General features: G+C 63.5%; 51 protein-coding genes and 1 pseudogene (1 of these 52 only partly in view). 32 read left to right on the top strand and 20 right to left on the bottom strand.

Going from position 1 to position 56,757, the window contains the following annotated elements:
- Together M1E17_RS02155 and M1E17_RS02160 are read right to left on the bottom strand one after the other, a co-directional pair.
- Window positions 1-2,139, bottom strand: the 5' portion of a protein-coding gene (locus tag M1E17_RS02155) for a rhamnogalacturonan lyase (RefSeq protein WP_457965134.1). The gene continues 411 nt to the left of window position 1, outside the view; only the first 2,139 of its 2,550 coding nucleotides appear in the window; its start codon is at window positions 2,137-2,139; its stop codon lies beyond the left edge, outside the window.
- A gap of 141 nt (window positions 2,140-2,280) precedes the next feature.
- Window positions 2,281-2,946, bottom strand: coding sequence for an ArsR/SmtB family transcription factor (locus M1E17_RS02160; RefSeq protein WP_457965136.1), 666 nt, complete (start codon window positions 2,944-2,946; stop codon window positions 2,281-2,283).
- 337 nt (window positions 2,947-3,283) lie between these two features.
- Here M1E17_RS02160 and M1E17_RS02165 point away from each other — a divergent pair, with 337 nt between their 5' ends.
- The gene (locus M1E17_RS02165) at window positions 3,284-4,069 is read left to right on the top strand and encodes a methyltransferase domain-containing protein (RefSeq protein ID WP_457965137.1); all 786 of its coding nucleotides are present in this window, start codon (window positions 3,284-3,286) and stop codon (window positions 4,067-4,069) included.
- A gap of 72 nt (window positions 4,070-4,141) precedes the next feature.
- Here M1E17_RS02165 and M1E17_RS02170 read toward each other — a convergent pair whose 3' ends face one another.
- The 3 genes from M1E17_RS02170 to M1E17_RS02180 all read right to left on the bottom strand — a co-directional run bounded on the left by M1E17_RS02170 (window position 4,142) and on the right by M1E17_RS02180 (window position 7,069).
- Window positions 4,142-5,167 carry an SDR family oxidoreductase gene (locus M1E17_RS02170; protein WP_457965139.1) on the bottom strand — a complete coding sequence of 342 codons (1,026 nt, stop codon included), beginning with the start codon at window positions 5,165-5,167 and terminating at the stop codon, window positions 4,142-4,144.
- Window positions 5,161-6,132, bottom strand: coding sequence for an aldo/keto reductase (locus M1E17_RS02175; RefSeq protein WP_457965140.1), 972 nt, complete (start codon window positions 6,130-6,132; stop codon window positions 5,161-5,163). The genes M1E17_RS02170 and M1E17_RS02175 overlap by 7 nt, the downstream gene beginning before the upstream one ends.
- A gap of 115 nt (window positions 6,133-6,247) precedes the next feature.
- A complete protein-coding gene (locus M1E17_RS02180) occupies window positions 6,248-7,069 on the bottom strand; it encodes an aldo/keto reductase (RefSeq protein WP_457965142.1) in 822 nt (273 codons plus the stop codon).
- A 206-nt stretch (window positions 7,070-7,275) separates the two neighbouring features.
- On the opposite strand from M1E17_RS02180, the gene M1E17_RS02185 reads away from it, so the two are divergent.
- Window positions 7,276-8,172, top strand: a complete 897-nt coding sequence (locus M1E17_RS02185) for a helix-turn-helix transcriptional regulator (RefSeq protein WP_457965144.1) — start codon at window positions 7,276-7,278, stop codon at window positions 8,170-8,172.
- Between the two features lie 25 nt (window positions 8,173-8,197).
- Here M1E17_RS02185 and M1E17_RS02190 read toward each other — a convergent pair whose 3' ends face one another.
- Together M1E17_RS02190 and M1E17_RS02195 are read right to left on the bottom strand one after the other, a co-directional pair.
- Window positions 8,198-10,045 (bottom strand): glycosyltransferase family 2 protein, encoded by a 1,848-nt coding sequence (locus tag M1E17_RS02190; RefSeq protein ID WP_457967941.1) that lies wholly within the window; start codon window positions 10,043-10,045, stop codon window positions 8,198-8,200.
- A gap of 169 nt (window positions 10,046-10,214) precedes the next feature.
- Window positions 10,215-11,531, bottom strand: a complete 1,317-nt coding sequence (locus M1E17_RS02195) for a glycosyl hydrolase (protein WP_457965146.1) — start codon at window positions 11,529-11,531, stop codon at window positions 10,215-10,217.
- A 348-nt stretch (window positions 11,532-11,879) separates the two neighbouring features.
- Here M1E17_RS02195 and M1E17_RS02200 point away from each other — a divergent pair, with 348 nt between their 5' ends.
- Window positions 11,880-12,095 carry a hypothetical protein gene (locus M1E17_RS02200; RefSeq protein ID WP_457967942.1) on the top strand — a complete coding sequence of 72 codons (216 nt, stop codon included), beginning with the start codon at window positions 11,880-11,882 and terminating at the stop codon, window positions 12,093-12,095.
- An 86-nt stretch (window positions 12,096-12,181) separates the two neighbouring features.
- On the opposite strand, the gene M1E17_RS02205 is transcribed toward M1E17_RS02200, so the two are convergent.
- The 4 genes from M1E17_RS02205 to M1E17_RS02220 all read right to left on the bottom strand — a co-directional run bounded on the left by M1E17_RS02205 (window position 12,182) and on the right by M1E17_RS02220 (window position 15,686).
- Window positions 12,182-12,394, bottom strand: coding sequence for a dodecin (locus M1E17_RS02205; RefSeq protein ID WP_267277444.1), 213 nt, complete (start codon window positions 12,392-12,394; stop codon window positions 12,182-12,184).
- 80 nt (window positions 12,395-12,474) lie between these two features.
- Window positions 12,475-13,371 (bottom strand): carbohydrate ABC transporter permease, encoded by an 897-nt coding sequence (locus M1E17_RS02210; protein WP_457965147.1) that lies wholly within the window; start codon window positions 13,369-13,371, stop codon window positions 12,475-12,477.
- 10 nt (window positions 13,372-13,381) lie between these two features.
- A complete protein-coding gene (locus M1E17_RS02215; RefSeq protein WP_457965148.1) occupies window positions 13,382-14,335 on the bottom strand; it encodes a carbohydrate ABC transporter permease in 954 nt (317 codons plus the stop codon).
- A gap of 46 nt (window positions 14,336-14,381) precedes the next feature.
- Window positions 14,382-15,686: an ABC transporter substrate-binding protein gene (locus M1E17_RS02220; protein WP_457965149.1), complete on the bottom strand. Its 1,305-nt coding sequence runs from the start codon at window positions 15,684-15,686 to the stop codon at window positions 14,382-14,384.
- A gap of 31 nt (window positions 15,687-15,717) precedes the next feature.
- Here M1E17_RS02220 and M1E17_RS02225 point away from each other — a divergent pair, with 31 nt between their 5' ends.
- The 4 genes from M1E17_RS02225 (at window position 15,718) to M1E17_RS02240 (ending at window position 19,590) form a co-directional block, all read left to right on the top strand.
- Complete coding sequence (locus M1E17_RS02225; protein ID WP_457965151.1) at window positions 15,718-15,972, top strand: hypothetical protein; 255 nt, start codon at window positions 15,718-15,720, stop codon at window positions 15,970-15,972.
- A 74-nt stretch (window positions 15,973-16,046) separates the two neighbouring features.
- On the top strand, window positions 16,047-16,979 hold the full coding sequence (locus M1E17_RS02230; protein ID WP_457967944.1) for a DUF6807 family protein: 933 nt from the start codon (window positions 16,047-16,049) through the stop codon (window positions 16,977-16,979).
- Window positions 16,976-18,556 (top strand): family 43 glycosylhydrolase, encoded by a 1,581-nt coding sequence (locus M1E17_RS02235; RefSeq protein WP_457965153.1) that lies wholly within the window; start codon window positions 16,976-16,978, stop codon window positions 18,554-18,556. The genes M1E17_RS02230 and M1E17_RS02235 overlap by 4 nt, the downstream gene beginning before the upstream one ends.
- Window positions 18,553-19,590, top strand: coding sequence for a LacI family DNA-binding transcriptional regulator (locus M1E17_RS02240; RefSeq protein ID WP_457965154.1), 1,038 nt, complete (start codon window positions 18,553-18,555; stop codon window positions 19,588-19,590). The genes M1E17_RS02235 and M1E17_RS02240 overlap by 4 nt, the downstream gene beginning before the upstream one ends.
- Before the next feature lie 100 nt (window positions 19,591-19,690).
- Here the strand turns inward: M1E17_RS02240 and M1E17_RS02245 are convergent, their stop codons facing one another.
- Window positions 19,691-20,401 (bottom strand): FadR/GntR family transcriptional regulator, encoded by a 711-nt coding sequence (locus M1E17_RS02245; protein WP_457965155.1) that lies wholly within the window; start codon window positions 20,399-20,401, stop codon window positions 19,691-19,693.
- A 146-nt stretch (window positions 20,402-20,547) separates the two neighbouring features.
- Here M1E17_RS02245 and M1E17_RS02250 point away from each other — a divergent pair, with 146 nt between their 5' ends.
- The 7 genes and pseudogenes from M1E17_RS02250 (at window position 20,548) to M1E17_RS02280 (ending at window position 27,888) form a co-directional block, all read left to right on the top strand.
- On the top strand, window positions 20,548-22,029 hold the full coding sequence (locus M1E17_RS02250; protein WP_457965156.1) for a four-carbon acid sugar kinase family protein: 1,482 nt from the start codon (window positions 20,548-20,550) through the stop codon (window positions 22,027-22,029).
- Between the two features lie 158 nt (window positions 22,030-22,187).
- A complete protein-coding gene (locus tag M1E17_RS02255; RefSeq protein ID WP_457965158.1) occupies window positions 22,188-23,087 on the top strand; it encodes an NAD(P)-dependent oxidoreductase in 900 nt (299 codons plus the stop codon).
- Window positions 23,088-23,247: 160 nt separating this feature from the next.
- Window positions 23,248-24,666, top strand: a complete 1,419-nt coding sequence (locus tag M1E17_RS02260) for a GntP family transporter (protein WP_457965159.1) — start codon at window positions 23,248-23,250, stop codon at window positions 24,664-24,666.
- Window positions 24,666-25,529, top strand: coding sequence for a class II fructose-bisphosphate aldolase (locus tag M1E17_RS02265; RefSeq protein WP_457965161.1), 864 nt, complete (start codon window positions 24,666-24,668; stop codon window positions 25,527-25,529). The genes M1E17_RS02260 and M1E17_RS02265 overlap by 1 nt, the downstream gene beginning before the upstream one ends.
- 98 nt (window positions 25,530-25,627) lie before the next feature.
- Window positions 25,628-26,031 (top strand): annotated as a pseudogene (locus tag M1E17_RS02270) (DUF1304 domain-containing protein).
- A 178-nt stretch (window positions 26,032-26,209) separates the two neighbouring features.
- Complete coding sequence (locus M1E17_RS02275) at window positions 26,210-27,562, top strand: acyltransferase family protein (protein ID WP_457967946.1); 1,353 nt, start codon at window positions 26,210-26,212, stop codon at window positions 27,560-27,562.
- A complete protein-coding gene (locus M1E17_RS02280) occupies window positions 27,559-27,888 on the top strand; it encodes a GNAT family N-acetyltransferase (RefSeq protein WP_457965162.1) in 330 nt (109 codons plus the stop codon). The genes M1E17_RS02275 and M1E17_RS02280 overlap by 4 nt, the downstream gene beginning before the upstream one ends.
- Before the next feature lie 105 nt (window positions 27,889-27,993).
- Here M1E17_RS02280 and M1E17_RS02285 read toward each other — a convergent pair whose 3' ends face one another.
- A complete protein-coding gene (locus M1E17_RS02285) occupies window positions 27,994-28,746 on the bottom strand; it encodes a GAF and ANTAR domain-containing protein (protein ID WP_457965164.1) in 753 nt (250 codons plus the stop codon).
- Window positions 28,747-28,923: 177 nt separating this feature from the next.
- On the opposite strand from M1E17_RS02285, the gene M1E17_RS02290 reads away from it, so the two are divergent.
- The gene (locus tag M1E17_RS02290) at window positions 28,924-29,463 is read left to right on the top strand and encodes a hypothetical protein (RefSeq protein ID WP_457965165.1); all 540 of its coding nucleotides are present in this window, start codon (window positions 28,924-28,926) and stop codon (window positions 29,461-29,463) included.
- Between the two features lie 86 nt (window positions 29,464-29,549).
- On the opposite strand, the gene M1E17_RS02295 is transcribed toward M1E17_RS02290, so the two are convergent.
- A complete protein-coding gene (locus M1E17_RS02295; protein ID WP_457965166.1) occupies window positions 29,550-29,903 on the bottom strand; it encodes a hypothetical protein in 354 nt (117 codons plus the stop codon).
- Window positions 29,904-30,223: 320 nt separating this feature from the next.
- Here M1E17_RS02295 and M1E17_RS02300 point away from each other — a divergent pair, with 320 nt between their 5' ends.
- From M1E17_RS02300 to M1E17_RS02320, 5 genes are all read left to right on the top strand, one after another.
- Window positions 30,224-31,846, top strand: coding sequence for a pyridoxal phosphate-dependent decarboxylase family protein (locus M1E17_RS02300; RefSeq protein ID WP_457967947.1), 1,623 nt, complete (start codon window positions 30,224-30,226; stop codon window positions 31,844-31,846).
- Entirely contained in the window at window positions 31,843-33,201 is a 1,359-nt protein-coding gene (locus M1E17_RS02305; RefSeq protein WP_457965167.1) for a lysine N(6)-hydroxylase/L-ornithine N(5)-oxygenase family protein, read from the top strand. Before M1E17_RS02300 ends, M1E17_RS02305 begins: the two co-directional genes overlap by 4 nt.
- Window positions 33,198-33,776 (top strand): GNAT family N-acetyltransferase, encoded by a 579-nt coding sequence (locus tag M1E17_RS02310; RefSeq protein WP_457965169.1) that lies wholly within the window; start codon window positions 33,198-33,200, stop codon window positions 33,774-33,776. The genes M1E17_RS02305 and M1E17_RS02310 overlap by 4 nt, the downstream gene beginning before the upstream one ends.
- Complete coding sequence (locus M1E17_RS02315) at window positions 33,773-35,668, top strand: IucA/IucC family protein (protein WP_457965170.1); 1,896 nt, start codon at window positions 33,773-33,775, stop codon at window positions 35,666-35,668. Before M1E17_RS02310 ends, M1E17_RS02315 begins: the two co-directional genes overlap by 4 nt.
- A 101-nt stretch (window positions 35,669-35,769) precedes the next feature.
- Window positions 35,770-36,546 (top strand): SDR family NAD(P)-dependent oxidoreductase, encoded by a 777-nt coding sequence (locus M1E17_RS02320; protein ID WP_457965171.1) that lies wholly within the window; start codon window positions 35,770-35,772, stop codon window positions 36,544-36,546.
- Here M1E17_RS02320 and M1E17_RS02325 read toward each other — a convergent pair.
- Window positions 36,479-37,585, bottom strand: a complete 1,107-nt coding sequence (locus M1E17_RS02325) for an FUSC family protein (protein WP_457967949.1) — start codon at window positions 37,583-37,585, stop codon at window positions 36,479-36,481. The genes M1E17_RS02320 and M1E17_RS02325 overlap by 68 nt on opposite strands.
- 259 nt (window positions 37,586-37,844) lie before the next feature.
- Complete coding sequence (locus M1E17_RS02330; protein WP_457965172.1) at window positions 37,845-39,464, bottom strand: MFS transporter; 1,620 nt, start codon at window positions 39,462-39,464, stop codon at window positions 37,845-37,847.
- 489 nt (window positions 39,465-39,953) lie between these two features.
- Here M1E17_RS02330 and M1E17_RS02335 point away from each other — a divergent pair, with 489 nt between their 5' ends.
- Window positions 39,954-40,199 (top strand): hypothetical protein, encoded by a 246-nt coding sequence (locus M1E17_RS02335; RefSeq protein WP_457965173.1) that lies wholly within the window; start codon window positions 39,954-39,956, stop codon window positions 40,197-40,199.
- A gap of 69 nt (window positions 40,200-40,268) precedes the next feature.
- Window positions 40,269-40,529, top strand: a complete 261-nt coding sequence (locus M1E17_RS02340) for a hypothetical protein (protein ID WP_457965174.1) — start codon at window positions 40,269-40,271, stop codon at window positions 40,527-40,529.
- A gap of 170 nt (window positions 40,530-40,699) precedes the next feature.
- On the opposite strand, the gene M1E17_RS02345 is transcribed toward M1E17_RS02340, so the two are convergent.
- Window positions 40,700-43,294, bottom strand: a complete 2,595-nt coding sequence (locus tag M1E17_RS02345; RefSeq protein ID WP_457965175.1) for an ATP-dependent DNA ligase — start codon at window positions 43,292-43,294, stop codon at window positions 40,700-40,702.
- A gap of 40 nt (window positions 43,295-43,334) precedes the next feature.
- Between M1E17_RS02345 and ku the strand changes: the two genes are divergently transcribed.
- Window positions 43,335-44,465 (top strand): non-homologous end joining protein Ku, encoded by a 1,131-nt coding sequence (ku, locus tag M1E17_RS02350; RefSeq protein WP_457965176.1) that lies wholly within the window; start codon window positions 43,335-43,337, stop codon window positions 44,463-44,465.
- Window positions 44,466-44,507: 42 nt separating this feature from the next.
- Here the strand turns inward: ku and M1E17_RS02355 are convergent, their stop codons facing one another.
- The 3 genes from M1E17_RS02355 to M1E17_RS02365 all read right to left on the bottom strand — a co-directional run bounded on the left by M1E17_RS02355 (window position 44,508) and on the right by M1E17_RS02365 (window position 47,446).
- The gene (locus tag M1E17_RS02355; protein WP_457965177.1) at window positions 44,508-44,774 is read right to left on the bottom strand and encodes a DUF7218 family protein; all 267 of its coding nucleotides are present in this window, start codon (window positions 44,772-44,774) and stop codon (window positions 44,508-44,510) included.
- Between the two features lie 115 nt (window positions 44,775-44,889).
- Window positions 44,890-45,939, bottom strand: a complete 1,050-nt coding sequence (locus M1E17_RS02360; protein ID WP_457967951.1) for a formylglycine-generating enzyme family protein — start codon at window positions 45,937-45,939, stop codon at window positions 44,890-44,892.
- A gap of 4 nt (window positions 45,940-45,943) precedes the next feature.
- Window positions 45,944-47,446 carry a sulfatase family protein gene (locus M1E17_RS02365; protein WP_457965179.1) on the bottom strand — a complete coding sequence of 501 codons (1,503 nt, stop codon included), beginning with the start codon at window positions 47,444-47,446 and terminating at the stop codon, window positions 45,944-45,946.
- A gap of 343 nt (window positions 47,447-47,789) precedes the next feature.
- Between M1E17_RS02365 and M1E17_RS02370 the strand changes: the two genes are divergently transcribed.
- From M1E17_RS02370 to M1E17_RS02410, 9 genes are all read left to right on the top strand, one after another.
- Complete coding sequence (locus M1E17_RS02370; protein WP_457965181.1) at window positions 47,790-49,034, top strand: Gfo/Idh/MocA family protein; 1,245 nt, start codon at window positions 47,790-47,792, stop codon at window positions 49,032-49,034.
- The gene (locus M1E17_RS02375) at window positions 49,031-50,305 is read left to right on the top strand and encodes an ABC transporter substrate-binding protein (protein ID WP_457965183.1); all 1,275 of its coding nucleotides are present in this window, start codon (window positions 49,031-49,033) and stop codon (window positions 50,303-50,305) included. Before M1E17_RS02370 ends, M1E17_RS02375 begins: the two co-directional genes overlap by 4 nt.
- A 4-nt stretch (window positions 50,306-50,309) precedes the next feature.
- Window positions 50,310-51,257: a carbohydrate ABC transporter permease gene (locus M1E17_RS02380; protein ID WP_457965185.1), complete on the top strand. Its 948-nt coding sequence runs from the start codon at window positions 50,310-50,312 to the stop codon at window positions 51,255-51,257.
- Window positions 51,250-52,140, top strand: a complete 891-nt coding sequence (locus tag M1E17_RS02385; protein WP_457965186.1) for a carbohydrate ABC transporter permease — start codon at window positions 51,250-51,252, stop codon at window positions 52,138-52,140. The genes M1E17_RS02380 and M1E17_RS02385 overlap by 8 nt, the downstream gene beginning before the upstream one ends.
- A 77-nt stretch (window positions 52,141-52,217) precedes the next feature.
- A complete protein-coding gene (locus M1E17_RS02390; RefSeq protein WP_457967953.1) occupies window positions 52,218-53,087 on the top strand; it encodes an SIS domain-containing protein in 870 nt (289 codons plus the stop codon).
- An 8-nt stretch (window positions 53,088-53,095) separates the two neighbouring features.
- Window positions 53,096-54,073 (top strand): ROK family protein, encoded by a 978-nt coding sequence (locus tag M1E17_RS02395; RefSeq protein WP_457965188.1) that lies wholly within the window; start codon window positions 53,096-53,098, stop codon window positions 54,071-54,073.
- Between the two features lies 1 nt (window position 54,074).
- Window positions 54,075-55,049 carry a 1-phosphofructokinase family hexose kinase gene (locus tag M1E17_RS02400; protein WP_457965189.1) on the top strand — a complete coding sequence of 325 codons (975 nt, stop codon included), beginning with the start codon at window positions 54,075-54,077 and terminating at the stop codon, window positions 55,047-55,049.
- On the top strand, window positions 55,046-55,879 hold the full coding sequence (locus M1E17_RS02405) for a class II fructose-bisphosphate aldolase (RefSeq protein ID WP_457965190.1): 834 nt from the start codon (window positions 55,046-55,048) through the stop codon (window positions 55,877-55,879). The genes M1E17_RS02400 and M1E17_RS02405 overlap by 4 nt, the downstream gene beginning before the upstream one ends.
- Before the next feature lie 3 nt (window positions 55,880-55,882).
- The gene (locus M1E17_RS02410) at window positions 55,883-56,719 is read left to right on the top strand and encodes a DeoR/GlpR family DNA-binding transcription regulator (RefSeq protein ID WP_457965192.1); all 837 of its coding nucleotides are present in this window, start codon (window positions 55,883-55,885) and stop codon (window positions 56,717-56,719) included.
- The last annotated feature ends 38 nt before the right edge of the window (window positions 56,720-56,757 follow it).

The following is a 56,757-nucleotide window of genomic DNA, read 5'->3' on the forward strand; positions in this document are numbered from 1 at the left end:
GTGGTTGGTTACCTCGGTGCTCAGGTAGAGGCGCAGGGCGGAGCTGTCGGCGGTCCTGACCAGCATCTCTTCACGCCAGTCACCCACCACGTCCGCCACCAGGCTGGGTGTGCCTTTGGTGCCGTTGTTGGTGCGGGTACCGTCGGCGGTCAGCAGGCGGCCGCGCTTCCAGTCGTCAATGGTGGGTGTCTGGTCCCCGGAGCCGTTGATGATCTGGGTGGTCATGTCCGCGGCCCATTTGATGCTCATGTTGGTGCCGGGAGTGCTGGCGGACAGGGGGCGGCCGTCTGCCGTCTGCATCCCCATGGCCCAGACCTCGATTCCGGGAATGGCGGGATCAACATCGCCGATCATGCCGCGGCCGGTGTCCTTCCCGGAATAGGCGCCGAACAGGACTTTCCCGTTGCTGGCGTCGCGCATTGCATAACCGTACGGCGCGTGTATTCCGCCCTCATGGACGGTGAAGATCTCCTTGCCCGGACGCGCCGGGTCGATGTCCGTCACATGCATCGCATCGCCGTGGCCCAACCGCGCCTCTGAGCCAGGGGTGGCGCTGCCGGCAGGCATGGTGTCGAAGGAGCTGTACAGCAGCGATCCATCGTCGTCGATCGTGGCTGCGCCGTAGACGATTTCCTGCTTGCCGTCACCGTCAACGTCAGAGGCGCTAAGGGAGTGGAAGCCCTGGGTGGTGAGCCTGCCGAACACCGGATCCGAGCCGTCGCGGCCATGCGGGGAGTCGTTGAAGGGGTTGGTCATGGGTGCCCAGCCGGAGTCCACATTCCACACCGGGGAGAGGGTGGTGCCGTCCCAGGTGTAGCTGGCCAGGGTGGTCCGCGTGTAGTAGCCGCGGGCGAACACCGCTGCGGGTTTCTGGCCGTCCAAATAGGCCACGCCGGCCAGGAAGCGGTCCACGCGGTTTCCCGGTTCGATCCGGGCCATGGCATAGTCGCCCCACATCAGGCCGTCGTCGTGCCGGCCAGGCGTGTACTCCACAGTTTTCAGTTCCTTGCCCGTCGCACCTTCAAAGACGGTCAGGTATTCCGGGCCGGAGACAATAAATCCTTCGAAAGCCCGCAGGTTGTTCCGTGTGCTGCGGGACGGGGCGTAGACGTCCATGAAGTAGTCCGTGACAGCCTCGGCGTCCGTCCGCGAGAGCGGGTACTGGTACTTCGGAGCGATGCCGAACGCCTCCTCCAACGTGGCCGGCCAGTTGCCGGCTTTCACCTCGGGGTGCTCGGTCCAGCCCAGGAAAGTGTCCACCATGTGCTGGTAGTAGTCCTCAGCGCTCATCCGGTAATCGTCACCGTGGGAGTAGCCGGCGTCGATGTCCCGCTGGAGCAGCGAGATGAAGGAGCCACCGGCCCCGTTGCCATCCTTGTACGGGATGGTCCTGGTGCCGGGCGCGGTCTTCATCATCATCTCGGCGCGCCCGTCGCCGTCGAAGTCGTTGACCAGCAGCTGCGTGTAGTGGGCGCCGGAGCGGATGTTGACGCCCAGGTCGATCCGGTGGAGCAGCGTACCGTCCGCCTTGTACGTGTCCACATACGTGTTGCCGGTGTAGCCCACCTGGGAGACGTCCTTGGAGTTGTTCGGGTCCCATTTGACGATGAACTCGTACTGGCCATCGCCGTCCACGTCTGCCACCGAGGCGTCGTTGGCGGCGTAGGTGTACGCCTGGCCGGCCGGGGTGACGCCGTCGGCAGGCTTTTTCAGGGGGATGTCCTTGAAGTTGCCGGCCCAGGCGGTGGCCGTGGCGCTGCGGTCCAGTTCCACACCCCCGACGACGGCACGCACCTCGTACGCGGAGGCGGCGGTTCCGCCCGCGTCAAGATAGTTGGTGCTGTCCGTGACAGTGGCGAGCTTGTGCCCATCGCGGTACACCGCGAAGTCCGTACCAGTGAGGCCAGTGGCGGTTGATCCCGTCGCCTCATGGCCAAGCAGCCGCCAGCTCAGGAACACCCCTTCCGTTGTTCCGGCTGCCACCAGCCCCCGGTCAAGATGGTCCAGTTGGACTCCCGCCGTAGTTGGGATGGCTGAGGTTTCGACGGCGGCGGCCGGGCTGGCGAGGCAGCCTACGGTGAGTGCCATTGCGGCGGCGGCGCCTGAAAGATGGCGCACGGATTTCCTGCTCGGATTCATCAGTGAATCCTTTCAATTTGAAAGTGGGAAAACGCTTCCCCAGTAACTTAGTGGCGGCGGGGGAGACAAAGCAACCCCTTGCCTGCGCGGCGGAATCGGGGTATTTAGCGGCGTCGTAAAAGTGAAGTGCGCGGGAAGTGATTACAGGTTGGTTTCTACAGGCAGGCCGGCTGCCTCCCACTCGGGATAGCCGTCCTCCAGTCTCACGGCTGGAATGCCGTGGCCCTGCAGGGTCCTGACGGCGTCGTCAGCGAACACGCAGTACGGGCCGCGGCAGTAGGCAACCACAGTTTTGTCTTCAGGCAGCTCCCGCAGCCGGCCCACCAGCTCTTTGGCCGGGACGGACACCGAGCCGGCAATGTGACCCGACCGGAATTCACTCTCGGGCCGAACGTCAAGCACAACAATGTCGCCTCTCGACAGCCTGTCCTTCAGTTCCCCCCTGGTTATGGTGCTCAACACCGAGCGGTCTCCGAGGTATGCGGCTGCGAGGTCGTTGAGTTGGGCAACATGATCTGAAGCCACAAGGCGCACTGCAGCCCAAAGTTTGGCCACGGCAGGGCTGCTGAGGCGGTAAAAGATCCGGGTGCCCTCGCGGCGGGAAGTGACGAGCCCGGACCGCAATAGGTGCTGGAGATGATGGGAAGTGTTCGCCACGCTTTGCCCAATTTCCCGCGCGACGTCATCGACAGGACGTTCTGCCTGGGCAAGTACGTCCACAATCTCTACACGGCGGCCGCTGCCAAGGGCTGTCGCCACTGAAGCGAATGCATCGAAGAGCGCCTCTTTCTCCGACCTGCCACCCATGATTTCCCACCCGCCCTAGTTCAAGTAACTACTTGACAACTTACGCATCGAGGGTATCAATTCAAGTATTCAAGTGATTACTTGAATACTGTTTCTCCAGAACTGGGCATGGCTTAAAGAGGCGCGGTGCGATGGGAAATACAGCAACAGCCCGCAACGGCAGCGATGTCCTCCACTTGCTCCGAACGGTCCACGGATCTCCAGTCCAAACGCAACAGAGGACCAACTTCGAGCACTGTGCCACTGCATTCAGGACACCTCGCCAGTTCGTGACTGCCTCACGAACCCCGTCCGTGTTCACACCACCCTCAAGCTCGTCTGAACCGGAGGCCCTGCCATGAACATCCCGACCAACACAACATCCGTCGACCGCGACGTGCTGGAGAGCAAAGTTAAGCAGCTTTATCGGGAAGTGGCCCAGAACCCCGCCGGCAGCTACCACTTCCCGACCGGACGCAGCCTTGCGGAACGGCTAGGGTATCCGCGCTCGGTTTTGGAGCGGGCCCCCGACGGTGCTGTCGAATCCTTCGCCGGCGTCGGTTACGCCTTCGACCTGGCGGGCCTCGCGGAGGGTGAAGAGGTCCTGGACCTCGGTTCCGGGTCAGGACTGGACTCCTTCGTCGCAGCCCTCAAAGTGGGCCCTCGCGGGCGCGTTGTCGGTTTGGACATGACGGAGGAACAGATTGCCAAGGCGGAGAGCCTGCGAACATCCGAGGACTATTCCCGGGTCACGTTCGTGAACGGCCATATCGAGGCGCTTCCTTTCGAGGACTCAAGCTTCGATTGCGTCATATCCAACGGCGTCATCAACCTGTCCCCGGACAAGTCGGCCGTATTCCAAGAGGCGGCGCGGGTGCTTCGGCCCGGCGGCCGCCTGGCAATCACGGACATCGTCACCGCCCAGGAACTCTCCACGCAGATCGTGTGCAACGCCGACCTCTGGGCCGCCTGCATTGGCGGAGCCGCACAGTCCGACACGTATCAGCAGCTCATCGCAGACAGTGGATTCGTCCTTGAACAACTTCGGACGAATGCCTACGAGTTCCTCTCCGACAGGTCCCGCAAAGCGGCCGTGAAATATGGGGTCACGAGCGTATCTATCCTCGCCACCCCCATTAAGTAATCAGCCGATCAATGCTCTTCCCGCCGTCAGGATTGCGCCCGGAGTGTTGGTGGGACATGCAGGTGATGACCGTCAGCTTCGCGCCCATTTGGTCAGGCGCTCGCTCAGCTCCATGAACTGCGGGTCCACCACCTGGAGCGCGGGATGGGCGTCGTACCAGTCCACAATTTCCCTGGCGCCATCGGCGAAGGGGATGGTGGCCGCGTAATCCGGTACCAGGGACTTGATTTTGGTGTTGTCGAACACCACCGAGTGCGAGCGGTCGCCCAGCAGATTGGCGCCGAGTTCCTGGTTGTGCGCGGCGATGGTCTCCGAGGCCACATGGACCAGTTCGGGCTCGGGAACCCCGGCCGCACGGGCGAAAAGCTGGTAGATCTGGTTCCACGGCAAGTACTCGTCCGAGGTGATGGTGTAGCTCTCACCCACTGCCTGCGGCCTGCCCAGCAGGCCCACAAAGGCCTTGGCAAAGTCACGGCTGTGGGTCAACGTCCAGAGCGAGGTGCCGTCGCCGTGGACCAGGACAGGAAGTCCTTCCCGCATCCTGTGGATATCCGTCCAGCCGCCCACCATGGCGATCTTGGTGCGATCGTAGGTATGCGACGGGCGGACCACCGTGACCGGAAAATCTTCAGTGCGGTAGGCCTCAAACAGCAGGTCCTCACAGGCGATCTTGTCCCGTGAATACTGCCAGAACGGGTTCTTCAGCGGCGTGGATTCCAGTATGGGAAGCCGGGTGGGCGGCTTTTGGTAGGCGGAGGCGGAACTGATGAAGACGTACTGTCCGGTCCGGCCGCGGAACAGCTCTATGCTGTTCCGCGCCTGGTCCGGAGTGAAGGCAATAAAGTCCGCGACGGCGTCGAACTCCCGTCCGCCGAGCACCTCCCGCACAGCGGAGGCATCACGGACGTCGGCGTGCAGGATCTCGGCGCCATCGGCGGCGGGTCTTTCCGCGGAGCGGCCCCGGTTGAGGATGGTGAGCCGGTGGCCCAGGGCGACGGCGCGTTCAGCCGCCGCCGCGCTGATGACCCCGGTTCCACCGATAAACAGGATGTTCCTCGGCGCCACAGTGTCGGCCTGAAGGCTCAGGGGCCTTACCACGCGTAGTCTTCCGGCGCGGTGCGGTGCCCCGGGAAGATGTCGTCGAGGCGCTTGAGGGCGTCGGCGTCGAGGGTAACCTCCAAAGCCCGGATGGCGGCGTCGAGCTGTTCCTGCGTACGGGGTCCCACGATCGGTGCCGTGACCGCAGGCTGGTGCAGCAGCCAGGCGAGGGCGACGTCGCCCGGTTCGTGGCCGAGCTCATCAGCGAAATCCTCGTACTGCCGGAGCTGGTCCTCGTGCTTCTTCAGGGTTTCCAGCGCCCGGCCTTCAGTTCGCCGGACTCCGTTCCGTTCCTTTTTGAGCACGCCGCCCAGGAGGCCGCCCTGCAGCGGGGACCACGGGATCAGGCCCAGGCCATACTCCCGGGCGGCCGGGATGACCTCAAGTTCCACCTCCCGGCGGAACAGATTGTAAATGGACTGCTCGCTGACAAGGCCCGTGTAGTTCCGGCCCCGCGCAGCCTCCTGGGCCTGGGCGATGTGCCAGCCGGCGAAGTTGCTGCTGCCTGAGTACAGAATCTTGCCCTGCTGCACCGCCACCTCGATGGCCTGCCAGATCTCGTCCCACGGGGTGTCCCTGTCGATGTGGTGGAACTGGTAGATGTCGATGTAGTCCGTCTGCAGGCGTTTGAGGCTGGCATCCAGGGCCCGGCGGATATTCAGCGCGGACAGCCTGGACTCGTTGGGCCGGTCCGTCATGGTGCCGTAGAGCTTGGTGGCCAGCACGGTCCGTTCGCGGCGCTCGCCGCCCGTGGCGAACCAGCGGCCAATGATCTCTTCGGTCCAGCCGCGGTGTTCTGTTCCGCCGTAAACATTGGCGGTATCGAAGAAGTTGATGCCGGAGTCCACCGCCGAGTCCATGATGAGGTGCGAATCGGCTTCCTCGGTTTTCGGGCCGAAGTTCATGGTGCCCAGGCAGAGGCGGGAAACCTTGAGGCCGGAGCGGCCAAGGTGGGTGTACTGCATGTTGCTCAGTCCTTTGGTCTGTTCAGTTTCACCCGGATCAATTTCACCCGGGTGCGGTGCGGTTTCATCTGTGCGGTGCGGTTTCACAGTGGTGCTCTGTCACCACAGGCGCTGCCTACATTTGCGTGAAGGAGGCGACGGCGGGATCGGCCCCAATGCGCGCACCCGATTCCAGGGCGCTGATGGATTCCAGTTCTTCGTCGCTGAGGACCAGGGACGATGCGGCGAAGTTCTCGCGGAGCCGCGATGGGTTGGCAGATTTTGGAATGACGATATTGCCGGCCGCAAGATGCCAGGCGAGTACTACCTGCGCGGTGGTGGCGTTGTGGTTCTGTGCAATGGCGGTCACTGCGTGACCGTTGAGGTCCCCGCCCTGGCCCAGTGGGCTGTAGGCCTCAACTGCGATGCCGAGCGAACGGCACTTGGCGGCAAGACCTGCCTGCTGGTAGCTCGGGTGGAGTTCTATCTGGTTCACGGCCGGCACGATCTCGGCCGACTCCAGCAGGCTGTCCAAGTGCTCGGCGAGGAAGTTGGACACACCAATGGCACGGACCTGGTTGTTGTTGTAGAGCCGCTCCATCTCCTTCCAGGCCTGGGAATACAGGCCCTGTGAAGGGACCGGCCAGTGAATGAGGTACAGGTCAATGACGTCCAGGCCCAAAGCCTTGCGGCTGTTCTGGAAAGCTTCCTGCGTACGGCCCTGTTCGCCGTTGCGGAGCTTGGTGGTGACGAAGATTTCCTCACGCGGGATGCCCGACGCAGCAAGGGCGGCGCCAACGCCTGCCTCATTCCGATACGCCGCGGCGGTATCGATGTGCCGGTAGCCCGCCTCCAGAGCATCTTCGACAATTCGTTGGGTATCTTCCGGCGGCACCTGGAAAACACCAAAACCCAGCTGGGGGATGGTGACGCCGTTGTTCAGGGTCAGCTCTGACATGGATGGGCTCCTTGCTGGTGGTGAATTCTGCCTGAAATCCCGCCTGACATTGCGGCTTCTGAGAAAGCGCTTTCGGACAGGCTCTGTTCTGAGCCTATGCACTTTTGGCCTCCACGTCAGTACCTAACCTGTCCCTGTTTTTCCTAGGACTCCCAGTCCTACCTTCGTTGTAGAAAGCTGCCACCCAAGGCAGGCAGAATGAGGGGATGGGTCAAAGCGCCGAGTTCGGAAAATTCCTGAAAGCCATGCGGTCCCGCCTAAGCCCGGAGGATGCCGGGACTGACGGCACCGCCGGAGTACGAAGAGTACCCGGGCTCCGGCGCGAGGAAGTAGCGCGGCTGGCAGGGGTCAGCACGGACTATTACATCCGCCTGGAGCAGGGCCGGAACATCCATCCCTCGCGAACGGTCCTTGATTCGGTGTCGCGGGCCCTCCGCCTGGACAGCAGCGAGCACGCGCACATGATGGACCTCCTGGAAAACTGCTCGGGCACCAGCCGAACTCCCGGTCCTCCCCAGGGCGTGCGCCCCGCCCTTCGCCAGCTCCTTGATGCGGTGGGGGACATCCCCGCATTGGTGCTGGGCCGCCGGACCGACGTCCTGGCCGGCAACAGGATGGCATTCCTGTTGTTCACCGACTTCGGGGAGCTCCCCGCCCAGGAGCGGAACCTCACCCGCTGGCTGATTCTGGACCCCCTGGCCAGGGAGCTCTTCAGGGATTGGAAGGCCGTGGCTGCGGAAGCCGCAGGTGCCTTGCGGGTGGATGTGGGACGGCACCCCAATGATCCGCAGGCCAACCAGTTGGTGGGTGAGCTCGCGGTCCACAGCGAGCACTTCCGCCATTGGTGGGCAGGGCACAAGGTAGCCACGCGGTCTGCAGGCACGGTCCGGCTCCACCACCCCGCCGTCGGCGATCTGGAACTGAACTTTGAGAACCTGGTTCTCCCCGACGATCCGGACCAGCTGCTGCGGGTGTTTTCCGCCAAGCCCGGGTCGCCGTCGTCGGACGCCCTGACGCTGCTGGGGAGCCTCGGGGCGGACGGTCAGCAGTCCCGCCAGGGAGTGCACACTGAAGCCCTTCCGCCTGCCGCGGTGGAGGGTTGATCTGGGCTTGCAATGCCTGTTCCGGTCAAGCCCTTGTTCCGGTGAAGCCCTTGTAGAGGGCTGCGCGGATGATGACGCTGAGGATCAGCAGGTCGAAAACAACCCAGGCAATGTTCACCAGGGTCCCGGCGGGCGCGCCCAGCCCGGACAACATTCTGATCAAACCGACGACGGCGGCGAGCAGGAGGGCGGCGATGGCCACGAGCTGGGGCCGGATGAGGGACCAGGGCGGGCCGCCGTCCTGCCGGGTTTTGGGGGTGACAGCGAAGCCGAGGTTGCGGCCGAACAGGACGTTGCCTGCCGCCGTCGTGCAGGCTTTGATCCAGATCGGGAAGAGCGCCACGCTGTACTGCTGGCCGCGCCAGGTTTTCCTGCCCCTGGCCGCCACGAAGAACAGGATCTGGTTGAGGATCAGGAAAGGTATCAGCCTGGCGAAAAAGTCGGTGCTGAACGCGGCGACGGGCATCACGCCGAAGCACAGGAAAATGATGGGCGCAGCGATGTAGACCACCGCGGCGAAACCGGAGAGATAGCTCCACATTGTGGCGAAGTACATCAGGCGCTGCCCCGCCTTGAGCCCCTTTTGGAAGAGCGGGTTTTCGCGCAGGAAAACCTGCATGGTGCCCTGGGCCCACCGCAGCCGCTGGGTCAGCATGGTACGAAGGTCCTCGGGGGCCAGGCCTTTGGCGAGGATTTCATGGTGATAGACGCTTTCCCAGCCTGCGGCGTGCAGACGCATGCAGGTGGCCATGTCTTCGGTGACTGAATTTGTGGCCAGCGGCATCACGGGCAGGGCCTCAAGGTAGCGGTCAACGTCTACCGCCCGGACCAGCTTCTGGACGGGATCGATGGCACTGATGGGCGACCAGTCGCGGCTGGCCAGCCGGTCCACTGCGTCCTCACCGATATCGACCCGGCTGATGCTGCCGGAGATTCCGGCGATAGTATTCAGGTCCGCTGTCATCGAGGCGATGTCCATCGTGACCACGTTCCGTGCGGCCAGGTGCACCTTGCGCTGGAAATCATAGGTGACATTCGCAACGGGATGGTCCGATTTCAGTTCATCACGTGCGCTGCGTACCGCCGATCCGATCTGGTCCAGCGCCATGGCCACGTGGGGTCCGGTGCTGCCGTGCTCGGAGCGAGCCCTGGCAATGACCCTGTCCGCACCTTTCAGGGCCAGCTCAACGGAGGTCCGGACGCCCTGGACATAGCCTGTGACGCCGATCTGCATGAGGGCCTCGCGGCGGATGATGGCGTTGGAGCCGCAGAAGAAGGCGGCGTTCCAGCCGTCCTTGCCTTGTTGGATGGGGCCGTAGAACAGCGGCGCCTGGCTGCCAAGGATGTCGTCGTCCAGGACATTGGCAAACCACTGCGGTGTCTGCACCAGGGCTACGTTGTCATTGCTGAAGTGGCCAAGCATCCGGTGCAGGATGTGCGGCTCCGGGATCTGGTCCGCGTCCAGGATCAGCAGGAACTCACCTTCGGTGGCGGCCAGGGCGTTGTTGAGGTTGCCCGCCTTGGCATGGCGGGGGAGATCGTCCCAGTCCCGTGAGCGGGTGATGTAGCCGACGCCGGCCTCCCGGGCAGCCTGCTGCATGGCCGGCCGTGCGCCGTCGTCCAGGATCCAGGTTTTGTGCGGATAGGTGATGTTCCGGGCGGCCACCGCCGTTGTCATGACCAGATCAACGGGTTCGTTATAGGTGGTGATGAAGACATCCACATCCAGCCCTTCTTCCGCGGCCGGGGGAGCAGGCCGCTGACGCAGCCGCCACATGGTGACCCCGAAAAGGAAGGCGTTTATCAGGCTGTAGGTCTCCACCATGGCCAGCGGCACACTGATCCAGGCCGCGGCCCAGTTCACGGAGAACATCCACCGCCACAGGATGTAGTTCACTCCCAGGACGATGGTGAGTGCGGTCAGGATCCTGACTACCAGCTGGTGATTCACAGCGTTCCCCTTTCACGCTTCAGGTCCGGCTCCAGCCGCGCCGCACTCTGCCCGGTTTGCCGGTGCAGGTGCGGTGCGGCTGGGAGGTACATCAGTTCCTGGCAGCCAGGGCAGCCGCGAGGGCGCTCGCCGAGGACGTGGAGCTGTTGATCCGCCAGTCCACTTCCTTGTTGTGATGGAACCAAACCAGCGCTGTGATGTCCGGCTGGGCCACAAGGTAGGAGACGAGCGCAGTGTTCCAGTTTGCTTTCGACCCGCCGGCTTCAGCAGACCCCGTCTCGGAGATCATGATCGGCTTGCCCGGGGCCAGGCTGCGAAGGGCGGTCAGTCCCTCACCGAACAGCGATGCCGGCGACGTCCAGGTGCTCCAGGATGCGGAGGTTCCCCAGTTGTAGCCGTCCAGTGAAACGGCGTCGACATACCCGGCACCTGGATACAGCCCGGCCAGAGGCGTTGAACCCCAGTAGGGAACGTTGGGGCTCCAGACCCACTGCACGTTGCTGGCTCCGGTTGCGGCCACTACGTCGTGGACGTGCCGCCAGGCGGCCACATAATCCCCGGCCTGGTTGCCGTTGGCGGACTCCGCCCAGGGATACCAGTTGCCGTTCATCTCGTGAGCAAACCTGAGCATTACCGGCTTACCCCACGATGCCAGCGCCGTGCCCCACTTGGCGATGTAGGTGTCGTAGTCTCCGGCGGTGATCCGGTCCAGTGCGAAGGCCGGCTGATTGGCGCCGTTTCCGCCCCACAGCCAAGGTTCCCAGGTGACCAGGCTCGTGGCTCCGCGGGCGTTGACTGCATTCAGTTCTGCGATGGGAGCGGCCTGGCCAAAGTCCTTGTACGACATAACGATGGACGGGCTTTCGTTCACCAGGGTGGCCACGGCGTCGAGTTCGCTGGCAGCCCAGGGGCCTCCGGGCGTGGACACACCAAACCGCAGGGAGTCGGAACTGATGGGAGGCGTGGTGGTTGCCGTTGTGGTTCCTGTCTTGGTTCGGGCTGCCATGGTAACCGGCGCTTCCGCAACGGCAAGGGCGCTGTCCTTGCCAGCCGTGGTGGAAGCCGGGCTGTACGTCACGGCGTACGGTGCCGATGCGGAACGGGGCCCTGTCTTCGCAGTGACCACAACGTTGGCGGCCGATGTGGGCGGGATGGTCACCGAGGCGGAAAACGATCCCGTGGCACTGGTGGTGATGGGAACAGTGTTGGTTCCGGCAGTCAGCGTACCGGGGCTCTGCCGGGCGAAGCCGGACCCTGTCACTGTGACTGAGGATCCAGCCGGGCCCGCCGAGGCGCTCAGGCTGATTTCGGCGCGGCCGGCTGCCTGGGCCGGTGCCGCTATGCCGAACAGAACTGCCAGTGACAGGATCACGCCGGGCACGACCCATCGAACGAAAGAATGACGCATGAATACTCCCAGCAAGAGCGGAATCAGGCCCCGGCGGGGCAAGAGTGTGCCGGGCGCCTGTTCCCTTTGCCGGCCGGTACCGACCATTGGATCCGGTCCGACCTTTGGATAAGCGGCCCCAGACCATGGTGGCAAAGCGTCAGGGCGGGCGATAGGTAGTTGGCCCAATCCTCAGGAAACCCTGTGGAACCCGAACCGATCCTTGGGAGATCCTGCGAAATCGAGGCCCGGCTGTGCAGTTGGCCAGCATGCCTCAGCGATTCTGGCCACCAGCCCATTGGGAGGCGGGCGGGCCGTTTCCTAGGCTTGAAGTACACATTTTTTCTTCACCAAGGATGGTCTTCAATGATGAAACGCATCGCCCTGCTCAAGGAACGCCAGGCCCCCGGCGACGGACAGGGTCCGGCGCCCACCGGTTCGCACTGCCCTGCCTCTGGACTTTGGGCACCCGGCTCGGACCCCCAGGCCGTGCAGCTGATCTTCGAGGGCCAGGTCTTCCCGGCTTTCGACGGCGTCCCCACCGTATGGCGCCGGTGCGCGGCCGGAACTGTGTCGGCCGGTTAGCCTCCTTCTTAAACGCCAACTGACTCGCAGTTAACGTCCTCAAAATGCTTTTTAGCGACGTAAACTGCGAGTCAGTTGGGCAGGAACTAGTGTTCTTCCAGCCGGAAACCGAGCTTGATGGTGACTTGCCAGTCGGCGATCTGACCGTTTTCCAGGTGGCCGCGGATCTCCTTCACTTCGAACCAGTCCAGGTTGCGGAGGGTCTGGGACGCCTTGGCGATCCCATTCCGGACGGCGTCGTCCACGCCCTGGGTTGAGGTACCGACAATTTCAGAAATGCTGTACGTGTGATTGGACAACTTCGCTCCTCGTGATCGCCTTCGATTCCCGGTTGCGGGTCCTTGAAGACTAGTAGGACTTCCCGAGCATTGGCCAGAGCTTACTTGAGCCCAGTGGTGGCGATGCCGTTGATGAGGTACTTCTGGCCCGCGATGAAGAAGCCGATGATAGGGGCGATGGAAACCACGGACATGGCAAACATTGGGCCCCACATGCTTTGGCCCTCGGAGTCCATAAACGCCCGTAGCGCCAGCGGGACCGTGTAGAGGTCCTGGTTCTGGATGTAGAGGAGTGGCCCGAAGAACTCGTTCCAGGTGGAGATGAAGGTGAAGATGGCGGTGGTGGCCATGGCCGGCACGCACAGGGGGAGGATGACCCGGAGGAACGTCCGGAACGGGCCGCAGCCGTCGATCTGCGCGGCGTCGTCGAGCTCCTTGGGCAGTGCCTTCATGAACTGGACCATGAGGAAGATGAAGAACGCGTTGGTGGCCATGAAGTTCGGCACTATCAGCGGCAGGTAGGTATCCAGCCAGCCCAGCTGGGAAAAAATAATGTACTGCGGCACCAGGAGCACGTGGCCCGGCAGCATCAGGGTTCCCAGCATGAGGGCGAAGAACAGCTTCCGGCCGGTGAACTCCATCCGGGCGAAGGCGTAGGCGGCCAAGGCGCACGAGAAGATGTTGCCCACAATGGAGAACACCACAACAATCAGCGAGTTGACCAGGTAGACGTGGAAAGGCTGGTTCAGGGCGGTCCAGCCCTGTTCATAGTTGCTGAAGTCCCAGTTTTCCGGCCATAGTCCGAGCTGCCGGAAGATGTCGTTGCTGGGCTTGAACGAGCTTGAGATGAGCCACAGCAGCGGGTACAGCATCAGTAGGCCAACCAGGCACAGGATCAGGTGCCGTGAGAAGCGTGTCCCGGTGGTCCCGGTGAGCGCGTCCTCCGCGGGCACGTCCTTCTTTTGCTTGTTCTTGAGTGGTAGTTCGAGGAGAGCCATAGCGGTTGCCTTAGTTGTCGTAGAAGACCCAGAACTTGGATGCGATGAAGTTGATGGCAGTGAAAATCGCAATGATCATCAGCAGCAGCCACGCCATGGCCGAGGCATACCCCATCTCGAACTCGGTAAAGCCCTTCTGGTACAGGTAGAGGTTGTAGAACAGCGTGGAATCTGCCGGCCCGCCGGTTCCGCCGCTCATCACATAGCCCTGGGTGAAGGTCTGGAAGGAGCCGATCAGCTGCATGATGAGGTTGAAGAAGATGATGGGGCTGATCAGCGGCAGGGTGATGTTGCGGAACTGGCGCCAGCTGGAGGCGCCATCGATGGACGCAGCCTCGTAGTACATGGAAGGCACCTGCCGCAGGCCGGCGAGGAAGATTACCATCGGCGAACCGAACGTCCACACATTCAGGACGATCAGGGTGCTCAACGCGAATTCGGGATCTGTAACCCACGCCGGGCCCTGGATTCCGAGGAGACCCAGGGCGCCGTTGACGATGCCATTGTTGCCGAAGATGTAGCGCCACAGCATCACGATCGCGACGCTGCCACCGAGCAGGGACGGCAGGTAGTAAACGGAGCGATAGATCGCCAGGCCCTGGAGGCCGCGGTTCAGCACAAGGGCTATCAGCAGGGCCACTGCCAGGGAGATGGGCACAGAAACGAACGTGTAGATAAACGTGACCTTCAGGGACTGCAGGAGCCGCGGGTCCTCGAACATCGCCTGGAAGTTTGCCAGGCCTACGAAGTTCGGCTCCGTGAACAGGTTGTAGTCCGTGAATGCCAGGTACAGCGAGGCGAAGAACGGAATGATGGTGAACAGCATGCCCAGGAACCATGGCAGCAGGAACAAATAGCCCGAACGCTGGTTGGTACGGCGCGAGTTACCCCGCCTGCGCTGTCCGCCGGACTGCTCTGCCAGCGCAGCGGCTGAGCCGGGGACCTGCTTGGTCAGCACTGACATGCGTCAGGCTCCTATCTGCATATCGGGGGATCTGAACAACGGACGGTTACTTGTTGATGGCTGCATTGCTCTTCTCGAGGAAGGTCTTCGCGGCGTCAGCAGGGGTTACGCGGCCGAACTCGACTTCGGTGGCCAGTTGCTTGAGGGTGTCGGCCACCACGCTTGCGCCCTTGGGGTACACATATGCAGGGGCCAGGTCGTCTTCCTGAATGGCGGCCACCATGTCCACGAAGGCGATGTCGTCCTTGCTTAGTTTTGGCTTGATGGCGTCCGCAACTTCCGGATTAATGGGCACCCCGCGCTGGGTGAGCGTTTCCGCAGCTCCGTCTGCATCGTTGATCAGGAAGTTCAGCAGTTTTGCAGCTTCCTTGGGATGCTTCGACTTGGCAGCAATGGACCAGAGCATGCTGGGATCCGCTGAGTAGCCGCGGCGTTCCTCGGTGGTTTCACCGGGCATACGGAGCAGGAGCACGTTGCCGCCGGCAGCTTCGTTGTAGGCCTTGTAGTTGTTGATCGGAATGATCTGCGAGGCGACGGTTCCCTTGGCGAGGTACGACTGGGCGGCTGAGCCGCCGATCTGCTCAAAGAAGCCTGCCGGCGGATAGCCTCCGGCACTGCGAAGGTCAACGCTGTACTGGAACCACTCCCTTATGGTCTCCTCGCTGACCCCGAGCTTGTTGTCCTTGGTGTAGAAGTCCTCGCCGCGCTGCCTGGCGAACAGAATGGGACCGGTTTCGGTGGCAACGTCATAACCGGCCCCGTATACCTTGCCCTCGGTCTTCTGCGTGACTTCGGTGGCGAACTTGGCGTAGTCCTCCCAGCTCCAGATCTTGTCGTCTGGGATGGTGACGCCGGCCTCGTCCGTAATGGTCTTGTTGACCACCATGCCGATAGTGGTCACGCCTGTGGCCAGGCCGTAAAGCTTGCCATCCACTTCACCCCGACTTTGGATGGTGTCCGGGATGTCTGCCAGGTCGAGTTCCTGCATGGACCTGAGGTCTGCGAGCGTGCCGCGCTGGGCATACTCCAGCAAGCTGCGGTTTGCCATGTTCAGGACGTCCGGTGGATTGCCACCCGCGAAACGGGTGGCCAGCTTGTCCGCGTACGGTCCGCTGTCCTGATACTCGCTCTTAACGGTGATGCCGGGATTCTTCTCCTCGAAGATCTTGATTGCCGCATCGGTCATCTTGGCGCGGTTGGAGTCGCCCCAGTACACGAAGTTCAGCTCCACATTGCCGCCGGAACTGGGCGAGGATGCCCCGCCGCAACCGCTGAGGGCCAGGCCCGCGGCGGTCACCGCTGCACCCAGGATGATCCTGCGCGGGATGGGGGTGCTTGCTGTCTTCTTCATTGAATGACGCCTCTCTGGAGGTGCAGTTGTTATGGACGCTGGACTATCACAAGGCGGAAAGTTTCTGGACAAATCAATCAGAAATGCGGCCCCGATCCTTCTGAGCAAACCTTGGGGCTTCTCGGAGGAAAATATGAGTAAACGATTTCTAGCAAGAAAACCTTGTGACTGTCAACACAATTCTTTAGGGCTCGAGGAGCTGGTGAACGAGAAACTTTCTGTATTGCTTGCCGAAGACTTTCTGGATGGCTATGCTGATCCCCACACCGCTGATTCCCAAACCTGATCCCATACGTGGTTTCCGCATCGCGTCGTGGCCACTGCCAATGATCAGGAAACAAACCAGAAGGAGGTCCCTTGGTGGTCCCCTCCCCGTCGGCTGCCCTGGCCGCGGACCAGCCCCCTGCCGGGCAGTCCCTGGTGACGCACTGCACCGGACGGGCGCTGCCAATCACGAGCGCCCCACGGCCATACCTGCACCCGATAATGTCCCTCGCCGGTACCACCGTCACCGACGCGGAGCCGGCGGACCATCCCCATCACCTGGGGCTGTCACTCGCCTTCTCGGATGTCAACGGAACCAACTTCTGGGGCGGGTCCACTTTTACGCGGGGCGGCGGGCCCGTGCTGCTACCGAATCACGGCACCCAGGTCCCGTGGGGATGGCAGCACACCGCCGGCGGAGCAGCAGGGAATGTCACCTGGCGGTCAGAGAGCGGAAAGGAAGTCGCTCTCGAACGGCGAAGCTTCCACTACCTCAGCCATCCCGACCCCAAAACCTGGAGCCTCTCCGTGGCCTCGGTGATGGTTCCGGGAGCCGGCGTGAAGGAGCTGGTGGTGTCGTCGTCGGCCGTTAAGGGCCGGAACGGTGCCGGCTACGGTGGAATCTTCTGGCGGTTCGGCGCATGCGCCGGTGAGCCGGTGATCCTCTCCGCTGCCGGTCACGGTGAAAGTGCCGCCCACGGTTCGACGTCATCCTGGCTTTCCATCTCCATGAGGATCGATGGCGCACCCGTCGGCGTGGTCCTCTCCCAGGACGTCCTTGAGCCCCGAATCCATGCCCGGGACGGCGAAGGCCTCCTCCCGTGGTTCGTCCGGGCGGACGGCTACCTCGGCGCAGGGCCCGCCGTGGCGTGGGCCGAACCGGCACGTGCCACCAGCTCCCGTCCTTTGAGGCTGGCCCTCAACGCTGTGATCCACGACGGCCCGGTGGAGACCAGCGCCCACGCCCTTGACCTTCTTCAGCAGCACCCCCGAATCAGCCATACCAGGACACCCGACAGGACACCATGACAACCCGGCCCCCCACGCCCCTCTACACCAACCCCGTCCTGAACGGTGACTGGCCGGACCCGGACGCCGTACAGGTCGACGGGACCTACTACCTCATCGCCTCAAGCTTCAACCGCGTGCCCGGTTTGCCTGTCCTGCGGTCCCGGAACCTCGTGGACTGGGAACATGCCGGACACGCGCTCGCCGAACTGCCGCAAGGCAGCCACTACTCCCTGGTCCGGCACGGGAGCGGAGTGTGGGCGCCGGCGCTCAGGTATCACAACGGCCGCTTCTGGATTTTCTACCCGGACCCTGACCACGGCATCTTTGTGCTCAGCGCGGAAAGGGCAGAAGGGCCGTGGAGCGCGCCGCACCTGCTCTACGCCGGGCGCGGCCTCATTGATCCCTGCCCGCTGTGGGACGAGGACGGCGAGGCCTATCTCGTGCACGGTTGGGCCCAAAGCCGGATCGGCGTCAAAAACAGGCTCACCGTCCATCGGATGAGCCCGGACGCCGGCAGGCTCCTTGACAATGGCATCCACGTGATCAATGGTGCCGACCTGCCCGGCTACACCACCCTTGAGGGCCCGAAGTTCTACAAGCGCGACGGCTGGTATTGGATCTTTGCACCGGCAGGTGGCGTGGCAACGGGATGGCAGTCCGTGTTCCGCTCGCGGTCGCCGTTCGGCCCCTATGAGGAGCGCCGGGTGCTGGAGCAGGGGGAAACGGCAGTCAACGGACCCCACCAGGGGGCGTGGGTGACCACGCCTGAGGGCGAGGACTGGTTCCTACATTTCCAGGACCGCGGCCCCTTCGGCCGCGTGGTCCACCTCCAGCCGATGGGCTGGGGCGCCGACGGCTGGCCCTGGATGGGAGAAACCCCTGACGACGGCGGCACTGGAGTTCCGGTGGCCAGCCATACCTACCCGGCCGGTACCGTCCCTGAAGACGTGGCTCCGCCGACGAGTGACAACTTCACTTCCCCGTGGCTGGGGCCACAGTGGCACTGGCAGGCGAATCCGCTGGAATCGTGGTCGTTCCAGGGCGGGGGAGGGCAGCTGGTCCTCCGTCCGCAGGCCAATGATCCCGTGAACCTTCGGGAGCTGCCCAACGTCCTGGGCCAAATCCTTCCCGGCACGCCGTCTACCTTCACCACTGTGCTGGAGCTGGCTGATGTCCCGGAGGGCACCCGCGCCGGAGTGGTGGTTCTGGGTCAGCAGTACGCGTGGCTGGGCATCATCCGGACCACCAACGGCTACGTCCTGGGGAGCGGAAGGGGCGGAGAAGGCCCGCACGAACAACCGCTCGGGCGCCGGGTTCCCCTGGACAGCCCCAGGATTGAGCTCCAGATCCGCACTGACGGGACTCCCCGCTCCACCTTTGCCTGGCGGTCAGGGGCTGGCGAACCCTGGGAAGTGCAGGGCTGGAACTTCGATGTTGTCCAGGGGAAGTGGATCGGCGCGGAGCTCGGGCTGTTCGCCACGTCACCGCTGGGCTCGCAGGAAAAGGGCAGTGTTATCGTTGGACCCGTGCGGGTGGATACTGTGCCGGTGAGCCGGCCGGCTCCCCGGCATTACGCCGCAACCTCCTCCACATGACCGCAAGGACCGCCCCGTTGACCCCCACTCCGCGTCCCAAGATCGCCGACGTGGCCGCAGCGGCAGGCGTCTCAGTTCCCACGGTGTCCAAAGTCCTCAACGGCCGGTCGCACGTTTCCGAGGCCACCCGCGCCCGGGTGCGGAAGGCCTTGGAAGAGCTCGACTACACCAAGCGGAATGTCCCCGCCGCCCAGCCGGGGCTTCTCCAGCTGGTGGTCAACAACTTCGATTCACCCTGGGTGCTGGAGATCATGGAGGGCGCGGAGGCGGCGGCTGCGCGGCTCGGCTACTCCGTTGTCTACACAAGGGCTGAGCACGCGAACGCCGAGAACTGGCGCAAGCTCCGGGAATCCTCAGCCAACCGGCTCGCCGGGGTGGTGCTGCTCGCCCCGCGGACCGGCTCACGGCTGGTTACCACCCTGCGCAGCCTCAACATTCCCGCGGTTGCTGTGGACCCCGAGGGCAGCGAGGGGCTCACCATTCCCAGCGTCAGCCCGGCGTCGTTCTCCGGAGCACTTTCAGCGGTGGGGCACCTTCTGGGACTTGGGCATCGCAGGATTGCCATCATCACCGGCCGCGGCCATGGTTCCGGGCACAGCCGGGCACGGTATGCGGCGTACGCCGCCGCCTTGCATGAGGCCGGGCTGCCGGTCCTGCCGGAACTGGTACGCGACGGCGATTTCAGCATTGAGGCGGGAGTCCGGCATGGCGGGGACCTTTTGGACCTGGCCCAGCCTCCCACCGCCATTTTCGCTGCCAACGATCTCCAGGCGCTCGGTGTGATGAACGCCGCCGCCCAGCGCTCGCTGAAGGTGCCGGCGGACCTCAGCATTGTGGGTTTTGACGACATCGCCCAGGCCGCGCTGATGTCGCCGCCCCTCACCACCGTTCGGCAGCCGCTGGCCCACCTGGCGTCCATGGCCGTGGGTATTCTGGCCGAGCAACAGGAGCAGCAGGGCCCCGCCGTTCCGGCGGCATTGGAACTTGCCACCGAACTGGTGGTCAGGGGAACCACCGCCCGGCCTTCACGTTAGGCGTCCCTGAACCTTAAACCCTTGGAGTTTTTGTCCAGTTGTGGCGACTTCAGCGCCCCGGAAGTCGCCGGATCTGGACAAAAACTCCAGCGCCTGGGCCTTAGACCTTGGGCGCACCCAGCACCAGGTTCTTGAGGTCGTCGAGGGTCTGCTGCATGTGGTCATCCATGGCTTGCCGGGAACGTGAGGGGTCCCTGGATTCCAGGGCTTCAGCGATGTTCTGGTGGTGCGCGATGGCGTGGACCTGGATCTCCGGCACTGCCGACGTTTCGGCCCGGCGCTTGGCGAGCACGCGGTGCAGCGGTTCGAAGAGTACCGCCACAAAAACATTCTCGGACGCGTGCAGGATCAGGTCGTGGAAGGCGAGGTCGGCTTCCACAAACGCGGGGAGGTCGTTGACTTCGTTGGCCGCGCGCATTGCGGCCACGCACTTGTAGAGCGCCTCAACGTCTGCGTCCCCAATCCGGCCGGCGGCCAGCTCGCAGGCTCCCGTCTCCAGCATCCGGCGCAATTCGATGAGCTGCACGGAGGCGTCAGCCTCATTTTTCCCTTCGGAGGCCGCACGCAGCACTGCCTCGAGCGACGCCCAGCGGTTGAGCGGGTTCACAAAAGTGCCGCGCCCGCGCTCGACGCTGAGGATGCGCTGCGCCTCAAGGGTTTTCATGGCCTCGCGCACCGTCATCCGGCTGACTTCATGTTTGGCACTGAGTTCAAGCTCGCCGGGCACGCTGGCTCCTGGCGGGAACTCTCCGGCGATGATCCGGTCCAGAAGCTCGTCGGCGACTACGCCCACCAGTGATTTCCGTGCCATGCTTCCCCCTCGTCGCCTGCTTAAATATGTCTGACAAGTCTACTTGCGCGTTCGAATGTGGTGTGCCACACTATCTCTAAATGTTAGATGTCAGACATCTTACAGATGCGTTTCGGATGAATGACTAGACCCACAATGGAGTGACAGTGAAGCTTGAAGCAGACGTCTTGGCCGCCTTTCCGGCCGAGGTCCGGATCCCAGCCAGGCTGGTTGCCGAAACCCTCGCCGCGTCCAATGCAGAAACTCCCAGCATCCTGGTAGTGCTCGACGACGACCCCACAGGAACGCAGTCCGTTGCGGATCTTCCTGTGCTGACCAGCTGGGATGTGGAGGACTTCACCTGGGCCTTTGCCCAGGCCAAGCCGGCCGTTTACGTCTTGACGAACACCCGGAGCCTGGACCCGGCACAGGCGGCTGCCAGGAACGCCGAGATAGTCCGCAACGCGCTGGCCGCCGCCGCGGATGACGCGCTCCGGCTCCGCTTTGTCAGCCGCAGCGATTCCACCCTCCGCGGCCACTACCCGCTTGAGCCGGACGTCATCGCGGCCACCGTCGCCGAGGTGAGCGGTGAAGACACCGACGGTGTGGTGCTGGTTCCCGCTTTTCCCGACGCCGGCCGCGTCACCATCGGCGGCGTGCACTACATGCGCGGAACAGGGGAGGACGCCGGCCTTCTCACGCCGGTATCGGAGACTGAATTCGCCAGGGACGCAAGCTTCGGCTTCGCCAACTCCGAGATGGCCAAGTATGTGGAGGAGAAGTCAAAGGGCCGCTTCGCAGCCGAATCCGTGATTGTCCTGGATCTCACCACCATCCGTGCCTCGGAAGACCCGCAGGTCACCGCCGCAGCCATCGCCGATGCCATTGCGCCAGCCACCCACTCCACGCCCATCGTCGCGGACATCGTTACCGAGAACGATCTTCGCTCCCTGTCCCTGGGCCTGGAAGAGGCTGAACGGCGCGGCAAGAAGCTGCTGTACCGCGTAGGCCCTCCGTTTGTCCGTGCCCGCATTGGCCAGGAGATCCGCACCGAACTCAGCGGGGCCGAAGCCTACGCCGGAAACACGCCCTCGGTGGCGGGCGGCCTGATCGTCGTCGGTTCGCACGTGGGTGTCACCACACGTCAGCTCAAGGCCCTCACGGACCAGCACAGCGCCGCGCGGATCGTGGAAATCGATGCCGAGAAACTGCTTGCCGCCGAAACCGAAACAGGCAGCGCAGCTTCCTACCTGGACGAAACAGTGGACACGGTAGTGGACGCGCTCCACGACGGCGACGTCATCGTCCATACCAGCCGCCTGCTCATCAAGACCGATGACCCAGCCGAAAGCCTGCGGATCGCACGCACGGTGTCCGCCGCCGTCGTCGCCGTGGTGAACGGGACACTGAAGACCTTTCCGCCGCGTTTTGTCATTGCCAAGGGCGGCATCACCTCCTCGGACGTTGCCGCACACGGGCTCGAAATCAGGCACGCGATCGTCCGGGGGCCCATGCTTCCGGGCATCGTCTCGCTCTGGGAGCCGGTGGACGGTCCCGCGAAGGGCATTCCGTACATCGTGTTCGCGGGCAACGTAGGGGACGACGACTCCCTGGCCCAGGTCACCCGCAAGCTCAGCAACACCTTCTAGTCCCCACCGGCTCCCAACCCTCGCAAGCTCGGGCCGGGTCCCTCGCCGGCGTGGGCCCACCACCGGCTCCCAACCCTCACAAGCTCGGGCCGGGTCCCTCGCCGGCGTGGGCCCACCACCGGCCCCCTCTAGCCACCACGTATTCAATGGAGAAAACAATGTCTGCAAACTACAAAGTCACAGTTCTAGGCCTTGGTGCCATGGGCCTGCCCATGGCCACGCGCCTGGCAAGCCAGCTCACCGTCCACGGCTTCGACATTGCCGAGCCGCGCCTGGCGCTCGCCGAAGAAGCCGGAATCCACACGTTCGGCTCCGCCCGCGAAGCTTCCAAAGGCGCCAACGCCCTGCTGCTCGCGGTCCGCAACGGCGAACAGCTCAACGATGTCCTCTTCGGCGAAAACGGCGTGGCCTCCGTGCTCGAGCCGGGCGCCGTGGTGATCCTCGGCAGCACAGTAGGCACGGAAGCCATTCCAGCCACCGTAGACCGCCTGGCCGAATACGGCGTCGAGCTTGTTGACGCGCCCCTGTCCGGCGGGCCCAAGCGCGCCGGCGAAGGCGACCTGCTGATCGTCGTGGGCGCCTCGCCCGAAGCCCAGGAAAAGGCCCGGCCCGTGCTGGAACTGCTGGCCTCTACCCTGACCATCGTGGGCGACAAGCCCGGCGACGGCCAGGCGCTCAAGACCGTCAACCAGCTCCTGTGCGGCATCCACATCGCCGCCGCCGCAGAAGCGATGGCCCTTGCCGACGCGCTCGGCCTTGACCAGGCCAAGACCCTCGCCGCCCTGGAAGCCGGCGCGGCCGGGTCCTTTATGCTCTCCAACCGCGGCCCCCGCATCCTGGAGGCTTACACGGAGGACGGCGCCGAAGTCCTCAGCCGCCTGGACATCTTCGTCAAGGACATGGGCATCGTGGGCAAGGCCACCCGCGCCGCCGGACTGGCAGCCCCCGTTGCCGCCGCGGCAGAACAGCTCTACCTCCTCGGCCAGGCCCAGGGCCTCGCCGCAGCCGACGACTCCGCCGTCATCAAGGTTGTAGCGCCCACAAAGCGCACCTCCTAACCCCGGGAGTTTTTGTCCATTTGTGGCGACTTCCGACCCCTGAAGTCGCCAGATCTGGACAAAAACTCCACCTCCAAGCCCGACGACGGCGGTCCCCCCTCCGCCGTCGTCGCACCACCAGCTCGCTAGTCTTAGCTAGCGATGTCAAAGGAGACACACCATGAGCGCACTAGCTCTTTTGGCCATAGCAGCCGCAGGCGTCGCCCTGCTGCTCGTAGCCGTTATAAAGTTCAAGATCCCAGCCTTCCTCGCACTGCTTGTCGTCAGCGTGTCCGTGGCGCTGGTGGCGGGCATTCCGCTGCCGGACATCATCAAGACAGTCACGGAAGGAATGGGCGGAACCCTTGGATCCGTCGCCATCCTGGTGGGCCTGGGCGCCATGCTGGGAAAGATGATCGAAATTTCCGGCGGCGCCCAGTCGCTCGCCGGAAAGTTCACCCAGCTGCTGGGGCCGCGACGTGTAATAGCAGCCCTCACCGCCGCAGCCTTCCTGCTGGCCATCCCGGTGTTCTTCGACGTCGGATTCATCATCCTGATCCCCATCATCTACGGCTTCTCCAAGGCTGCAGGAGTGAACCCCGTCAAGATCGGCCTTCCCGTAGGTGCCATCATGCTGGCCATTCACGTGGTTGTTCCGCCTCACCCGGGTGTTGTAGGCGGCGCCGGTATCCTCGGCGCCGACATCGGCTGGACTACCATCCTGGGCCTCGCGCTCTGCATCCCTGTCGGCGTCCTGGGCTACTTCGTTGCCCGCAAGCTCAACCGCCGCGAATTCACCATGCTGCCTGCCACTGCCGAGCAGTTCCGCCTCTTTGGTTCCGGAACTTCCCAGGTGGAGCAGGAATCCGGCCAGGGCACCTCCAACATTGCAGTCAAGACCGAGGTCAAGACCGCACCAAGCCCGGCCATGATCATCACGCTGATCGTTCTCCCCATCCTTATGATCATGGTGGGCACCGTTGGCGCAGTTATCCTGCCCAAGGACTCGGTTCCTGCCCAGATCGCCGCCTTCGTGGGAGCTCCGCTGATTGCACTCCTGACGGCCCTTGGCCTGGCGTACTACTTCCTGGGCATCCGCCGCGGCTGGTCCTCCCAGCACACCGGTGAAGTCATGGACTCGGCCCTTGCCCCCACCGCAATCGTCATCCTGGTAACCGGCGCCGGCGGCGTCTTCGGCAAGGTGCTCACCGTATCCGGCATTGGCAAGGCCCTCGCCGAAGGCCTGCAGACAGCCGGCCTTCCCGTCATCTTGATGGCCTTTATCCTTGCTGCGATCCTCCGTGCTTCACAGGGCTCTGCCACAGTGGCCATCATCACCACGTCCGGACTGCTGGCCGCCTCGGTGGCCGACGGCGGCTTCTCACCGTTGCAGACGGCCCTCATCCTGATTGCCATCGGCTTTGGCGCCTTTGGCCTCAGCCATGTGAACGACTCCGGCTTCTGGATCGTGACCCGTTATCTGGGGCTTTCGGTGGCGGACGGCCTCCGGACCTGGACCGTCCTCACAACCCTTCTCGGTCTGGCGGGCTTCGCCCTGACATTCCTGGTCTGGATTCTCGTGGGAGGCCTGGGCATCTAATGCGGACCCGACTTGACCACCTGGTCACCTCCACGCTGCAGCAGGGCTCTGCAGTTCCGGCCTTCACATGCTACGACTTCACCACTGCCATGGCTGTGGTGGGCGCGGCGGAGGAAGCCGGCCAGGGCGTCATCCTGCTGGTGGCACCCAAGACGGCCGCAACCGCCAACGGCCTGCGCCTGATCTCGGCCCTTCGCGGCCTCGCTGACAGCGCCTCGGTGCCGGTGTCCGTGCAGCTTGACCATGCATCGGATCTGGATATGATGATCGACGCCGTCGCCGCGGGGGCGGACTCAGTCCTCGCGGACGGCTCGTCCTTTCCGTACGAGGACAACATCGCCCTGGTCCAGGCGGCGCGGAGGGCGCTGGAAGCGCAAGGCCATGCCGGCGTCGTTCTTGAAGCGGAACTGGGTGGACTGGCCGGTGACGAGGACCGCGCGTTTGGGGCGGACCAGGCCGGCGTCGCCGTGGCTGGCCTGACTGATTCCGCCCAGGTGGATGACTTTGTTGGCCGGACCGGCGCCGACCTGCTGGCAGTAGCCGTAGGCAACGTGCACGGCAAGTACAAGGGGGAGCCGCAGCTGCGCTGGGATGTGCTCCAGGACATCGCCGTACGGACGCACATTCCGCTGGTGCTGCACGGCGCATCCGGCATCCCGGCCGATGAACTGGTCAAAGCTGCGGCCATGAACGTGGGCAAGGTCAATTTCAATACGCAACTGCGCACCGGGGTCCTTTCCACGCTTCAGCAGCACCTTCCCGGACACCGCGCCGATGGCGAAAACCTCCAGGGCCTGCTGGGGCATTGGAACAGCTCGGCGCGGGAGTTCGCCACGGCCGCGCTGGGCATGCTCACGCGCTGAGTCTCACTGGAGTTTTCGTCCACATCGGGCGACTTCGCCGGCTCGTAAGTCGCCCCATCTGGACAAAAACTCAGGGGGAGGGAGGCTAGGATCAAGCAATGATCCTGGCCTCCCTTCTTTTTGCCTTCATCGCAGCTGCCCTCCACGTGTACATCTTCACCATGGAGTCTCTGACCTGGACCACGCCCGCTACCTGGAAGCGATTCGGCCTGGCTTCCCAGGCCGACGCTGAGACCACCAAGTCCCTGGCCTATAACCAGGGTTTCTACAACCTGTTCCTCGCCATCGGAGCGTTATCGGTGTCGGCTGCGTGGCGTTGGCGTCCCAGGGCTCAGCCCAGGCGGTGGTGGGCTGGACGCTGATCTTCAGCTGCTGCGGTTCCATGCTGCTCGCTGCGCTGGTGCTCGCCTTGAGCGGGAAGAAGAACCTCAGGCCTGCCACCATCCAGGGCACCACACCGCTGCTGGCCGTTGTCCTCGGGATCCTTGCGGTATCCCTCTAAACCTGTTTCGGCCGCAGCACACCCCGTTACTGGCCGCCACCGCGCCTCGGGCGGACAATGGAGCTAACAACAGCACCACTGTTTGTAGGGACCGCACGTGAGTGGAGTGAAGGGGCAGGGGCCAGTTTCCGGGCGCGAGCCGGTCAAAGGCGGCGAGCCGGCCACAGAGGGCGGGCCGGTGGCCGAGCGTGACCTGGTCATTGACCTGGTCCGCTTCTTCTGCCTGGCCCTGGTGGTGGTGGCACACTGCATGATGGTGAGCCCGGTCCTGCACCCGGACGGCACTGTGACCACGGAAAACACCCTCACCGAGCAGAACTGGTTTCAGCCGGTCACCTGGATCTTTATGGTGATGCCGCTGTTCTTCGTCACGGGCGGGACCACAGGCCTCCAGTCCTGGCGGAGGCTGAAATTCCGCGGAGGCACGGGCTTTGACTTTGCCCAGGCGCGGCTCCTGCGGCTGGTCCGCCCGGCGGCGGCACTCCTGGCAGCCATGTTCCTGGGACTGTGGGCCGCATTGCTCCTTGGTGTGGACCCGCAAGTGGTTCAACTCATGGCCACGGGCGCCGGAATGCCGCTCTGGTTCCTGGCCGCCTACCTTGCCGCGCAGCTGAACATTCCGCTGCTGGCCGGGTTCCATGCCCGCGCCCCCTGGCTAACCCTTGGTGTCCTTGCCGCCCTGGTGGTGGCCGTGGACTGCCTCCGTGGAGCCCTTCCGTTGCTCGCCTATGCGAACCTCGTTTTCCTCTGGTGCACGGTGCAGCAGCTGGGCTTCCTCATGGCTGACGGCGTTTTCGCCAGGATATCCCGCTCCGGGCTGGTGGGCCTGATCCTGGCAGCCAACCTCCTGCTCGGACTGCTGGCCGGGCTGGGCCTGTACTCCGGGGACATGCTGGTCAACCTGAACCCGCCCAACCTGTGCCTGCTGCTGCTGGGCGTATCCCAGGCGGCTGCGCTGGAGCTGTTCAGGCCGGGGCTCGATTGGCTTTCCCGGCTGGGGTGGCTGCGAACTGTCGTGGCTGTGGCGGGGCGGCGTTCCATGACCGTTTACCTGTGGCACCTGCCCCTGCTCGTGGCCATGTCCGGAATACTGCTCCTGACAGACTTTCCCAAACCTGCGGCCGGCACTGCGGCATGGTGGTGGGCGCGGCCCTTGGTGCTGCTGGGCGTGGTGGGCCTCCTGCTTCCGGTGCTGGCCGTTTTCGGCCGCCTTGAGGAACGTCCGACGGCGTCTGTCCACAGCCGCAGACGGCCCCCGGCCGCAGTGGTGACTGCCGCCGTCGTGGTCTTCATCCCCGTGGCGGACGCCGCCTTCAATGGCCTGACGCTTGGCCTGCTGGGAGGCGGGGCGGCGTGCTTTATTTTGGCCGCACTACTCCTGGGGCGGGTTCCGGAACGCGTGCCTGGCGGGAGTGCAGCGGCGCCAGCTAAGCAGGACGGTCAGCGCGGTACAGGAGCCGGGGGAGGTACGGCAGCCTCAAACGGTGGGGCATTGCCAGCGGGGCCAAGTAGTGCCAATGTCGAACCATGACTGAGAACATGATTTCCACGGAGGACGAATTCCGTCCTGACGTCTCTATGGCCAGGAACGATGCGCAGCACTGTTACCAGCTGCAGGCGGGCGGGAAGATCGCCGTTCAGTCCTTCTTCCTGGACAAGCCCGGACACGTGGATTTCACCCACGTGGAAACCGCCGAAGGTTTCCAGGGACAGGGGTTGGACAAAGTGCTGGTCCATTTTGCGCTGGACGATGTGGTCGCAGCAGGAAAGCGGATCATTCCCCGCGACCCCTTTATTGCCGAGTACCTGCGCCGCCATGAAGGCTACGAACAGCATGTGGACTGGCCTGAGGGGTAGTCCGGAGGTGTGACCCGTCAGGCTGTGGACAGCAGCCTGTGACAGCAGGCTGGCCGCTGTCTGGCCGCATACGCAGCAGTTAAGGCGTGCCAGTAACCAAGCGTGTCAGTCAAAGTGCGTGACGGGCCCTCGGGTGGAAATTGCCGCAACCAGGTTCTCGGCAACGGTCCGCAGCTTTTGGTTCCTGCCGCTGGACGTCTTGACCAGGATGGCCATTGCTTCCTCCTGCGAGCAGTGGTTTTGCCCCATAATGATTCCGGCGGCCAGGTCAATGGCGGTCCGCGATTCCATCGCCGCCTTAAGATCTGCCGCCAACTGCTGGCCGGTAGCCACCCGGACAGCGAGGCGCAGCGCGCTTTGCGCCTGCGAGGCGAACAGTTCTGCACTTTCCAAAGCAGAAGAATTGAACGCGTTCACTGCGGGGGCAAAGATGTTGAGGGCGGCGCGGGCATCCTCATCCAAGATAAGGGGAACGGCAAGAACGCTCAGCTGGCCAAGCTCCGCAATGGCCTGGCTGTATTCCGGCCAGCGAGAGTCGTTGCGGGTATCGGGGACCAGCACAGTGGTTCCGGTATTCATCGCATGAAGGCAGGGCCCTGCGCCGTAGTTCTGCTGGATCTCGTCCATAACACGGGCCTGCTGGTCGCTCCAGGCGGCAGTGGTGGTCCGGCGGCGCCGGCTCAGGGTGACAGCGCACACCACCGGAAGCTCCAGGGAACTTGAGACGGCACGGGCCGCATAGTCGCACAGTTCATGGAGGAACTCGTTGACGTCACGGCTGTCGATGACCAGGTTCTGAAGCTGCGCCGTGACAGCGGCCTCGGAACGAACTGAGGTGTCAATCGATGAGTTGTCCATAACCCATTCTAGAGCCGTCACCGGACAAAAGTTCGGGCTCACTCAAGGTATCCGGGGCGCCAGGTCAAAGGGGCGCGCCGTAATCTTTGCAGCCAAACTTGTGACCTGCGCTACATCTTCGTAAAGTCGTTGGTGGGCCATGCAGCCGGCCCGCTAGATTCTTCCGTGGAGATTCCCGTGAGCCACAAACTTTCCCACCACAAGCTGCGCGTAGTTGTCCACGTTGACCTTGATCCGGGACACATCACGGTAGAGGTTGGCGGATGCCTGACACACTCGAACTTTCCGGCCTTGCTGCACCTTCTGCTCCGGGCCCAGCGCCTGTCTTTCAGCCCTAACATCGCGCTGAACCTGCGGCGTGCCATTCACTTGGATGCGGGCGTCCTTGCCCATCTTCGTCACATCGCGTCTCCGGGCTCCCATGGTGCCGGCCAGCATGCGGCAATCCACCACGAAATGGGGATGGCGGCAGCGGCGGCGCTGGAGGAAGCTGACGATTTCCATCTGACCATCATGGAACCCGTGTACCTGCCGGTATGCCCGATCCATTCGGCAAAGGAGTTGGCGGAAGCGCGCCTGGATGTGGCCCAGGCAGCCCTAGTGGAGCACCCGAACCAGCCCACAGACCCGGCCCATCCCGTGCGGCCAAGCCGGTCCGCCAGCGCCAAGCGCATCCAGCGGGAACGGTCACTTAAGGCCCACAAGGTTCACTTTTAGAGCGGGCCGACGGCGCTGCGTATGATGCGCGGTTTCTGGTTGCAGTGCTCCAGCCGGGGCATGTGGGCGGGTATTGATGGGCAGGCTTACCGACTCCGACGCTGCCATTGGACCGCATGCCAGAACAGCAGGCAGATGACGGTCAGCGTTCCGGCCAGGGGCGCAAAACTCATCAGGAAGAAGGCCAGTTGGGGCCCTGTGGTATCGGAGACGGGACCCACGTTTGAAAAGGCGTTGGCATAGGCCCAGACCGACCCGGCGTTCAGTCCTAAGGCCAGGATCCAGAGAATGACGATGAACGGATTGACGCGGAAGTTGCCCGCCTGACTGCCTGGTGCTGACGCCCCGGCCCCGGTGCCGCCGGCAGTTTCCGGGTCGACGGGCCGCCCGTCCTTGTCCACTTCACGGAATCGGATGCTGTTGGCCTCTGTCTGCTCCACGCTTCCCCCTGTTGATTCGTGTGGCACCGCTGCTGGTAAGACCCTACCCCCTGGCCGGGCCGCTGCGTGCTTTCTCCCGAGCCTGCCCCGCGGCTGCCGACGATAGCTGCCTCACAACCGGCGTATTTTGCCCGTCTTTGCCGTTCTGTGCCAGTCAACGACGCACGTTTGCCCCTAAAACACCCGTCATTCCGGGGCCGAAGATAAATACATCACAAAAGTTTGACGAAAAGGCTGTCCTAAGTAAGGCTTACCTTGCTCCTCTCCCCACCGTCGACTTAAGGATGACTCCCGTGCCGCTGCTGCCCCGTGTTGAAGAGATGTATGTGGATGAAGGCCGTGCCGGCGGAGCCGCGCCGGGGCAGGACTTTGCGTCGCGGGTGGAACTCGCCCTGGCCGCCACCAACCATCTGTTCAACGCCCGCAACTCGCCGCGTTACGTGGCGCAGGTGCTGCAGGGTGTCAACGCGGTGGCCACCAAACTGGACAGGACCACGCAGCCGTTCACCGGCGTCGGGCCCTCGGAAATGAAGGCGCGCATCGGCGCGGTGGATCTTGACCGGCCGTTGCCTGATACCGCTGCCGCCCTGGAGGAGCTCGAGTCCGTCTACCTGCGCGACGCCATCTACTTCCACGATGCCAAGTACGCAGCCCACCTGAACTGCCCCGTGGTGATCCCGGCGCTGGTGGGGGAGGCCATCCTCTCGGCAGTGAACTCCTCGATGGATACCTGGGACCAGAGCGCCGGTGCCACCATGATCGAGCGCCGGCTCATCGACTGGACCGCCGAGCGGCTGCAGCTGGGGACTGCAGCCGACGGCGTGTTCACCTCCGGCGGCAGCCAGTCCAACCTGCAGGCCCTGCTGATCGCCCGCAACCACGCCGTGGCGGGGCTGCGCCAGGAACCCGCCAACACGGGCCTGCGGCTGCCCGCACTGCTGGACAGGCTGCGCATCTTCACTTCGGAAGACAGCCACTTCAGCATCCAGAAATCAGCCTCCATGCTGGGGATGGGGTTCGACGCCGTGATCTCCGTCCGCTGTGCACCTGACCATCGGATGGACCCCGCCGCCCTCGCTGAGGCCATGGCCGAAGCGCACGACGCCGGGCTGGTGCCGATGGCGGTGGTGGCCACCGCCGGGACCACTGACTTTGGGGCCGTGGACCCGCTGCCTGAGCTTTCGGCCCTGGCCCGCGCCTACGGCGCGTGGCTTCACATCGATGCTGCGTACGGCGGTGGGCTGATGGTGTCGGGCCGCTACCGGCACCTGCTGGACGGAACCCGGCTGGCCGATTCCGTCACCGTGGACTTCCATAAGACCTTCTTCCAGCCGGTCAGCTCCAGCGCCCTGCTGGTCCGCGACCGCGCCATGCTGCGTCACATCACCTATTACGCGGACTACCTGAACCCCGAGAGTGCCGCCCTCGCAGAGATTCCCAACCAGGTGGACAAGAGCATCCAGACCACCCGGCGCTTCGACGCGCTCAAACTCTGGCTCACCCTGCGCATCATGGGTGCAGACGCCATCGGTGCGCTCTTTGATGAGGCGATAGACCTGGCCGCCCGCGTAGGGTCACTTCTCGCCGCCGACGACGACTTCGAGCTGGCCGCAGAGCCCCAGCTGAGCACCCTGGTGTTCCGGTACCGGCCACGGATTGATACCGCAAACGGCAGCCAGCTGATCTCGGAGCATGCCTCGGATGTCCTTAATCCGGCCATCCGCGCGGCGGTTTTCGCCTCCGGAAAGGCCGTTGTGGCCGGCACCAAAGTGGCAGGACGGCACTACCTGAAGTTCACGCTGCTCAATGCTGAAGCAACCCTGGAGGATATTAGCCAGATCATCAGCCTCCTGCGCAGCACGGGCACCGGGCTCCTGCAGGACGGGCTCCTGCAGGACGGACTCCTTCAGGACGGGCTGCTCCAGGACGAGGTGTCCGCATGAGCCGCATTTACGACTTCGCCGGCATCGGTGTTGGCCCCTTCAACCTTGGCCTGGCCGCGCTCAGCGAACCTGTGGAGGGCCTGGACGGTGTGTTCCTGGAGCGCCGCGAGTCCTTCGACTGGCACCCGGGCATGATGCTGGAGCCGGCCCACCTGCAGGTCCCGTTTATGGCGGACCTGGTGACGCTCGCCGATCCCACATCGCCCTACTCTTTCCTGAACTTCCTCAAGCAGACCGGGCGGCTCTACCGGTTCTACATCCGCGAGAACTTCTACCCGCTGCGCGCTGAATATAACCAGTACTGCCAGTGGGTAGCCGGTCAGCTGCCGTCCATACGTTTTAACACAGCCGTGCTTGATGTGACCTACAGCGATGGCGTGTACCGCCTGGCGGTGGAGGGACCGGACGGGGCAGAGGTGCTGTTGGCCCGCCGCCTGGTGCTGGGCACCGGTACGGCCCCGTATGTGCCGGCGGCTTGCGACGCAATAGTGGAAGCGGCTGCCGGCGGCGGTGGAGGACTGGTCCTCCACAACGCCGACTACCTGTCGAGGAAGAGCGAACTGGAGGCCAAGCGCAGCATCACCATTGTGGGCAGCGGCCAGAGCGCGGCGGAGATCTACTACGAGCTTCTTCAGGAGATCGATGTCCACGGCTACCAGCTGAACTGGGTCACCCGTTCGGGCAGGTTCTTCCCGCTGGAGTACACCAAGCTGACGCTGGAAATGACGTCCCCCGAGTACGTGGACTATTTCCACCGGCTGCCCCAGGACCAGCGCGATGGCCTGATCAAGAGCCAAAAGAACCTCTACAAGGGGATCAACTCTGAGCTCATCGACGCGATCTACGACCTCCTGTACACCAAGAGCCTTTCCGGCATGGTGGACACCCGCCTGCTGACGCACTCCTCCCTGACCAGCGCCGCCTGGGACCCCGCCGCACGCTCCCACAGCCTGGAGCTGCACCACGAGGAACAGGGCGCGTCCTACGCCCTGGAGAGCGAGGCTGTAGTCCTGGCAACCGGGTACACCTACCGCGAGCCCGGTTTCCTTGCCGGTGTGCAGGACAGAATCGCACGGGACTCCGCCGGCCGGTTCGCCGTGAGCCGCAACTACAGCACCGGCGTCGAACCCGGGGAGATCTTTGTGCAGAACGCTGAGCTGCATACCCACGGCTTTGTCACCCCGGACCTGGGCATGGGCGCCTACCGCAACTCCTGCATCCTCCGCGAAATAACGGGCCGTGAGGTCTACCCGGTGGAGCGCAGCATCGCCTTCCAGGAGTTCGGCGTGCCGGCTACAGGTCCGGTTGAGGGTGTCCGACGTCCGGCTGCCGACGATGCTGTGGTGCCGGCATGAGGTTTACGTTCCGCTGCCTGGATCCCCACGCCGATGCACCACTCCTGCACAGCTGGGTGACCCAGCCCTACGCGTCGTTCTGGGGCATGTTGTCCTCCACAGTTGACGGGGTTGTGGAGGAATACTCCAAGATCCAGGCCAGTGGGCACCACCACGCCCTCTTGGGGCTCGACGGCGGTGTCCCCGCCTTCCTGATGGAGGAGTACCTGCCGTCTGCCTCGCCACTGGCCGCGGTCTACGCCGCCCAGCCCGGTGATATGGGCATGCACCTGCTGGTGGCGCCGCCGTCGGGAGGGCCTCAGCCCGGGTACACCGCGGCGGTGATGGACGCCGTCCTGGACCGGCTGTTCAACAAGCCGAGTGTGGAACGCGTGGTGGTGGAGCCCGACGCCAGGAACACCAAGATCCATGCCCTCAATGAACGGCTGGGATTTCAGCCGGCCGGGGTGGTGGACCTGCCGGACAAGCAGGCACTGCTGAGCTTCTGCTCCCATGCCGATTACCTCACCGCACGGGCTGCCCTCCAGCCGTCCGCAGACTCTTCAAACCCGATCCACCAGGGAGCATCACTGTGACCATCATTGCCATCGATCCAGACTTGCTCGCGGGACCCAGGGCCAACACCGCCGTCCCGCATCTCACGCCGGAGCGGTGGGCCAGAGCCAACCGCCACCTGGTGCGCAAGGCGTTGGCGGAATTCCTGCACGAAAGGATCCTCACCGCCGAACGGACGGGCAGCAACGGCCCAGACTCGCCCGAGGGGGCGGAGTCGCTCGAGGGGGTGGCGTCCTACCTGGTCAGCAGCGACGATGCTGCCAGCCAGTACTCTTTCAAAGCTCGGCTGCTTGCCCTGGACCACTGGTCCATCGACGCCGAGTCCATCCGCTGTACCCGGGACGGAAGGGAAGCAGCCCCGGATGCCCTGACCTTCATCACCGAATTCCGGAACACCCTGGGGATCCGGGAGGAGATGCTTCCGGTCTACCTCGAGGAAATCAGCAGCACGCTCGCCAGCCACGCCTACAAGCAGTGGATGGGCCAGCCGCTTGCCGGTGAGCTTGCCGCCGGAGTGACAGGGGGCAGCGATCCCGCCACAGACTTCCAGGTGATTGAGCGCAGCATGACCGAGGGTCATCCCTGCTTCGTGGCCAACAACGGCCGGCTCGGGTTCGGCATCAGCGACTACCGGGCATTTGCGCCCGAGACGGGAGCTCCCGTCCAGCTGGAGTGGATCGCCGTGCGCCGCAGCCAGGCGGTGTTTACCTCCAGCGCAGGGCTTGACTACCGGGCCCACCTGGAGGCGGAATTGGGCGGACCGCTCGTGGCCGCCTTCGACGCCAGGCTCAACGCCCAGGGCCTGGAATCCGCCCATTATTTCCTCATGCCGGTGCACCCGTGGCAGTGGGAGAACAAACTCACTGTCACCTTCGCCGCGGAGATCGCCCGCCAGTTCATAGTCCACCTGGGGTCAGGGACTGACAGCTACCAGGCGCAGCAGTCCATCCGCACGTTCTTCAATACGAGCGACCCCGCCAAGAGCTACGTCAAGACGGCGATGTCCGTGCTCAACATGGGCTTTATGCGTGGCCTTTCGCCGCAGTACATGAAGGCCACCCCGGCCATCAATGACTGGCTGCGGGACCTGATCGGCTCAGACGAGGCACTCCAGCGCCGTGGCCTGGAAATGATCAGCGAAATTGCCGCCATCGGGTACCACAACAGCTACTACGAGGCCGCTTCCGCCAAAGGATCACCGTACCGGAAGATGCTCTCCGCCCTGTGGAGGGAGAGTCCGTTGCCACTGCTCAAGGACGGCCAGCAACTGGCAACCATGGCCTCGCTCCTGCACGTTGATCGGGACGGCAAACCCCTGGTCTCAGCCCTGATGGAACGGTCCGGGCTGGCCCCTGTCGAGTGGCTGCGCCGGTACTTCGAGGTATACCTTGTCCCGCTGGTGCATTGCCTGTTCCGCTATGAGCTCGCTTTTATGCCGCACGGCGAAAACGTGATCCTGGTGCTGGAGAACGGTGTTCCCGTGCGTGCGGTCATGAAGGACATTGCCGAGGAGATTGTGGTGATGGGGGACAGGCTGGACCTTCCCGAGGAAGTGGCCCGGATCCGGGCGGACATTCCCGACGGCGAAAAGGTGCTCGCCATCTTCACGGATGTCTTCGACTGCATCTTCCGATTCCTGGCCGCCCTGCTGGTAGAGGACGGCAAACTCAGCCAGGACCAGTTCTGGGCCACCGCCGCCCAGGCCATCCGGGACTACCAGGCAGAGAACCCGGAGTTGGCCAGCCAGTTCGCACGCCATGACCTCTTCGCCCCGGACTTTGAATTGTCGTGCCTGAACCGCCTGCAGCTGCGGAACAACCAGCAGATGCTGGACCTCGCGGACCCGTCCGGCGGGCTGCAGATGGCCGGCCGGCTGGTGAATCCACTCGCCACGTACGCGCCCCAGTCCTGATACCACACGCGCTTCATCTCTAGCTGACGAGGCGCGAACGAACACTTGAGGCCCCCGCAGGGAGGGGCTCAAGTGTTCGTTCGCGCGGCTAGGCTGGGGCCATGACGACGCCACAGAGCACCGGAACCACCGCCCTGATCACCGGAGCCACAGCGGGGCTTGGCGCCGAGTTCGCACGTCAGCTCGGGGAGCAGGGCCACCACCTGGTGCTCGTGGCGCGGGACAGTAGGCGGCTGGCGGCCAAGGCGCACGAACTGGAAAACAACTACAGCATCGACGTTGAGGTGATTGCCGCAGACTTGACCGACGACGACGGCGTGGCTGCCGTCGTCGAACGCCTTTCCGATGACGCGCGGCCGGTGGAGGTCCTGGTGAACAACGCGGGGTTCGGGCTGCTGCGGTCCTTTGAAGAAAATGACATCGAGGATGAAAAGGCGCATCTGAAACTCCTCGTGGAAACCCCCATGGTGCTGAGCCACGCTGCGCTAAAGGGAATGCTGCGGCGCCGTTCCGGGAAGATCATTAACGTGGCCAGCGTGGCGGCCTTCCTGCCGCGGGGAACCTACTCGGCAGCGAAGGGGTGGCTGGTAGCCTTCAGCCGCTGGGCCAACCTGCAGTATTCCCTTCAGGGCGTCACGGTCACGGCAGTGTGCCCCGGGCTGACGCACACTGAGTTCCATGACCGGATGGAGATGGACAAGTCAGTGGCACCGCAGTGGATGTGGCTCAACCCAGAGCGTGTGGTCCGGGAGGGGCTGGCCGCCAGCCAGCACGGCAAGGCAGTCTGGGTCCCCTCCAAGAGGTACAGGGTCATGATGGCGGCGGCGCAGGTGCTCCCCGCCCGTCTGACAACAGGCCCGCCGCGAAGGGCGAGGTAGGGGCCCGCCGCACCGCAAGCACTACAAGGATCCCCACCAGGGCGCCCACCAAGGTCTCCACGCCGCGCTCAAGAATCAGTACCGCGGGATCGATGGGCGCTGCGAGTTGCGTCATCAGCAGGATCACCGGAGTGAAGGACACCATGGCCAGTCCGTAGTGCCTGGCCATGAACAGCTCCGTGGTGAACTGGAAGACGATGACCAGGACGGCCAGCACCGCCACGTGATGGACGGCCAGGATTTCAGCCGGCAGCCAGGGATGGGGAAGAAGTACGACGGCGGTGACCACCAATCCTAAGAACGTCCCCACGATCCTGTGGATCCCCCGGCGGACACTGCTGGGAAGGTCCGCACCTGCCAGCGGCACTGCCGCGGCCGCCATGGCCCAGTGGGGATGGCCACTTCCGCTGAGGACACCCAGCGTGCCGGCAGCACCAACAGCCAGGACATACCTCGCTGCATGGACCACGGCAGGTCTGGCACCCACCGCCCGGAGCGACGCGATGTTCCCGGCCGCACCCGGCTGCCAGGCCCGCGAACGGACCCACCCTCCGAACCCGACGGCCAGGGAGAAAACGGCAGACGCGGCGGCGATCAGCAGGGCAACATACCAGGGGACGGCCAGAGGGACGGAAGCACAGGCGCCTAAAGCCAGGATTCCGAAGAACGGGCCGTTGGGCTTGAGTCTTACCTTGTCTGCGAACACTGACCCTGCGCCGGCCAGCACTGCTTCGATCCCCACCAGCCACCACGAATGGAGTTGGTTGACGGAAAGGACCACCCCCACAGCCACGCCTGTCAGCAGCACGAGCGCCGCCTGTGCCTGGTGCTTTAGCCGCAGCTGGTGCGGTTCGGACCGTCCGTACATCCCGGTCAGGGCTCCAAAGACTGCGTAAATGATGAGATCCGGACGGCCCAGCAAAAGGAGTGTGAGTGAGGGAATGGCAACGCTGATGGCAACCCTGAATGCGGCGAGGCCGTCGTTGTCCGCCGGTTCCAACCGGTGGAGCGCGCGCACCTGCTGCCAAACGGGCTTCATGTCGCCGATGCCACCCATCTTTGGTTGGATCATGCAGATCGCTTTTGCGGTACCCGGTTGCGGGCCTGGATGCCGCCCCTGGGGGCCTTTCGGAAGATATCATCCGGCCCCGGCGGAAGTCCGCCGGGGCCGACCCGGGACGTAACTTGTTACATCCCAGAGGCACAGCCGAGGCCCGCCTTGCCTGATTCCCCCAAGGAAATCAGGCTAGACGGGCCTCAGGAGCGCGGGCTACAAGACGTACCCGGACAGGCTGTGGCTACACGGAAGCGGGGACTTTATCCTCTTCGGCGTCGGCAGGTGCCGCGTTGGCGGTGATGACGTCCTGGGTTTCGAACGGCATGTCATCGAGGTCGATCAGCGGATTCTCATCCTGGGTGGCCACCAGTTCGCGTGCCTCTTCCTGGGTTGCCACGCTCGGCATGGAGCCGGGCAGCGGACGCTTGGCCGATTCCTTGAGGAAGTAAATGGTCACGGCACCAATGAGGGAGGTGGCCATCAGGTAGTAGGCGGGCATCATGTCGTCGCCGGTGGCCGTGATCAGCGCGGCAACAACGAACGGGGTGGTTCCTCCGAAGATGGCCACGGCGAAGTTGTAGGCGATACCCATGGCACCGTACCGGCTGGCGGTCGGGAACTGCGCCGGCAAAGCTGAGGCGAGGTTCGCAACGTAGAAGGCCACCGGAAAAGCGATCAGCGAAAGTCCTGCCAGGGTGGACCAGACTTCACCGACGCCGATCAGCATGAACGCAGGCGTTGCGAGCACCACGGTGCTGACGGCGCCGATCCACAACACGGGACGGCGGCCGATGCGGTCTGAGAGCTTCCCGGTCAGGGGAATGCAGAGGCTCATGATGACCAGCACGGGAATGGTCAGCAGGGTTCCGTGGACGGGGTCGTAACCCTTGGACTCGGTGAGGTACGTCGGCATGTACGACGTCAGGGCGTAGCCGGCGGTGTTCGCCGCGGCCACAAGGATCATCGCCACAATGAGTGAGCGCCAGTAGGCCTTCACAATGCCTACCGGCCCCTTGGAGGCATCAACGTCAGCCGAATCGGCGTCCTGCGCGATTGATTCCTGCGCGTCCAGGGTGGCCTGGAACTGAGGGGATTCCTCGATCTTGTTCCTGAAGTAAATGGCGATCAGGCCCAACGGACCTGCAATCAGGAACGGAATGCGCCAGCCCCATTCCTCCATGGCGGCCTGGCCAAGGGTCAGCTGCAGGACAGATACCAGCGCCGCACCCAAGGCAAAACCAAGGTAGCTGCCCATATCCAGGAAGCTCGCAAAGTATCCCCGGCGCTTGTCCGGGGCGTATTCGCTGACGAACGTGGTGGCACCAGCATATTCACCGCCGGTGGAGAAGCCCTGGACAAGTTTCAGGACCACCAGGAGAACAGCGGCCCAGATGCCGATCTGCGCGTATCCGGGCAGCAGCCCGACGGCGAACGTGCTCGCAGCCATGATCATCAGGGTTGCGGCGAGTACCTTCTGCCGCCCGATCTTGTCGCCGAGCCAGCCGAACACCACGCCGCCCAGTGGGCGGGCAATGAAGGTGGCCGCGAATGTTCCCAAAAGGAACAGCGTCCGGACTGCCGGGTCCGCCTCGGGAAGGAACACAGGCCCCATGGTGGTGATCAGGTAGCCGAACACGCCGACGTCGAACCATTCCATGGTGTTTCCCACGATGGTTCCGCCGAGGGCCTTTTTCAGCATGGGCTGATTCACCACGTTGACGTCCGACTCTTTGAGCCGTCGCCGCGCGAGGAGCTTCGGTTTCCTTCCGCTCGCTGAGGTGACTGGTGCTGCCAGTGTGTCGGTTCCGCCGGCGTTTTCTACGCCTGCTGAAGAGTCGGTCGTGCTTCGGTCCGTGGGCATTTGGGCGGCTCCTATGGAGGTCATTTGCTTGCGACTTGTAGCTGCCCCGCTCCGGGCAGGCCTTCAATTTTACGCGAATCCCATGGCAACTTAGAGTTTCATGCCGTAAACTCGCCCATTTGAGGGCGTTTTTAAGCCTGCATCCCCGATTTGTTTTGGCCGCTCTGGCCCCGCCAATGCTGGCATCTACGCGTTCTGCGTCCTGGTTACCGAATTTTTATCGTTTCCCGCTGCTGCTGAGGGTTATTCGCGCACTAAGTCCCGGCGAAAGTGACGGCGGCCACTGGCCGGCAGCCGTATTCGGGGGACCATCCGGCGCCCGACCCAGGGGGTTCACAAGTTCGCCGCTTGCTGCCTATTGTTGTGCCATGGGAACACTGATTTTTGAGTAGGCGGACGTTTGCGGCCCGCTTCAGCCGGCCCCCGTCCCTCCTTAACTCGGCAGACACGTCCGGACAAGCTGATCCTCCTCAGAAAGGTTCCATCATCATGACCAAAGACCACCGCCAGCCCGCCACCGGGGACGCAGACGCGCCGTCGGACTCTGAAAAGCCGGCAAACCCTGAAAAAGCTGAGTCGGGCGGCGTCCGGTCCCGGCTGACGGAAGCCCAAAAAGCCATGCTCGACAGCAAATCCCGTGGCGGAGGCGCTGGCCTCCAGAGCGTGGGCAAGAGTCACAAGCCCACCCACGTGAGCGGCAAACAAGGCCCGGCAGAAAAGAAAGTCCGCTGGTAATTCCGTCCTGACCTGCTTCACCAACCAACTGTTGAGCAACACTTCATTTCATTGGGGAAAGGAAGAAAAATGGCTGAAATGCACCCAGCAGGAAAGATCGAACCGGAGGTTTTGAGTCACCTCGCAGCAGCAATGGACACGCCGGCCATACCAGGACCGGCCACCGTTCCGGTAAACCCAGCAATGACCGGGGAGCAGCATTGGCCGGACGGGAACGGCAGTAAACGCCACCCCAAAGAACGGGGCGCCGGCCATGGAAGGATGGGCCACGAGGCCGCAGTGACTGCGGTGCACCGGACCAGCCGGCCGCAAATGCCGCACTCGTCGTGATGACGCGCATCTGACCTGACGACACGCATCAGGCCTGGCGACACCCGTATTCGGGAGTCGCCAGGCCTGATGCGTGTCCTGGCGGAATATGCGCGTCGCCAGCTCGCCAGCGCCCGCGCTGCGGTCCTGAACGCTGCGGTCCTGGACGCTACGGTCCAGCACTGCGCCGCTCAGGACTCCGCCACAACGTCCCCCGGCTCCTTATCCACGCGCCAGCCGCGCCAGACAGGGTGCCGGAGCTTCCCGCCCCCCGTCCATTCACCGAAGGTCACTTCTCCCACGAGCTGCGGGCTTACCCAGTTCGCGTCCGCGGCGTCCTCCGCCGGAACCTCGTCGAAAGGGGAGGTCTTCCGCGCCAGCGCATCGACTTTGAGCCGAAGCTCCGTCAGTTCCCTGGTGCTGAACCCGCTGCCCACCCGGCCTGCGTACCGCAGCTTTTTCCCGTCCGGGATACCCACCAGGAGGGAACCGACCGAACTGTTCCGCCCCCCTTTGCCGGGACGCCAGCCGCCCACCACTACTTCCTGGGTCTTTTCGAGCTTGATCTTGATCCAGGTCCGGGTGCGCTGGCCGCTGGCATAGCGGCTGCCGGTCCGCTTCGCCAGCACCCCTTCCAGGCCAAGTTCCCGCGCGCTCTCGAGGATGTGCTCGATCCGTTCGTCCAGCACCGGAGACAACTCAACCGGGCAATCGGATGGCGTGAAAAATTCCTCCAGCCGCTGCCGCCGCTTCTCCAGCGGCCTGCGGCGCAGGTCTTCGCCGTCCTCGGACAGCAGGTCAAAAAGCATCAGCCGGACCGGGATGGAGGCGCGGGCCCTCTCGACGTCGTGGGGCCGGGTCAGTTTCATCCGTCCCTGCAGCCGCCCGAAATCCGGTTTTCCGGAAGGCCCGACGGCGATGATCTCGCCGTCGGCGGCGAACGCCTGTGGGGGCCAGCAGTTTCGGACCGCCAGTTCCGGATACGTTGCCGTGACGTCGTTGCCGTTCCGGCTGAAGATGCGGATCTTCTTTTCATCGGCCACGATAACGGCCCGGACGCCATCCCATTTCAGTTCAAAGTGCCAGCCGCTGCCTTGGAGGTCCGCCACCGTTCCCGACGTGGCCATCATGGGCCTGAAGTCCTCGGGCGCGGGCGCGGTGACTGCCGCTGGCACGGCGACTGCGGCAGCTGCTTGGGCTGCAGCGGCGGCGGGTCTACGTGCACGGGCGGGGTCGGCTGCGGGGGATTCCCGCTTCGAGGGCGCCGGCAGGTCCGCGGGCTCATCCTCGCCTTCGTTTGATCCGTCCTTCGACGAAAGCGGACGACGGCGGTGGTGGTCTTTGTCCATCAGGTGGATCAGCCACTGCCCCTCGGTATCCTTCCCTCCGCCGCGGCCGGTGTTTATCAGGGCAAACTTTTTGGTTCCGCCGAGCCCGCCACCCTCGGAGCCGGTCAGCGTGACGATGACTTCCCTGCCGTTGATCCACTTGTGGAGTTCGTAGGTTCCGTGGTCCCAGATGGTGACCTCGCCGGCGCCGTACTGACCCTGAGGGATGGTGCCTTCGAATGTGGCATAGTCCAACGGATGGTCCTCGGTCTGGACGGCCAGGTGGTTCTTGTCGCCTGACTCCGGCACGCCTTTAGGCAGGGCCCAGGAGACCAGGACGCCGTCGTGCTCCAGCCTGAAATCAAAATGGAGCCGGCTGGCGTGGTGCTCCTGGATCACAAAGGTGTTACCGGGGCCCTCGACGCCGGTGAAGGGTTCCGGGGTTGCGTGCGGATCCCGCATGGAACGGTACTTCTGCAGGCGCGGATGCGCGGCGCCGTCGTCGTGGTTTCCACTTTTATTTGAGTTGCCGGGGTTGCCGTGCTGACCAGAGCCGCCGGGGTGCCCGGCAGCTGTGGTGATGGCGGCGAAAGGGTCCTTGCCCGCCTGGACGCGGCGCATGACAGCCTTGTAATCGAGCTGGTGCAGATGCGGGGAGCTCAGCTCGCGCCAGGTCCGCGGAGCGGCCACGGTGGGAGTGGGGCGGCCGCGGAGCGAGTAGGGCACGATGGTGGTCTTGGCCGCGTTGTTCTGGCTCCAGTCCACCAGGACCTTGCCTGTGCGGAGCGTTTTCTTCATATCGCTGACGGCAAGATCGGGATGATCCGCCTCCAACGCGCGGGCCAGTTCTTTAGCGAAGGACGAGATCTGTTCGGAGCTCTGGGTCCCGTCCAGTCCTGCGTAAAGGTGGATGCCCTTGCTGCCGCTGGTCACCGGAACCGGGGCCAGGCCCACGTCCTCAAGGATGGCGCGGGCCAGCCTGGCCACCTCCACGCATTCCTCCAGCCCCGCGCCTTCACCGGGATCCAGGTCCAGAACGAGGCGGTCCGGGTTGAGCTGGTTGCCGTGGGAATCCACGCGCCATTGGGGCACGTGGATTTCCAATGAACCGATCTGGCCGAACCAGGTCAACGTGGCGCGGTCATTGACCATCGGATAGTAGATGGTCCGTTCCTTGTGCGTGATGGCGGCCCGCGGGAGCCAGCCCGGCGCGGAATCTTCAAGATTCTTTTGGAAAAACACCTCCCCGGGATTGTCTGCGGTGCCCACGCCGTTGACCCATCGCTTTCTGGTGGCCGGCCGGCTGGCGGCGGCAGGGATCAGGACGTGCGCGACGGCGGCGTAGTAGGCCAGGACGTCGGCCTTGGTTGTGCCCGTCTCCGGGTAGATGATTTTCTCCAGGTTGGTCAGGCTCAGTTCTCGCCCCGCCACCCGGACCCGTTCCTTAGTGCCGGCCATGGGGCTTCACCTCAGGCGCTGTGTGATGTTCACTTGAGGGATGAGAGCCATCTGGAAAGGTGCCATCGCGTTCGGCCTGGTCAACGTGCCTGTGAAGGTCTATAGCGCCACCGAGGATCATGACATCAGTCTGCACCAGGTCCACAACGCCGACGGCGGCCGGATCCGCTACCAGCGCCGGTGTGAGGTCTGCAGCGAGATCATCGACTACTCGGATATTGAGAAGGCCTTCGAGGAAGACGGCAGGACGGTGGTCCTGTCCAAGGATGAGCTCAAGGCCATCCCGGCCGAGAACAGCCACGAGATCGAAGTGGTCCAGTTTGTGCCGTCCGAGCAGCTGGAACCCATGATGTTCGAGAAGAGCTATTACCTGGAGCCGGACTCCAAGTCGCCCAAGGCCTACGTCCTGCTGCGCCGTGCGCTTGAGGATACCGACAGGGTGGCCATTGTGCAGTTTGCCCTGCGCGACAAGACCCGGCTGGGCGCGCTCCGTATCAAGGACGACGTGCTGGTGCTGCAGTCCCTCCTGTGGCCGGACGAGGTCCGGGAAGCCAACTTTCCGTCGCTCGATGCTGACGTCCGGATTTCCCCCCAAGAGCGTGAAATGTCGGCCGCCCTGGTGGAGTCCATGGCCGGGGACTTTGAGCCCGAATCGTTCACTGACGAGTATCAGGTGCAGCTCCGGCAGCTGATCGAGGCCAAGCTGGAGCAGGGCGATGCGCTGGACACCGAGGCCACGTTCGGGGTTGAGGCGGGCGAAGGCAAGGGCGAGGTGATCGACCTGATGGAGGCGCTCAAACGCAGCCTGGACCGGAAGCGTGGCGGCGGGCTGCCGGAAGCTGCCGAGGATACTGAGGATGAAGAGGCGGAGGAGGCGCCGGCCAAATCTGCCAGTGGTGGCACCAAAACTGGTGGCGCAAAAACCGCCGGCACCAAGACTGCGGGTACCAAAACAGCAGGGACCAAGACCGCGGCGGCCAAATCGACAACGGCCAAGTCGGCCACAACCAAGTCCACGTCCGGTTCGGCCAAAGCCAGTTCCGCTCAGTCCAGTCCGGCGAAGTCCGAAGCTGCCAAGTCCACCGTCCGGAAGCCCGCCGCCAAGCCGGCGGCGTCCTCCGACAAGCCCGAGGCGAAGGCGTCCACTACGCGGGCGCGCAAGCGTGCCTGAGGCTGTCGGCGGTCCCGCGCCTGGTTTGGTGATGGCTGCCGCCTAGGAGTTCCGGAGGGCGGAGATGAGTTCGCTCTTCTTCTTGGAGGAATAACCGGTGAGGCCTATTTCCTTCGCCTTGGCTTTCAGCTGCGGGACTGTCCAATCGTCGTAATCACCGGACTTGCCGCCCTTGCGGCCCACCTCGGAGCGCCCCTTTTTGGCGGCGGCGTTCGAAATCCGGGCGGCTTTCTGCTTGGAGGCGCCATCCTCGCGCAGTTCCTCATACAGCTTAGGATCTTTCACGCTCGGGTTTTTCTTGCCGGGCATGTCATCCTCCTTCAACCTGGGTGTGGTCTTGGCTGCCTGTCCTGCCCCGGGTCATTTTCGAACCGTGGGGTCAGTTTCAACGCTAATTCCGGGGAACGGCAAAAACAAGGAATTACTAAGGCTGCTTGCTTTTGGTGCCTGGCGCCGTCCTTGCAGTCCTGAATCCGCAGTTTCCGCTGGAGGATTCCGGCGTGTTCGCGTTGCGCGCGGCTACCCGGTACCGGTTGCAGTACGACTCATGGCACAAGTAGGACCCGCCCCTCATGACCCGCCCCGCCCCGATGGTGGGGCCGGGCGGGTTGTAGGCAGGGGAATTCCGGTAGTACTTCGGCAGGAACCAGTCCGAGCACCACTCCCAGACGTTGCCGGCCATCTGGAAAAGGCCGTACCCGTTCGGGGGAAAACTTCCGGCAGGGGCGGTGCCAAGGAAACCGTCGTCGAACGTGTTGGTGGTGGGAAACGTACCTTGCCAGATATTGCAATGGTGATCCCCGCCGTCGGGAAGCAGTTCATTGCCCCACGGGTAGCGCCGGCCTTCCAGGCCGCCCCGTGCCGCATACTCCCACTCCGCCTCGGTGGGGAGGCGGCGGCCGGCCCACCGGCAGTAGGCCAGGGCGTCGTTGTGCGAAATATGGACAGCCGGGTGATCAGGGATTTCTGTCCAGTGGGAGCCTCTTCCGGCCGGGTAGCGCCAGTCCGCACCCCGGATGTTTAGCCACCAGGGCGCGCCGGCGGCTTCGCCAATAATGTGCTTCCGCGGAGCCCCGACGAGCAGGTGGAACACCGCCGATGAGCCAAAGCTCTCCGCATCGCTGCGGTACCCGGTGGCGTCCACAAATGCTGCGAACATGGTGTTGGTCACCACCGTGGCGTCAATCCGGAATGAATCCAAGCGAACATCGTGCACGGGCCCTTCGCCGTCAGCAGGGTACCCCTCGTCAAAAGAGTCCCCCATGGCATACGTTCCTGCCGGGATCAGCACGTCGGCGTGCATGACAGGCGTTTCACCGGGCGCAATGGAACGCGCCGGATCGTTTTTTGCCTTCAAGGACAAGGTGACGCGGGAATCTCTTGAAGCGGGGGAGTTGTGTCCTTGGCCGGGAGAGCAGCAGGGTGCGGTCCCGGCACTGCTGGACGGTCCGCTGTGTGGGGAGGCTTCCGCCATGTCCTCATCGGTCAATGCTCTGCCCCTCGGATCCCGCCGCTGCATGGGCATCGATTGCTGCGTCAGGGCCGATGATGTCCTCCAACAGTCCCTGCATCCTCTGGCGCTGTTCCGGATGCCTTTCCCAAAGATTTTCCTGTTCATCGGGATCCGTGGCCAGGTCGTAGAGTTGGCCCCCGGGTTCCTCAGCGGTCACGGGAACGCCCGCCGGTTCAGAGAAGCCTCCTCCCGAACCCGTCGAGAACAATGCCTTCCACGATCCGTCGCGCACTGAGAATGATCCCTCCATGCTGTGGTGCACCAGAACCCTGGGAGGACACGGTTCTCCCAGGAGGGCAGGCGAGACGTCAACACCGTCCACGGGCAATTCCGGCAGGTCCGCACCAACCAGCGCGGCAAGGGTGGGAAGCATGTCTACCAGTCCAAGCAGCTGATCGCTGACAGCGTTGGCGGGAACGGTGCCGGCCCACCGGACGATGAACGGTTCGCGGTGCCCGCCGTCCCACAAATCCCCTTTCTGCCCACGCCAGGGCCCATTTGGCCTGTGGATGGTGGTGTCGCCGTCGTCATAAACAGTGGGCGCCCCGTTGTCGCTGGTGAAGATCACCACGGTGTCCTGGGATCGCCCCGTTCTATCCAGGGCTTCGAGGATTTGACCGGTCATCCAGTCGACGAAAGCCACAGAGTCCCCGCGGGGTCCGGCTTGGGAGGTGCCCCTGAGGAATTCAGGCGGAACCTGGGGGCGGTGGGGCGCCGATGGCGCAAAGTAGAGGAAGAACGGCTGCTCGGAGGGTGCTTCCTCGATGAAGCGGACCGCTTCAGAAGTGAAACGGAGATCTACCTGGTGCTCGTCCCAGTCCGGTGTCTGCAGGCCCGGGCGTTGTTCGGTGAGGTACTCGCGTTTCGGCTCCGCTGGGATGCCCACTGTCCTGTCCTGCTCAAGGAAGCAGTACGGCGGCATATCCAAGGACCCGGCGATACCGAAGAACCGGTCAAATCCGACCTCCAGCGGGCCGTCCTCGAACGCTTTCGTGTAGTCGATGGTATCCCCGGTATCCACGCTGTTCAGGAGCAGGCGCGAGTCCGTGCCGACCGATTCCAGCTCCAACGGGTGGTCAGGGTTGGAAGCCTTCCATTTCGTTCCGTCCTTGTGCCGCCAACCCAGTCCCAGATGCCACTTTCCGATGGCTGCCGTGCGATATCCGCAGCCATGCAGAACGGATGCAACAGTGGGCGTCCCGCTCTCGATGAGTGCGGGGGCGTGGCCCATCAGGACACGCTTTTTGAGCCGTGTGCGCCAGCTGTACTGACCCGTCAAAAGGGCATACCGGCTGGGGGTGCACACCGCCGAGGCTGAGTGGACATCAGTGAACCGGGTTCCCTGCTGCGCAAGTGAGTCAATGTGGGGAGTGCTGATTCGCTCTGCCCCGTTGCATCCCACGTCACCCCAGCCAAGGTCGTCCGCGAGGATCAGTACGACATTCGGCCGTTGGGTTGGTTCGGTCAAGGCTTCACTCCTTCAGGGCCGCCAGGAGTGGCGGGCGCAGGCAAATCGACCCTCCGATGCTAGGCCTCCCAACGGCGCCACGCAAGAGTGTGCGTGATTCTAAGATGAATCACTCAGAAATAATCACACTTTGAACAAGCATAGGAAACAGTAAACCGGCTGGATTTGGCAGCATACTGACTGTCTCGAGTGGTTAGGCATTAGATGATGGGCCGAGCAGTGCCAAACAGGGTGATTGAGAATGAGTGAATTTTGCCTAAATCACGCATACTCTTGCAAAACCCTCCGTGCCGTTCTAACGTCGTGATACGAGCCACACCCCGAACGCAACGAAAGTGGGACCATGACCCTGAAAGTGGGAATCCTTGGCTTTGGGGAGCGCTCATCGATCGCGCACTACGCCCACAAGCCCGATGAAGGCTCGGAAGTCGCCGCCGTTTTTGATCCAAGTGAAGCCGCACGGGACCGTGCGCAAGCGGATTATCCTGACGCCCGCGTGACGGGGAGCCTTCGTGAATTCCTGGCCCTTGGCCTGGACGCCGTGATGATTACCTCGCCGGACCATACGCACGCCGCCCTGGCGTTGGAAACGCTGAGGGCCGGCATTACCACCTTCTGCGAAAAGCCCCTTGCCATCACCCTGGAGGACTGCGACCAGGTACTGGAGGAGGCGTTCCGCACCGGAACGCGCCTTTACATCGGCCACAACATGCGGCATATGCCAGTGATCGTCCAGATGCGGCAGCTGATTGATGAGGGCCGCATCGGGGACGTCAAAGCAATCTGGTGCCGGCACTTCATCGGCAATGGCGGCGACTTCTATTTCAAAGACTGGCACGCGGACCGGAGCAAGTCCGGCGGCATGCTTCTGCAGAAAGGAGCCCACGACATTGATGTGATCCATTGGCTGGCCAAAGGCTACTCGCGGCGGGTCGCGGCAGTCGGCAGCCTCAGCGTCTATGGGGAAATCGCGGACCGGCGGGACCGAAGCGCAGAACGGCGCAGCGACTGGTTCAGCCTTGATAACTGGCCGCCGAAAGCACAAACAGGGCTCAACCCGGTAGTCGACGTCGAGGACATCTCCATGATGAACATGATCCTGGACAACGGAGTGCTGGGCGCCTACATGCAATGCCACTTCACCCCCGATTACTGGCGGAACTACACGGTCATCGGAACCGAGGGCCGCCTGGAGAATATGGGCGATGGCCCGGGCAGTGAAATCCACCTGTGGAACAGAAGGCGGGAAGGCCACGCTCCGCCTGACGAAATCTACGCCGTCGGCGGTGACGACCAAGGCCATGGCGGCGCCGATCCGGTAATGGTGGCCGAGTTCCTGAAATTTGCTGCAGATGGAGTACCTACGGCCACGTCACCCATCGCGGCACGAAACGCCGTCGCCGCCGGACTGCTTGCCACCGAATCCCTCAGGGGAAACGGATGCGCCTTGGACGTTCCCATGGTCGACGAGAGCCTTGCCTACTACTTCGAGTCGGGACAAAAGCAGCAGCAGCCCGCACCCGTCAGGATCCCGCAGCCGGGACCCTCCCCAGTCTCCACCTCCATCCATTACCAGGAGAAAAAATGAAAATCCGAGCAGGAATCGTCGCCATGGCGGCGGCAGCAACACTGGCGTTGTCTGCCTGTGGGGGAGGGCAACAGTCCCCAACGCAGGACCAAGGGCCGGCCGACTCAGGGGAGCTGCGTTTCGCGATGTGGAACCAGGCCCAGTCCGAAGTCATGAAGACCATAGTGGCCGACTTCAACAAGACAAACCCCAACATCAAGGTAAACGTCGAGGTCACTCCTTTCGACAATTACTGGACCAAGCTGCAGACCGAGGCGTCCTCGGGTAACCAGCCGGATGTCTTCTGGATGAACGGCCCCAACTTCCAGCTGTATGCCAGCAACGGCCAGCTTGAACCCTTGGATGATGTCATCGACGGCAACAAGATTGACCCCGCGAACTATCCGGAATCCCTTAACAAGCTGTACAGCTACGAAGACAAGCAGTATGGCGTCCCGAAGGACTTCGACACCGTAGGCCTCTGGTACAACAAGAAGATTTTCGACCAGGCAGGCGAGACGTACCCCGCGGACAACTGGACCTGGGAGGACTACAAGTCCACCGCCAAGCGCATCAGCGACAAGCTCAAGGACCAGGGAATCTACGGAACGGCCATCCGTGCAGGCGATGCACAGATGACCTACTACAACAGCATCCCCCAGGCTGGCGGATTTGTGATTTCCGAAGACCAGAAGAAGAGCGGCTACGACGATCCCAACACCATCAAGGGACTCAAACTCTTTGCCGACCTGATGGCTGACGGCTCCGCACCTACGGCCCAGCAGCTCACTGACACCCGCGGTGACAAGTGGTTCGCGTCTGGCAGGGCGGCCATGATCTGGGGCGCCTCATTCGAAGCCCCCGTGTTCTCAGCCATTAAGGACGATATCCAGGTGGTCCCGCTTCCCCGTGACTCCAAGCAGGCAACCGTTATTCACGGGCTCGCCCACGTCATCTCGGCCAACTCCAAATCCAAGGCTGCTGCCAAGACCTTCCTGGCCTACCTGGGATCAAAGGAAGCTTCCGAAACGTGGAGCAAGTCCGGCACCGTCATCCCGTCCTTCAAGGGATCACAGGATGCCTACCTGGCCAGCAATCCGCAGTGGAACCTGCAGGTCTTCCTTGACGCAGCCGAGAACTACGCCGTCCCGTACCCCGTCTCCAAGAACACCGCGGAATGGAACAAGCTCGAAAAGGACATCCTGTCCGGTGTCTGGACAGGACAAAAAACAGCGGAAGAGGCTGGCAAGGAACTGGCCGCCAAGATGAACGAAACCCTGGCGAAGGAATAGTCCAGTGTCAGTCCTTGCAAAAGGAAGCAGCGTCGGGCGCGCGGCCCAAAAGCCCGCGCGCCGGCCTGGCGGCGCCGCCCGCAAAGAGTCAGGCCTCGTTCCGTGGCTCTTCATCTTCCCCACCTTCCTGGGTGTTGGCATCTTCTTCCTGTGGCCAATGGTGCAATCCGTCTACTTCAGCTTTACGGAGTGGGGCGCTTTCGGAGGCACCACGTGGATTGGTCTGGAGAACTACCAGCGCCTCGTCACGGATCCGGAGACCCTGAAGGCACTGGGTAACACACTGGTTTACGCAGGTATCTCCCTTCTCTCCATCCCCCTTGCGATCTACCTCGCAAGCCTCATCAACCGCCCTGGCCTGAGGTTCAAGGGCCTGTTCCGTACCCTGTATTTCCTGCCCGTCATCACCATGCCTGCGGCAGTGGCGATCGTCTGGCGCATTATGTACAACGGCGATTTCGGGGTGATCAACTACGCCCTGTCGCTTGTGGGCATTACTGGGCCGCACTGGCTCTCTACACCGGGTCTGGCCATTACCGCCGTCGCGCTGGTGGGCGTGTGGCTGACGCTCGGGCTGAACATGATTATTCTGGGCGCCGGGCTCCAGGGCATCTCACCCGAAATCTATGAGGCAGCGGAGCTGGACGGGGCCAGCCCCTGGACCCAGTTCCGGCAGATCACTGTTCCGTTGCTGACGCCAAGCATCTTCTTCGTCACCGTGCTGACCGTCATCAGCAGCTTCAAGGTCTTTGACCTCCTGTTCGTCATGCTTGGGACCACCAACCCGGCCACGCAGGAGTCGGAGACGCTGGTCTACCTCTTCTACGACAAGGCCTTCATCACCAACGACAAGGGATACGCAGCAGCGATCGGCATGGTGCTGCTCCTGATCATTGCCCTTGTGACGTACTTCCAGTTCCGGATGCAGAAGAGGTGGGTTACTTATGTCTGAGCTCGCCCAGCGCGCAGCAGTTGCGCCGCGCCCGAACAACACCCGCACCCGCAACACCGGAAAGCGGCGCTATTCCTCGAATGTTTCCGCGTACGTCGTGCTGTCCCTTGGCGCGGTCATCATGGTTTTCCCGTTCCTCTATCAGTTGTCGGCCTCGCTGATGACCAACGCGGAGGTGCTGTCGGTTCCACCAAAGTGGATCCCCGGAGCCGTGCGGGTGGAGAACTATGCAGCGGTTTTCGACACCATTCCCTTCCTGCAGCAAATGGGGAATACGGCCGTCTTCAGCGTCACCCGGACCGTCTCGCAGGTGGTGTTCTCCGCGTTGGCCGGCTATGCCTTCGCCCGGATGCATTTCCGCGGGAACACACTGCTGTTCGGGATTCTGCTGTCCATCCTGATGGTTCCGCCGGAACTGCTGATCATTTCCCAGTACCAGATCATCGATGCCCTCGGCTGGCTGAACACCATGCCAGGCCTCGTCGCCCCTGGCCTGGTCAGTGCTTTTGGAACCTTCATGATGAGGCAGTTCTTCCGGGGCCTGCCCATCGAACTGGAGGAAGCAGCACGAATTGACGGAGCCGGACCATTCCGGACATTCTTCCAAGTCATGCTGCCGCTGGCACGTCCGGGTCTGAGCGCCCTCGCGATCATCACCCTCATCGATGTCTGGGGTGTCCTGCTGTGGCCTCTGGTGGTGACGTCCAGCCAGGACCGGATGCCTGTGTCAGTAGGCCTGGCCTCCTTCCAGGGAGAGCACGGAGCCGAGTACCCCACCATGATGGCTGCGTCTCTGATGGCCATTCTTCCCATCATCATCCTGTTCATCTTCCTGCAGCGCCGGGTTATTGAAGGCTTCGCACACGCAGGCCTGAAGGGCTAGGCCGCGATGAAACAACTGAAACAACCTAGGAGCCAGTGACCGTGCCAGAATCAACCAACCAGACGCCCGGGAAATACATGGAGCAGGAGCTTCACTCCCAGCCCGATACCTGGGAGCAGGCTGCGGAACAGAGCCGGAAGGAGAACCTCCTGCCGCGTGACGGCCAGCGGATAGCAGTCATCGGGTGCGGCACCTCATGGTTTATGGCCCAGTCCTACGCGGTGCTGCGTGAACAGGCAGGAAAAGGAATCACCGATGCGTTCGCCGCCTCTGAGGCTTTCCTGGACCGAGGGTACGACGCCGTAGTGGCCATTACGCGCTCCGGAACCACCACCGAGGTACTGGACGTCCTGGAGGAGTTGCGGGGGCGGGTACCTACGGTAGCAATCGTGGGAGACAATTCGACGCCGGTGGCTGCAGCGGCCGACGCTGTTGTTGCCCTTCCCTACGCGGATGAACGTTCGGTGGTCCAGACACGCTTCGCCACCACCGCCCTGGCGTACCTGAAGGCATCGCTGGGTCATGACCTTGCGCGGGCTGTCCGGGATGCCCGCGATGTCCTTGCCGCTGAGATCGACCCCCGCCTGATCGCGGCGGAGCAGTTCAGCTTCATCGGTCGGGGCTGGACCATCGGACTCGCACACGAAGCGGCCCTGAAGATGCGGGAGGCCGCCCAGACCTGGACCGAGTCCTACCCGGCAATGGAGTACCGCCATGGACCGATTTCCATCGCTGCACCCCGCAGGGTCACGTGGATGTTCGGTGAGGCCCTTCCCGGGCTCGAAGGGGAAGTCGGAAACGCCGGAGCGCTGTATCTCCAGGACAGCGCAGATCCCCTCGCGCAGCTGGTCCATGCCCAGCGGGTCGCGCTTGAGAAGGCGCGCCACGCTGGCCTGGACCCGGACCACCCCCGAAACCTGACCCGCTCCGTCATTCTCAGCGCCTAGGTACCGGCATGGTCCTGAATACATCCAAACACTCAGTCATCGCCATCGACGTCGGAGGGACTGATATCAAGACCGCGGTCCTGGACCGCAATGGAGAGCTGCTGGCCGTTCAGCGCACTCCCACTCCGACGGATCACGGTGCAACAAAACAAAACAGTGCAACCAACGGTGCAAACACGGCAGGGGAGCTTGTCCTGGGGCGGGCGGAAGAACTTGTGCGGGAGCACCAGGAAGCCGGGATCGGGAAAATCGCAGCCGTCGGACTGGTGGTGCCGGGTCTGGTGGACGAGCCAAACGGTATCGGGCTCTACTCGGCAAACCTGGGCTGGCGCGATTTTCCCTTCCGGGAGCGATTGGAGAACAGGATCGGGCTGCCGGTGGCCTTCGGCCACGACGTCGGAGCAGCCGCGGAAGCAGAGTTTCGCTTGGGTGCAGGACGCGGCTTCGCCGACGTTCTGGTGATGGTGTTGGGAACAGGAGGCGCCGGAGCCGTCTTTGCCGACGGCCGGCGCGTCCGAGGCGGAGGCTATGCGGGCGAAATCGGGCACGCCCAGGTTCCCTGGGGAAGCAGCTGCAGATGCGGAGCCGAGAGTTGCCTTGAAACGGTTGCCTCGGCCCGCTCAATTGTCTTGAATTATCGACGGCGGTCCGGGCGTTCCGCCGCCAACGCCCAGGAAGTGGTCAGGCAGGTCGAGCTTGGGGATCGGCACGCCCTGGGTGCCTGGTCCGAGGCGACTGACGCCCTCGCCCACACCATCCGGCAGTGCTGTTCCATCCTGGGGATAGAAGCCGTGATCATCGGGGGCGGGCTGGCAGAGTCCGGGGAAACGCTCCTGGCCCCCGTCCGCCGCAAGGTCCTGGAGGGCCTTTCGTTCCACCGCAGGCCACAAATTTTGAAAGCCGAGCTGGGTCAGGACGCGGGACTAATCGGGTCGGGTTTGCTGGCCCGCGATCTTGCCGACCAAGCATTGGAGGGAGGGAAATAGCATGCCACATCCGCGCGTCATCACCCTCACCCCGAATCCCGCAATTGACGAAACTTACATCATCGGCCGCCTGCGCGAGGGTGAGACACATCGAGTCGAGGCCCCGCTGACCCAGGCTGGCGGAAAAGGCGTCAACGCCGCACGTGTCCTGAACCAACAGGGATTTCCGGTTGTTGCGGTAACGCCGGCCGGGGGAAGCAGCGGGGATCGGTTCATTGCGGACCTGGAAGCCAGCACGCTGGCGCACCGTATCGTGGCAGTCCGCGCCGCCACACGGCGGAGCTTTGCCCTGGTGGACCTGTCCAACGGTGAAACAACCATATTCAACGAACGGGGAGAACCCCTCACCGGGCACGAGCTGCAGTCGCTGCTGGACACTGTGCAGGAGGAAATGGAAAGCAGCGGCGAGGAATCGGGGATCGGCTGCCTGATCGGTTCCGGAAGCCTGCCGCCCGGAGCGCCAGCCGATTATTTCGGCCGTCTTGTCCATCTGGCCCATTCCATGGGAGTGCCGGCGATTATAGACACGTCGGGTCCGGCCCTGGTCGAGGCCGCAATGGCCGGTGCCGATCTCCTCAAACCAAACGTTGGGGAGCTGGTGGAGGCCACCGGCATCGAAGACCTGTCCTTGGCAGCCCGGAGCCTGATTGCCAGGGGTGCCCAACGGGTGCTGGTCAGTGATGGCCCCAACGGTATGTACGCCTTCGACGCCGTCCATCCGCAGGAGTTCTGGTCTGCCCGCCTGCCAGAGCCGCTGGAGGGGAATCCAACGGGGGCTGGCGACGCAGCAGTAGCGGCGGCCGCAGCGGTTTTGGTGGACGGAGGGGACCTGCAGGAACTCCTGAAGCGCTCCGCGGCCTGGTCGGCTGCTGCCGTGCTGGAACCGGGTGCAGGAGTCATTTCTGCCCGGCACCACGAACTTGAAGAGCAACTGATTCTTACCACCCATCCTCACCCCCTGGAGACGAAACTGTGACCCTGATGCAAACCGGCACCCTGATGGAAGAGGCCGTGCGCTTAGGGCGGGGCCTTGGCGCTTTGAACATCATCCACCTCGAAACCCTGGAGGCACTCCTTCAGGGTGCCGAGCAAGCGGATCGCGGCATCGTGGTCCAAATCTCGGAAAACTGCGTGAAATACCACGGCGGCCTGGAGCCTATTGCTGTTGCCAGCCTTTCCGCTGCCCGCTCTGCCAGCGTGCCTGTGGCTCTGCACCTGGACCATGCCCAGGACGAGGAACTCGCCCGGCAGGCGGTAGACCTCGGTTTTGGCTCGGTCATGTTCGACGGCGCGCACCTGGACTTCGAGGACAACGTCAAGGCCACAAAGCGGATCAGCGAGTACGCCCATGACCGCGGTGTCTTTGTTGAAGCCGAGTTGGGGAAGATCGGCGGCAAGGACGGCGCCCATGCCCCGGGCGTGCGGACCGACCCGGCTGAGGCAGTGATGTTTGTTGAGGCCACAGCCGTGGATGCCTTGGCCGTGGCGGTGGGGTCGTCCCACGCCATGACGGACAGGACCGCTGAACTGGACCTGGACCTGATCAAGCAATTGCGTGCTGCCGTCGCGGTTCCACTCGTCCTGCACGGCTCCTCAGGGGTTTCCGATGAGAACCTAGTCGCAGCGATATCTGCGGGAATGACTAAGATCAATGTCTCTACACATTTGAACGGCTTCTTTACCCGCGCAGTGCGCGGGTACCTGGAAACCCACCCGGATGTTGTGGATTCCCGAAAATATATTTCGGCCGGGCGGACCGCGCTCGTGCCGGAAGTTGCACGGCTGCTGACCCTCTTCGCAAGGTGAGACATGAACAGACAAGAACGCCTGGCCGCCATCTTGGACATGCTGGCACAAACCGGACAGATCGACATCGATGATGTCGTTCACCGCTTTGGCGTGTCCCAAGCCACCGCAAGGCGCGACATCGACAGCCTCGCGGCCAGGCGGCTCTTGAGCCGCACCCATGGCGGTGCAGAGAAGGGCTCCGTGGCCTATGACCTGCCTGGCAGATACAACAGGAATGACAACGCCCGCCAAAAAGAAGAAATCGCCCGTACCGCCAGCTCCCTTATCCCCAAGGGCGCTGTCATCGGACTCTGCGGCGGAACCACCAGCACGGCACTGGCCCAGGTCCTGGCCACCCGGGATGACTTGCAGGAGCCATCCGACCGGCCCACCCTGACGGTGGTTACGAACGCCATCAACATCGCCGCCCAGCTGGCCGTGCGGCCGAACATCAAGGTCATGGTGACCGGGGGCGTGCTCAACCCCCGTTCGTATGAACTTGTAGGCCCCCACACTGACATCATCCTGGAGCGGATCGCCCTGGACCTGGCTTTTGTTGGGGTGAACGGCATCGATACGGAAGTCGGCCCCACCATCGCCGACGAAGCCGAAGCCGCGGTCAACACCTCTATGGCCCGTAGGGCAATGCGGGCGTACATCCTGGCGGATTCGTCCAAGATCGGCAATCGGGCCTTCGCAACCATGAGCGGCTTCAACTTCACCCAACTCATCACTGATTCCGGGATCTCGGACCAGGACAGAAAGCGCCTTGTTGCAAGCGGCGTCACTGTGCTCACCGGGGACAAACCTCCAGCCACGGGGACGAAGAGGCTCGAAGAGCAGGAACTGTTCGCTTAACCGCCCACGGACAACCCGGCAGGCTCCCGGAAAGCCCC

The sequence above is a fragment of the Arthrobacter sp. D1-29 genome, assembly GCF_054130585.1.

Coding starts and splice junctions, on each gene's coding strand:
- M1E17_RS02160 (WP_457965136.1), bottom strand. CDS start 2,946: ATGGGTGGCAGGTCGGAGAAAGAGGCGCTCTTCGATGCATTCGCTTCA.
- M1E17_RS02165 (WP_457965137.1), top strand. CDS start 3,284: ATGAACATCCCGACCAACACAACATCCGTCGACCGCGACGTGCTGGAG.
- M1E17_RS02175 (WP_457965140.1), bottom strand. CDS start 6,132: ATGCAGTACACCCACCTTGGCCGCTCCGGCCTCAAGGTTTCCCGCCTC.
- M1E17_RS02180 (WP_457965142.1), bottom strand. CDS start 7,069: ATGTCAGAGCTGACCCTGAACAACGGCGTCACCATCCCCCAGCTGGGT.
- M1E17_RS02185 (WP_457965144.1), top strand. CDS start 7,276: ATGGGTCAAAGCGCCGAGTTCGGAAAATTCCTGAAAGCCATGCGGTCC.
- M1E17_RS02190 (WP_457967941.1), bottom strand. CDS start 10,045: ATGTTCTCCGTGAACTGGGCCGCGGCCTGGATCAGTGTGCCGCTGGCC.
- M1E17_RS02195 (WP_457965146.1), bottom strand. CDS start 11,531: ATGCGTCATTCTTTCGTTCGATGGGTCGTGCCCGGCGTGATCCTGTCA.
- M1E17_RS02200 (WP_457967942.1), top strand. CDS start 11,880: ATGAAACGCATCGCCCTGCTCAAGGAACGCCAGGCCCCCGGCGACGGA.
- M1E17_RS02210 (WP_457965147.1), bottom strand. CDS start 13,371: ATGGCTCTCCTCGAACTACCACTCAAGAACAAGCAAAAGAAGGACGTG.
- M1E17_RS02215 (WP_457965148.1), bottom strand. CDS start 14,335: ATGTCAGTGCTGACCAAGCAGGTCCCCGGCTCAGCCGCTGCGCTGGCA.
- M1E17_RS02220 (WP_457965149.1), bottom strand. CDS start 15,686: ATGAAGAAGACAGCAAGCACCCCCATCCCGCGCAGGATCATCCTGGGT.
- M1E17_RS02225 (WP_457965151.1), top strand. CDS start 15,718: ATGGACGCTGGACTATCACAAGGCGGAAAGTTTCTGGACAAATCAATC.
- M1E17_RS02235 (WP_457965153.1), top strand. CDS start 16,976: ATGACAACCCGGCCCCCCACGCCCCTCTACACCAACCCCGTCCTGAAC.
- M1E17_RS02240 (WP_457965154.1), top strand. CDS start 18,553: ATGACCGCAAGGACCGCCCCGTTGACCCCCACTCCGCGTCCCAAGATC.
- M1E17_RS02245 (WP_457965155.1), bottom strand. CDS start 20,401: ATGGCACGGAAATCACTGGTGGGCGTAGTCGCCGACGAGCTTCTGGAC.
- M1E17_RS02255 (WP_457965158.1), top strand. CDS start 22,188: ATGTCTGCAAACTACAAAGTCACAGTTCTAGGCCTTGGTGCCATGGGC.
- M1E17_RS02260 (WP_457965159.1), top strand. CDS start 23,248: ATGAGCGCACTAGCTCTTTTGGCCATAGCAGCCGCAGGCGTCGCCCTG.
- M1E17_RS02265 (WP_457965161.1), top strand. CDS start 24,666: ATGCGGACCCGACTTGACCACCTGGTCACCTCCACGCTGCAGCAGGGC.
- M1E17_RS02280 (WP_457965162.1), top strand. CDS start 27,559: ATGACTGAGAACATGATTTCCACGGAGGACGAATTCCGTCCTGACGTC.
- M1E17_RS02285 (WP_457965164.1), bottom strand. CDS start 28,746: ATGGACAACTCATCGATTGACACCTCAGTTCGTTCCGAGGCCGCTGTC.
- M1E17_RS02300 (WP_457967947.1), top strand. CDS start 30,224: ATGTATGTGGATGAAGGCCGTGCCGGCGGAGCCGCGCCGGGGCAGGAC.
- M1E17_RS02305 (WP_457965167.1), top strand. CDS start 31,843: ATGAGCCGCATTTACGACTTCGCCGGCATCGGTGTTGGCCCCTTCAAC.
- M1E17_RS02310 (WP_457965169.1), top strand. CDS start 33,198: ATGAGGTTTACGTTCCGCTGCCTGGATCCCCACGCCGATGCACCACTC.
- M1E17_RS02320 (WP_457965171.1), top strand. CDS start 35,770: ATGACGACGCCACAGAGCACCGGAACCACCGCCCTGATCACCGGAGCC.
- M1E17_RS02325 (WP_457967949.1), bottom strand. CDS start 37,585: ATGAAGCCCGTTTGGCAGCAGGTGCGCGCGCTCCACCGGTTGGAACCG.
- M1E17_RS02330 (WP_457965172.1), bottom strand. CDS start 39,464: ATGCCCACGGACCGAAGCACGACCGACTCTTCAGCAGGCGTAGAAAAC.
- M1E17_RS02335 (WP_457965173.1), top strand. CDS start 39,954: ATGACCAAAGACCACCGCCAGCCCGCCACCGGGGACGCAGACGCGCCG.
- M1E17_RS02340 (WP_457965174.1), top strand. CDS start 40,269: ATGGCTGAAATGCACCCAGCAGGAAAGATCGAACCGGAGGTTTTGAGT.
- M1E17_RS02345 (WP_457965175.1), bottom strand. CDS start 43,294: ATGGCCGGCACTAAGGAACGGGTCCGGGTGGCGGGGCGAGAACTGAGC.
- ku (WP_457965176.1), top strand. CDS start 43,335: ATGAGAGCCATCTGGAAAGGTGCCATCGCGTTCGGCCTGGTCAACGTG.
- M1E17_RS02355 (WP_457965177.1), bottom strand. CDS start 44,774: ATGCCCGGCAAGAAAAACCCGAGCGTGAAAGATCCTAAGCTGTATGAG.
- M1E17_RS02360 (WP_457967951.1), bottom strand. CDS start 45,939: ATGGCGGAAGCCTCCCCACACAGCGGACCGTCCAGCAGTGCCGGGACC.
- M1E17_RS02370 (WP_457965181.1), top strand. CDS start 47,790: ATGACCCTGAAAGTGGGAATCCTTGGCTTTGGGGAGCGCTCATCGATC.
- M1E17_RS02375 (WP_457965183.1), top strand. CDS start 49,031: ATGAAAATCCGAGCAGGAATCGTCGCCATGGCGGCGGCAGCAACACTG.
- M1E17_RS02385 (WP_457965186.1), top strand. CDS start 51,250: ATGTCTGAGCTCGCCCAGCGCGCAGCAGTTGCGCCGCGCCCGAACAAC.
- M1E17_RS02390 (WP_457967953.1), top strand. CDS start 52,218: ATGGAGCAGGAGCTTCACTCCCAGCCCGATACCTGGGAGCAGGCTGCG.
- M1E17_RS02395 (WP_457965188.1), top strand. CDS start 53,096: ATGGTCCTGAATACATCCAAACACTCAGTCATCGCCATCGACGTCGGA.
- M1E17_RS02400 (WP_457965189.1), top strand. CDS start 54,075: ATGCCACATCCGCGCGTCATCACCCTCACCCCGAATCCCGCAATTGAC.
- M1E17_RS02410 (WP_457965192.1), top strand. CDS start 55,883: ATGAACAGACAAGAACGCCTGGCCGCCATCTTGGACATGCTGGCACAA.